Origin of the sequence: Microbacterium sp. (assembly GCF_046295495.1) — a bacterium.
Lineage (GTDB): Bacteria > Actinomycetota > Actinomycetes > Actinomycetales > Microbacteriaceae > Microbacterium.
Map to the genome: position 1 here is coordinate 1 of NZ_JBKBNC010000021.1, position 47,393 is coordinate 47,393.

Annotated in this window: 41 protein-coding genes; 28 read left to right on the forward strand and 13 right to left on the reverse strand. The window is 71.0% G+C overall.

Annotation, left to right across the window (positions count from 1 at the left end; all coding sequences use genetic code 11):
- Positions 1 to 700: 700 nt before the first annotated feature.
- Positions 701 to 2,161, reverse strand: coding sequence for an NAD(P)H-quinone dehydrogenase (locus ACK4LS_RS09455; RefSeq protein ID WP_409716530.1), 1,461 nt, complete (start codon positions 2,159 to 2,161; stop codon positions 701 to 703).
- A 114-nt stretch (positions 2,162 to 2,275) separates the two neighbouring features.
- Here ACK4LS_RS09455 and ACK4LS_RS09460 point away from each other — a divergent pair, with 114 nt between their 5' ends.
- The 3 genes from ACK4LS_RS09460 to ACK4LS_RS09470 all read left to right on the forward strand — a co-directional run bounded on the left by ACK4LS_RS09460 (position 2,276) and on the right by ACK4LS_RS09470 (position 6,085).
- On the forward strand, positions 2,276 to 3,109 hold the full coding sequence (locus tag ACK4LS_RS09460; RefSeq protein WP_409716454.1) for a purine-nucleoside phosphorylase: 834 nt from the start codon (positions 2,276 to 2,278) through the stop codon (positions 3,107 to 3,109).
- A complete protein-coding gene (locus ACK4LS_RS09465) occupies positions 3,106 to 4,941 on the forward strand; it encodes a phospho-sugar mutase (protein WP_409716456.1) in 1,836 nt (611 codons plus the stop codon). The genes ACK4LS_RS09460 and ACK4LS_RS09465 overlap by 4 nt, the downstream gene beginning before the upstream one ends.
- 175 nt (positions 4,942 to 5,116) lie before the next feature.
- Complete coding sequence (locus tag ACK4LS_RS09470) at positions 5,117 to 6,085, forward strand: type IV toxin-antitoxin system AbiEi family antitoxin domain-containing protein (RefSeq protein WP_409716458.1); 969 nt, start codon at positions 5,117 to 5,119, stop codon at positions 6,083 to 6,085.
- Between the two features lie 218 nt (positions 6,086 to 6,303).
- On the opposite strand, the gene ACK4LS_RS09475 is transcribed toward ACK4LS_RS09470, so the two are convergent.
- Positions 6,304 to 8,232 carry a BglG family transcription antiterminator gene (locus tag ACK4LS_RS09475; RefSeq protein ID WP_409716460.1) on the reverse strand — a complete coding sequence of 643 codons (1,929 nt, stop codon included), beginning with the start codon at positions 8,230 to 8,232 and terminating at the stop codon, positions 6,304 to 6,306.
- 166 nt (positions 8,233 to 8,398) lie between these two features.
- On the opposite strand from ACK4LS_RS09475, the gene ACK4LS_RS09480 reads away from it, so the two are divergent.
- The 8 genes from ACK4LS_RS09480 (at position 8,399) to ACK4LS_RS09515 (ending at position 16,274) form a co-directional block, all read left to right on the forward strand.
- Positions 8,399 to 8,755 (forward strand): PTS sugar transporter subunit IIB, encoded by a 357-nt coding sequence (locus tag ACK4LS_RS09480; RefSeq protein WP_409716462.1) that lies wholly within the window; start codon positions 8,399 to 8,401, stop codon positions 8,753 to 8,755.
- A gap of 23 nt (positions 8,756 to 8,778) precedes the next feature.
- Positions 8,779 to 9,054: an HPr family phosphocarrier protein gene (locus tag ACK4LS_RS09485; RefSeq protein WP_409716463.1), complete on the forward strand. Its 276-nt coding sequence runs from the start codon at positions 8,779 to 8,781 to the stop codon at positions 9,052 to 9,054.
- Positions 9,055 to 9,068: 14 nt separating this feature from the next.
- Positions 9,069 to 10,754 carry a phosphoenolpyruvate--protein phosphotransferase gene (gene ptsP, locus ACK4LS_RS09490; protein ID WP_409716465.1) on the forward strand — a complete coding sequence of 562 codons (1,686 nt, stop codon included), beginning with the start codon at positions 9,069 to 9,071 and terminating at the stop codon, positions 10,752 to 10,754.
- A gap of 52 nt (positions 10,755 to 10,806) precedes the next feature.
- On the forward strand, positions 10,807 to 12,471 hold the full coding sequence (locus tag ACK4LS_RS09495) for a PTS mannitol transporter subunit IICB (protein WP_409716467.1): 1,665 nt from the start codon (positions 10,807 to 10,809) through the stop codon (positions 12,469 to 12,471).
- A gap of 103 nt (positions 12,472 to 12,574) precedes the next feature.
- Positions 12,575 to 13,012, forward strand: a complete 438-nt coding sequence (locus ACK4LS_RS09500; RefSeq protein ID WP_409716469.1) for a PTS sugar transporter subunit IIA — start codon at positions 12,575 to 12,577, stop codon at positions 13,010 to 13,012.
- A complete protein-coding gene (locus ACK4LS_RS09505; protein ID WP_409716471.1) occupies positions 13,009 to 14,160 on the forward strand; it encodes a mannitol-1-phosphate 5-dehydrogenase in 1,152 nt (383 codons plus the stop codon). Before ACK4LS_RS09500 ends, ACK4LS_RS09505 begins: the two co-directional genes overlap by 4 nt.
- A gap of 135 nt (positions 14,161 to 14,295) precedes the next feature.
- Positions 14,296 to 15,066 (forward strand): alpha/beta hydrolase, encoded by a 771-nt coding sequence (locus ACK4LS_RS09510; RefSeq protein WP_409716473.1) that lies wholly within the window; start codon positions 14,296 to 14,298, stop codon positions 15,064 to 15,066.
- A gap of 470 nt (positions 15,067 to 15,536) precedes the next feature.
- Positions 15,537 to 16,274, forward strand: a complete 738-nt coding sequence (locus ACK4LS_RS09515; protein ID WP_409716475.1) for a hypothetical protein — start codon at positions 15,537 to 15,539, stop codon at positions 16,272 to 16,274.
- Positions 16,275 to 16,698: 424 nt separating this feature from the next.
- On the opposite strand, the gene ACK4LS_RS09520 is transcribed toward ACK4LS_RS09515, so the two are convergent.
- The 8 genes from ACK4LS_RS09520 to ACK4LS_RS09555 all read right to left on the reverse strand — a co-directional run bounded on the left by ACK4LS_RS09520 (position 16,699) and on the right by ACK4LS_RS09555 (position 26,314).
- Positions 16,699 to 17,805, reverse strand: coding sequence for an adenosine deaminase (locus ACK4LS_RS09520; protein ID WP_409716477.1), 1,107 nt, complete (start codon positions 17,803 to 17,805; stop codon positions 16,699 to 16,701).
- A 23-nt stretch (positions 17,806 to 17,828) separates the two neighbouring features.
- Positions 17,829 to 19,118 (reverse strand): thymidine phosphorylase, encoded by a 1,290-nt coding sequence (locus ACK4LS_RS09525; RefSeq protein WP_409716479.1) that lies wholly within the window; start codon positions 19,116 to 19,118, stop codon positions 17,829 to 17,831.
- Positions 19,115 to 19,516, reverse strand: a complete 402-nt coding sequence (locus ACK4LS_RS09530; RefSeq protein WP_108320631.1) for a cytidine deaminase — start codon at positions 19,514 to 19,516, stop codon at positions 19,115 to 19,117. Before ACK4LS_RS09530 ends, ACK4LS_RS09525 begins: the two co-directional genes overlap by 4 nt.
- Before the next feature lie 43 nt (positions 19,517 to 19,559).
- On the reverse strand, positions 19,560 to 20,858 hold the full coding sequence (locus ACK4LS_RS09535; protein WP_409716481.1) for an ABC transporter permease subunit: 1,299 nt from the start codon (positions 20,856 to 20,858) through the stop codon (positions 19,560 to 19,562).
- Entirely contained in the window at positions 20,855 to 22,219 is a 1,365-nt protein-coding gene (locus ACK4LS_RS09540; protein ID WP_409716483.1) for an ABC transporter permease, read from the reverse strand. Before ACK4LS_RS09540 ends, ACK4LS_RS09535 begins: the two co-directional genes overlap by 4 nt.
- Positions 22,216 to 23,736, reverse strand: a complete 1,521-nt coding sequence (locus tag ACK4LS_RS09545) for an ABC transporter ATP-binding protein (protein ID WP_409716485.1) — start codon at positions 23,734 to 23,736, stop codon at positions 22,216 to 22,218. Before ACK4LS_RS09545 ends, ACK4LS_RS09540 begins: the two co-directional genes overlap by 4 nt.
- Positions 23,737 to 23,893: 157 nt before the next feature.
- Complete coding sequence (locus tag ACK4LS_RS09550; RefSeq protein ID WP_409716486.1) at positions 23,894 to 25,000, reverse strand: BMP family protein; 1,107 nt, start codon at positions 24,998 to 25,000, stop codon at positions 23,894 to 23,896.
- Positions 25,001 to 25,195: 195 nt separating this feature from the next.
- Positions 25,196 to 26,314 (reverse strand): mannose-1-phosphate guanylyltransferase, encoded by a 1,119-nt coding sequence (locus ACK4LS_RS09555; RefSeq protein ID WP_409716488.1) that lies wholly within the window; start codon positions 26,312 to 26,314, stop codon positions 25,196 to 25,198.
- Positions 26,315 to 26,528: 214 nt separating this feature from the next.
- On the opposite strand from ACK4LS_RS09555, the gene sdhC reads away from it, so the two are divergent.
- The 7 genes from sdhC (at position 26,529) to trpS (ending at position 33,543) form a co-directional block, all read left to right on the forward strand.
- Positions 26,529 to 26,963: a succinate dehydrogenase, cytochrome b556 subunit gene (gene sdhC / locus ACK4LS_RS09560; RefSeq protein WP_074615813.1), complete on the forward strand. Its 435-nt coding sequence runs from the start codon at positions 26,529 to 26,531 to the stop codon at positions 26,961 to 26,963.
- Positions 26,963 to 27,421, forward strand: coding sequence for a succinate dehydrogenase hydrophobic membrane anchor subunit (locus ACK4LS_RS09565; protein WP_409716490.1), 459 nt, complete (start codon positions 26,963 to 26,965; stop codon positions 27,419 to 27,421). The genes sdhC and ACK4LS_RS09565 overlap by 1 nt, the downstream gene beginning before the upstream one ends.
- 46 nt (positions 27,422 to 27,467) lie before the next feature.
- A complete protein-coding gene (gene sdhA, locus ACK4LS_RS09570) occupies positions 27,468 to 29,297 on the forward strand; it encodes a succinate dehydrogenase flavoprotein subunit (RefSeq protein ID WP_409716493.1) in 1,830 nt (609 codons plus the stop codon).
- Between the two features lies 1 nt (position 29,298).
- A complete protein-coding gene (locus tag ACK4LS_RS09575; protein WP_409716495.1) occupies positions 29,299 to 30,084 on the forward strand; it encodes a succinate dehydrogenase iron-sulfur subunit in 786 nt (261 codons plus the stop codon).
- 239 nt (positions 30,085 to 30,323) lie between these two features.
- The gene (locus tag ACK4LS_RS09580; protein WP_409716497.1) at positions 30,324 to 31,523 is read left to right on the forward strand and encodes a YihY/virulence factor BrkB family protein; all 1,200 of its coding nucleotides are present in this window, start codon (positions 30,324 to 30,326) and stop codon (positions 31,521 to 31,523) included.
- Between the two features lie 49 nt (positions 31,524 to 31,572).
- A complete protein-coding gene (locus ACK4LS_RS09585) occupies positions 31,573 to 32,421 on the forward strand; it encodes an exodeoxyribonuclease III (protein ID WP_409716500.1) in 849 nt (282 codons plus the stop codon).
- 117 nt (positions 32,422 to 32,538) lie between these two features.
- Entirely contained in the window at positions 32,539 to 33,543 is a 1,005-nt protein-coding gene (gene trpS, locus ACK4LS_RS09590) for a tryptophan--tRNA ligase (protein ID WP_409716502.1), read from the forward strand.
- A 459-nt stretch (positions 33,544 to 34,002) separates the two neighbouring features.
- Here the strand turns inward: trpS and ACK4LS_RS09595 are convergent, their stop codons facing one another.
- A complete protein-coding gene (locus ACK4LS_RS09595; RefSeq protein ID WP_409716504.1) occupies positions 34,003 to 34,917 on the reverse strand; it encodes an endonuclease domain-containing protein in 915 nt (304 codons plus the stop codon).
- Positions 34,918 to 35,217: 300 nt separating this feature from the next.
- Between ACK4LS_RS09595 and ACK4LS_RS09600 the strand changes: the two genes are divergently transcribed.
- The 9 genes from ACK4LS_RS09600 to ACK4LS_RS09640 all read left to right on the forward strand — a co-directional run bounded on the left by ACK4LS_RS09600 (position 35,218) and on the right by ACK4LS_RS09640 (position 44,355).
- Positions 35,218 to 35,382: a hypothetical protein gene (locus ACK4LS_RS09600; protein WP_409716506.1), complete on the forward strand. Its 165-nt coding sequence runs from the start codon at positions 35,218 to 35,220 to the stop codon at positions 35,380 to 35,382.
- 47 nt (positions 35,383 to 35,429) lie between these two features.
- Positions 35,430 to 36,293 carry an Fpg/Nei family DNA glycosylase gene (locus tag ACK4LS_RS09605; RefSeq protein ID WP_409716508.1) on the forward strand — a complete coding sequence of 288 codons (864 nt, stop codon included), beginning with the start codon at positions 35,430 to 35,432 and terminating at the stop codon, positions 36,291 to 36,293.
- Between the two features lie 406 nt (positions 36,294 to 36,699).
- Complete coding sequence (ribD, locus tag ACK4LS_RS09610; protein WP_409716510.1) at positions 36,700 to 37,737, forward strand: bifunctional diaminohydroxyphosphoribosylaminopyrimidine deaminase/5-amino-6-(5-phosphoribosylamino)uracil reductase RibD; 1,038 nt, start codon at positions 36,700 to 36,702, stop codon at positions 37,735 to 37,737.
- The gene (locus ACK4LS_RS09615) at positions 37,737 to 38,393 is read left to right on the forward strand and encodes a riboflavin synthase (RefSeq protein ID WP_409716512.1); all 657 of its coding nucleotides are present in this window, start codon (positions 37,737 to 37,739) and stop codon (positions 38,391 to 38,393) included. The genes ribD and ACK4LS_RS09615 overlap by 1 nt, the downstream gene beginning before the upstream one ends.
- Positions 38,390 to 39,658, forward strand: coding sequence for a GTP cyclohydrolase II (ribA, locus tag ACK4LS_RS09620; protein ID WP_409716514.1), 1,269 nt, complete (start codon positions 38,390 to 38,392; stop codon positions 39,656 to 39,658). The genes ACK4LS_RS09615 and ribA overlap by 4 nt, the downstream gene beginning before the upstream one ends.
- A complete protein-coding gene (ribH, locus tag ACK4LS_RS09625) occupies positions 39,658 to 40,131 on the forward strand; it encodes a 6,7-dimethyl-8-ribityllumazine synthase (protein ID WP_409716516.1) in 474 nt (157 codons plus the stop codon). The genes ribA and ribH overlap by 1 nt, the downstream gene beginning before the upstream one ends.
- A gap of 175 nt (positions 40,132 to 40,306) precedes the next feature.
- Entirely contained in the window at positions 40,307 to 40,660 is a 354-nt protein-coding gene (locus tag ACK4LS_RS09630) for a Fe-S protein (RefSeq protein WP_409716518.1), read from the forward strand.
- A 178-nt stretch (positions 40,661 to 40,838) separates the two neighbouring features.
- The gene (locus ACK4LS_RS09635; protein ID WP_409716520.1) at positions 40,839 to 42,293 is read left to right on the forward strand and encodes an MFS transporter; all 1,455 of its coding nucleotides are present in this window, start codon (positions 40,839 to 40,841) and stop codon (positions 42,291 to 42,293) included.
- A gap of 181 nt (positions 42,294 to 42,474) precedes the next feature.
- Positions 42,475 to 44,355, forward strand: coding sequence for an ABC transporter ATP-binding protein (locus ACK4LS_RS09640; RefSeq protein WP_409716522.1), 1,881 nt, complete (start codon positions 42,475 to 42,477; stop codon positions 44,353 to 44,355).
- Positions 44,356 to 44,445: 90 nt separating this feature from the next.
- Here the strand turns inward: ACK4LS_RS09640 and ACK4LS_RS09645 are convergent, their stop codons facing one another.
- Both ACK4LS_RS09645 and ACK4LS_RS09650 read right to left on the reverse strand, forming a co-directional pair.
- The gene (locus ACK4LS_RS09645; protein WP_409716524.1) at positions 44,446 to 45,831 is read right to left on the reverse strand and encodes an FtsX-like permease family protein; all 1,386 of its coding nucleotides are present in this window, start codon (positions 45,829 to 45,831) and stop codon (positions 44,446 to 44,448) included.
- 86 nt (positions 45,832 to 45,917) lie between these two features.
- Positions 45,918 to 46,688, reverse strand: a complete 771-nt coding sequence (locus tag ACK4LS_RS09650) for an ABC transporter ATP-binding protein (protein WP_409716526.1) — start codon at positions 46,686 to 46,688, stop codon at positions 45,918 to 45,920.
- A 189-nt stretch (positions 46,689 to 46,877) separates the two neighbouring features.
- Here ACK4LS_RS09650 and ACK4LS_RS09655 point away from each other — a divergent pair, with 189 nt between their 5' ends.
- A complete protein-coding gene (locus ACK4LS_RS09655; RefSeq protein ID WP_409716528.1) occupies positions 46,878 to 47,327 on the forward strand; it encodes a hypothetical protein in 450 nt (149 codons plus the stop codon).
- The last annotated feature ends 66 nt before the right edge of the window (positions 47,328 to 47,393 follow it).

Consider the following 47,393-nt stretch of genomic DNA (forward strand, 5'->3'; position numbering starts at 1 on the left):
TGGCCGGGGGCGACCCGCCGCCGCGGCGGCGGGTGCGCGGGCGGGTGGCGAGCCGCGCGGGGCGGGTGGGGTGCGGGCTTGACCCGTAAACCGGAAAAAGCATCCGTCGCATCGTCATCCCGGCGCACGCCGGGACCCCGTCCGGGCGCGGCGCCGGTGCGGCGGTGCAGCGGCGCGGCGCAGCGGCACGGCGAGACGCCGCGCGCCCTCAGACGCATAAACGCCCTGCGCGCGCATAAACGCGCTGACATCGCGTTTATGCGTCGGAGGAGCGTTTATGGACGCCTCCACCCCGCCACCGCTGCCCACGGCGGCGGAGCGACGCTCGCGCGGAGGGCCCCTGCGCGTCCGCACGGCGAGGCATAAACGGCATCCGCGCGCAGAAACGCGATGGCAACGCGTTTATGCGTGCAGATGGCGTTTATGCCCGCTCCGCCCGATCGCGGAGCAGGCGACACCGCACAGCGGACAGCGACGCCTCACCGCACCACACCGGCGGGAGGCGGAGGTCGCCTAGTGCGCGGCACCGCGGGAGACGAACGCCGCCCACCGCCCGGCACAGCGCGAGGCGGACGCCGCCCACCGCGCGACACCCGAGAGAGGCGGAAGTCGCCTCCTGCGCGGCACCGCGGGAGACGGATGCCGCCCGGCCACGGCACCACGGGAGACGGATGCCGCGAGCGCACGGCATCCGGCACGCTCAGTCCTCGCCGGGGTCGCCGCGGTCGACGATGTGCATCGCGCGCGCGGCGTCGGTGATGCTCGAGGTGAGCGAGGGGTACACCGCGAACACGCGCGCGACCTGATCGACCGTGAGGCGACGCTCCACGGCGATCGCGATCGGGTAGATGAGCTCCGACGCCTTCGGGCCGACGATCACGCCGCCCATGACCGTGCCGCTGCCCTCACGGGCGATGAGCTTGACGAAGCCGTCGGTGATGCCCTGCATCTTCGCGCGCGGGTTGGCCGAGAGCGGGAGCTTTCGCACCTTGCCGGCGATGCGGCCCTCGGTGACGTCCTGCTCGCTGAAGCCGACCGTGGCGATCTCGGGGGCGGTGAAGATGTTCGCGGTGATGCGGCGGGTCTCGAGCGGGATGACGACGTCGCCGAGCGCGTGGAAGATCGCCTGACGCCCCTGCATCGACGCGACGGATGCCAGGGGGTAGAAGTTGGTGCAGTCGCCCGCGGCGTAGATGTTCGGCACCGAGGTGCGAGCGACGCGGTTGACGCGGATGTGTCCCGAGGGCGTCATCTGCACGCCGGCCTGCTCCAGGCCGATGCCGGCGGTGTTCGGGATGGAGCCCACCGCCATCAGGCAGTGGCTGCCCTCGATCGTGCGACCGTCGGAGAGGGTGACCACGACGCCCTCACCGGTGTTGACGACCGAGTCGGCGCGGGCCTTGGCCAGCAGGGTCATGCCGCCACGCTGGAACACGCGCTCGAGCACCGCCGCGGCATCCTGGTCTTCTCCGGGCAGCACCTGGTCGCGGCTGGAGACGAGCGTGACCTTCGCGCCGAGGTTCATGTAGGCGGAGGCGAATTCCGCGCCGGTCACGCCGGAGCCCACGACGATGAGGTGCGTGGGGACGGACTTCATGTTGTAGAGCTGCGTCCAGGTGAGGATGCGCTCGCCGTCGGGCTTCGCGGAGGGCAGCTCGCGCGGCGAGGCGCCGACCGAGACGACGAGGGTCTCGGCCTCGATGCGGTCGAAGTCGGTTCCGCCGGACTCGGTCGACACGACCACCGCACCGTTGCCGTCGAGGCGCCCGTGGCCGGAGATGATGCGCACGCCCGCCTCGAGCAGCGAGGAGCGCATGTCATCGGACTGCTGCCGGGCGAGCGAGAGCAGACGCTGGTTGACGGCGGCGAGGTTGATCGCCACCTCGGGGGTGAGGGGCTTGCCCCGGTCGTCCTTGGCGAACAGCTGCACGCCCAGGTCGCTGGCGTTGCGGATCGCGACGGCGGCGTCGGCCGTGGCGATGAGGGTCTTGGAGGGCACGACGTCGGTGATCACGGCCGAGCCGCCCACACCGGCGCGTTCGACGAGCGTCACGTCGGCGCCCAACTGGGCCGCCGACAGGGCCGCCTCGTAGCCACCGGGGCCTCCGCCGACGATCGCGACGGACTGCTTGCGCTCGAAGCTCTGCACCATGGCATCCATTCTGTCAGCGCTGACGGGCGCGTCCGGCACGGAGCCGGGTCTCGCGGCGGGTTTTCGCGGCCGACACGGGCCCGCCGTCTGGCCCGCGCGCCCGGCGGTTTCTAGAGTGGGGGAATGTCCAACAGCACTTCTCACCCGCTCGACGACCCGGCGGTCGACCCGTTCGAGGTCGCCACGGCCGCAGCGGCCGACATCGCCCGCCTGTCGGGCGTCGAGCACCACGACATCGCCGTGACCTTGGGGTCGGGCTGGGGCCGCGCCGCCGAGCTCATCGGCGAGGAGACGGCGTCGTTCCCCGCCACCGAGGTCACCGGCTTCAGCAAGCCCGCCCTGGAGGGCCACGTCGGCACCCTGCGCAGCGTCCGCACACCCGGGGGCAAGAACGTCCTCGTCATCGGTGCGCGCACGCACTACTACGAGGGCCACGGCGTGCGTCGAGTGGTGCACAGCGTGCGCACGGCCGCCGCCACGGGTGTGAAGACGATGATCCTCACCAACGGCGCCGGCGGCATCCGCGAGACGTGGAAGCCCGGTCAGCCCGTGCTGATCAGCGACCACATCAACCTCACGGCCGACTCCCCCCTCGAGGGCGCGACCTTCATCGACCTCACCGACCTCTACTCCGCGCGTCTGCGCGAGGTGGCCCGCTCCATCGACCCCTCGCTCGACGAGGGCGTGTACACGCAGTTCCGCGGCCCGCACTACGAGACGCCGGCCGAGGTGCAGATGGCCAAGACCATCGGCGGCGACATCGTGGGCATGTCCACCGCGCTCGAGGCGATCGCGGCCCGCCAGGCCGGCATGGAGATCCTCGGCTTCTCGCTCATCACGAACCTGGCCGCCGGCATCCAGCAGAGCCCGCTCAGCCACCAGGAGGTGCTCGAGGCCGGTCGCGAGGCCGAGCCCGTGATCTCGGCGCTTCTCGCGCGCGTGATCGGCGCGCTGTGAACGACCACGTCGACGCCGCGCGCGCGTGGATCGCGCAGGACCCGGATGCCGTGACCCGCGAGGAGCTCACCGCTCTCGTCGCGCGCGTCGAAGACGGGGATGCCGACGCCGCAGCCGATCTGGACGATCGCTTCTCCACCCGCCTGGCGTTCGGCACGGCGGGGCTGCGCGGAACCCTCGGCGCCGGCCCCAACCGCATGAATCGCGTGCTCGTGGCCCAGGCGGCGGCCGGCTTCGCCGCGTACCTGCGCGAGCGCGCCGGATCGGGCACTCCCACCGTCGTGGTCGGCTACGACGGGCGGCGCAACTCCGACGTGTTCGCGCGCGATTCCGTGGAGATCTTCGCCGGAGCCGGACTGAACGCGGTGCTGCTGCCGCGCATGCTGCCCACCCCCGTGCTCGCCTTCGCCGTGCGCCACCTCGGCGCCGACGCGGGGGTCATGGTGACCGCCAGCCACAACCCGCCCGACGACAACGGCTACAAGGTCTACCTCGGTGGCGCCGACGAGGGCGCGCAGATCGTGTCGCCCGCCGACGCGGAGATCGCGGCCCAGATCCAGCGGGTCGCCGACGCGGGCAACGTCAGCGTGCTCCCCCGCTCGGTCGGATACGCCAACGCCCCCGAGTCGGTCGTCGAGGCCTACGTCGCCGCCACCGCCGCCGTCGCCCCCGCCCCGGCGGGCGCCGAGGGGCTGCGGTGGGTCTACACCGCGATGCACGGCGTCGGGTGGGAGACGGTGTCGAGCGTGCTCGCCGCCGCCGGTTATCCCGCACCGACCCTGGTCGAGGCGCAGATCCACCCCGACGGACGCTTCCCCACGGTCGCCTTCCCCAACCCGGAGGAGCCGGGCGCGATGGACCTCGCGTTCGAGACCGCACGGGCCGCCGACGCCGAGCTCGTGATCGCGAACGACCCGGATGCCGACCGCCTCGCCGTGGCCATCCCCGACGTCGACGCCGAGGGCGGCTGGCGTCGCCTCACCGGCAACGAGATCGGGTTGCTGCTCGGGTGGCGCGCGGCGCGGGCGGTGGCATCGACCCGGGATGCCGCGACGGCGCCCGTGGATGCGCAGACGTCGGTGACGGACGCCGACGCATCGATGCGGGACGGAGCCCTCGAGGGTGTTGCGGGTGCGGCGGCCGACGTCGACGGGGTGGCCGCCGCGACGGCTGACGGGTCGGTCGCCGGGACGGAGCAGGATGCCGGGTCCCCGGCATCCCTCGCGTGCTCGCTCGTGTCGTCGCCGGGGTTGCAGGCCGTGGCCGAGCACTATGGTCTCGACTTCCACTCCACCCTGACCGGCTTCAAGTGGATCTCGCGGGCGCCGGGCCTCGTCTTCGGCTTCGAGGAGGCACTGGGCTACCTCGTGAACCCCGGCACGGTGCGCGACAAGGACGGGATCTCCGCCGCCGTCGCCCTGCTCGAGATGGCGGCCGAGGCGCGCGGACAGGGCCGCACCGTCGCCGATCTGATGCAGGAGTTCCGCGACACCTTCGGCGCGTTCGCGAGCGACCAGATCTCGGTGCGCGTGAGTGACGTGAGCGAGATCGCCGGGATGATGGCATCCCTCCGCGCCGAGCCGCCGACCGCGGTCGGCGAGGTCGCGGTCGCACGGATCGACGACCTGCTCCAGGGCGTCGAGGGCTTCCCGCCCGGCGACGTGCTGCGTCTCTGGCTCGATGACGGCTCCCGCCTCATCGTGCGTCCGAGCGGCACCGAGCCCAAGCTGAAGCTGTACCTCGACGTGCGCGGGTCGTCGGCGAAGAAGGCGACGCGGCGTCTGACGGCGCTGCGCGCCGGTGCGGAGGAGCTGCTGGCGACGCGGCGCTGACGGGGCGTTTCCCGGTTCGGGGCGCTACGCGTGCAACGGGGTGGTCAGCGACCACCCCGTTGCACGTTGGGCGCCCCGACCCCGGGTTCCTCCCCGGGGGGACGACCGCGCTCACTTCTCCACCGATCACGCTGCTGACGCGGCAGGGCATCGCGGGGGATGGGACGGTGGGGGTGTGTCATCGGAACACACGATCCCGCTCATCTCCCGGCAGCAGCTCGATGCGCTCGGGTGGCACTCACGACGCCTTCGCCGAGCGGTGGAAGCGGGCGAACTCAACGTGCTCAGGCGCGGAGTCTACGTCCGCGCCGCGGACCTCGCCGAGTCGACGACCGAGCAGCGGATGGTGGTGCAGGCTCACGCGCTCGCCTTCGTCTCTCGTCGCCCGCCGGTGTTCTGCGGCTCTACGGCCGCCGCGATCCTCGGGCTTCCGATCCTCCGCGATGACGGAGCGCTGCACGTCATCTCCGAGGAACCCCGCTCGCGCAGCGGCCCGGGGATCATCCGTCACCGTGATCTCGCCGACGACTCGCTCGTGGTCGAGGCGGCCGGAGTGCGTTGCACGTCCCTGCCTCGGACGGTCGTCGACGTCGCGCGACACGAATCCCGCGATGCTGCCGTGTGCGTCGCGGATGCCGCGCTTCGACAGACGGCCTTCCACCCACCGGGGACGTACGACGAACGAGCCGCCGCCGCATTGAAGGACGAGATGCAGCGCATCGCTGCGATGACGACGCGCGGACGCCTGAGAGCCGAGCGCGTGATCGGTCTCGCGGACGGACGCGCGCAGCTGCCGGGCGAGAGCATCAGCCGGCTCCGCCTGCTCGAACTCGGCTTCGCCACTCCCTCGCTCCAGGTTCCGGTGCCCGGCCCGGGCGGGAGGACGTTCTGGGTCGATTTCGGGCTCGACGACGTCGCGGCATGGGGCGAGTTCGACGGGCGCATCAAGTACCGAGAGCTGCCCGCGGCATCGGGTCGGGACGCCATCGAGATCCTCGAACAGGAGAAGCGGCGCGAAGACTGGATCCGCGGCACGACACACCGTCGATTCGCCCGCTGGGGCTGGCGCGATCTGAAGGACGCGACCACGCTCGGTCGGCGGCTCGCAGCTTTCAGTATCGAGCCGCGCCGGCGTCAGCTCTGACGCCACACCGGGGCGCGCACCGACGCCCCACGCCGGAGCGGGCCGCCCCACACCGGGGCACGCTCCGTGCACCGGGGCGCTCACCAGACACCCCAGTGCACGCACGACGCCCCACACCGGAGCGGCGCACCGACGCCCCACACCGGGGCACGCTCCGTGCACCGGGGCGCACACCGCACACCCCAGTGCACGCACGACGCCCCACGCCGGGGGCGGCGTCAGCCGTCGATCACCGCGACGAGCTCGTCGAGGAACGCCGGGAAGCTCGTGGCGCGTCGCACGATGCGCTGCACGCTGTCGCGCTCGCTGAACACCTCGACGAACTGCTCGAACACCGTCTGGAACGCCTCGCGGTCGGTCTCGCTGAACGCCACGAGCGCCACCACCTGCACACGGCCCTCGCCCCACGCGATCGAGGGATCGGCGATGCCGATCGCGATGCGCGTCTGCGTCGCGGTCATTCCCATCGCGTGCGGCACGGCCAGGGCGTCCGTGAAGGCGGTCGACGAGATCGTCTCGCGCTCGACGGCCCGGGCCACGTACGCCTCGTCGATCACGCCCTGCTCCACGAGCATCCCGCCGAGCCGACGGATGACGCTCGCCTCGCCGCCGGTGGCATCCACTCCGCGCACGAACGCCTCGGGCGAGAAGTAGCGCTCCAGCTCGTCGCGCAGGCGCGCCAGGCGCCGCCCGCGGCGGATGCGACCGGCCGCGGCCTGCACGCGCTCGACGTCGGCGTCGGTGAGGAACGGCTGGATGCGAACGAAACGGTCGCCGGGCCGAGGCGGATCGATCGTCGTGAGCACGAGGTCGGTGTCGATCGACTCCCACGCGGGGTCGATGCGCGTCTCGACCCCCACGACCTCGATCGCCTGTCCGAGCGAGCGGTCGACGCTCGAGCGCAGCAGTTCGTGCAGTTCGTAATAGCCGGGGCACACGATCGTCGCGGTCAGCAGCTGGTCGGCGTGGCGACTGCGCTCGAGGCGGCCGCCGACGTGCATCGCGATGTAGGCGATCTCGTCGTCGAGGATCGGGATGCCGAGGCCGTCCTGCAGGCCCTTGGCGATGTAGACCGCGACCTCGAAGATCATCGGGTACGTCGACTTCAGCGAGCGCGTCAGGGGATTGCGCGACCACGCCTGCTCGCGCGAGCGGAGCAGCAGGTTCTGCACGTGCAGCGCCAAGCGCAGGATGAAGTCGTCGTGGGCGATGTCGACGAGGAATTCGGATGCCGCGTTCTCGACGACCAGGCGTACGGCCACCTCGACCGCGGGATCGAGGCGGGCCCGCACGTCGTCGCCGCCCGGCGAGCCCGGGGCGACGATGCGGGTCAGCACGAGCGTCGCCAGATGCCGCAGGTCGCCGGAGCCGAGCTGCACGCCGATGTGTTTGACGGTGAGGCGGTCCAGCAGCTCGACGACCGCGGCGGCCGCGTCGGAGGAGTCGCCGCCCGGAGAGCCCAGCGCGCGGTCGCGGGTCGTGCGGTCGGCGGCGATCGCGATGTGCATCACGACGTCGCCGATCCCGATCTCGTTCACGTAGTAGCCGAGCGCCCCGAGCGCCGCGACGAGCTCGGCCTTGAACGGACCGAAGGCGCGCGCGCCGACCGAGCGCTCGCCGAGCGTGCGCCGCAGGGCGTCGAGGTCGAACAGGCCGGCATCCATCTCGTCGTGCGCGAGCTTCGACAGCAGACGTCGCTGCGCCACCTCGGTGCCGCGCAGACGGGCCGTGGATGCCGAGCGCTCCAGTGTCAGCTCGGTGCCCCCGAGCAGCCCGCGCACGCGCGACAGGTCGGCCTCCAGCGTCGCGGTGCTGACGTGCAGGGCGTCGGCTGTCTCGAAGACGTCGATGCCGTCGGCGGAGTCCAGCAGCCGACGCACCAGGGTGTGCAGGCGGTCGCGCGGGGTCCCGGCATCCGATCCCGAGATCGCCCGCAGGGCCGCGGCGGCCTCACCCCCCGCGCGATAGCCGAGGGGGCCCGACTCAATCGCCGCCCCGCCGGCGACGCGCGCGTTGATCGCGGTGACGTAGGAGCGGACACTGCGCGGGGTCACCCCGAGCGCGTCGGCCAGGGAGGCCGCGGTCGACCACTCCCCGTCCCGCAGCAGCAGGGCCAGCAGGCGGTCTTGGCGAGCTTTCGTCGTCACGATCCGTCCTCCGCACCGCCGACGTGTGGCAGCGCTCCCTCCATCCAACCACGCGGACCCGATCGCGGCGCGGGCGCGGCGGCATCCATGTTCCGGGGGGTGGGAAACGAACCTGGTTGTCTCCTGTGAGCACGTTCCGCACAATCGAGAGGAAGGAGGCGGGTCGATGAGGATCCTCGTGGTGTGCGGCGCCGGTGCGTCGAGCACATTCGTCGCACAGCGTGTTCGTCACGCCGCCCACGATCGCGGCCTCCCCTACTCCGCGCAGGCGGGGACCGTGAGATCGCTCCCGAACGATCTCGACACGGCCGACGTCGTTCTCGTCGGTCCGCACCTGGCCCCCGAACTCGAGTGGATCAGTCAGGATGCCGCGACTCGAGGTGTGCGTGTCGTCCTACTGCCCGAGGACGTCTTCTCCGACCTGACCGGAACCCGCACGTTGAGCCTCGTGGAAGAGGCCCTCGGCGCGCGGGACCCCCGCGGACACCGTCGATCCTCCCGGACCGACACCGACACCGTCTGACCCGCCGCCGGAAAGGAACCGCCATGCCCCAGATCACCCGAACGGTCCGCATCGGATCGTCGCACGGTCTGCACGCGCGCCCCGCGAAGCTCTTCGCGCAGGCGGCCAAGGAGTCCGGCATCCCCGTCACCCTGATCAAGGACGCGGGCAAGCCCGTCAACGCCGCGAGCATCCTGGGCATCATCGCGCTGGGGCTCGAGCAGGGCGACTACGTCACCCTCACCGCCGACGGCGACAACGCCGACGCCACGCTCGAGCGCCTCGCCGAGCTGCTGACCACCGACCACGACGCCGAGTAAGGAAACCAAGCACCATGACGGAACTCCGTGGAGTCGGAATCGGCCTGGGCGTCGCCCAGGGACCCATCGCGCGCATGGCCGAGCCCCTGCCCGCGCCGAAGGACGCCCCCAGCGAGCTGACGGTCGAAGAGGAGACCGCCCGCGTGCGCGAGGCCGTCGCCGCCGTGGCCCGCGAGCTCGAGGCCCGCGGGGCCGAGGCCGGCGGCGCGGCACGCGACGTGCTCGAGGCGCAGGCGATGATCGCCGAAGACCCCACCCTGGAGGCCGAGGTGGACTCCCGCCTGGCCGCGGGCAAGAACGGCGAGTTCGCCGTGCACGACGCCTTCGCCTCGTTCCGCGAGCAGCTCGTCGCGCTCGGCGGTTACCTCGGCGAGCGCGCGGCCGACCTCGACGACGTCGCCCAGCGCGTCATCGCGCGCCTGCGGGGCGTCGCCGCCCCCGGCATCCCCGACCCCGGCCACCCGTTCGTGCTCGTGGCGAAAGACCTCGCCCCCGCCGACACCGCGCTGCTCGACCTCGACAAGGTGCTCGCCCTGGTGACCACCGAGGGCGGTCCCACCTCGCACACCGCGATCCTCGCCCGCGAGAAGTCGATCGTCGCGGTGGTCGGCGCCGCAGGCGCGAAGGACCTCGTCGACGGTCAGCCCGTGATCGTCGACGCCGCCGCCGGGGTCGTCACCGTCGACCCGTCCGACGACGAGAAGGCTCGCGCGCTCACCCGTGCCGCGTCCCGCGCCGCCGCGGCATCCGCTCCCATCACCGACGGCGCCCTCGCCGACGGCACGAAGGTGCCCCTGCTCGCGAACCTCGGCAAGCCCGGCGGAGCCGCCGAGGCCGTCGAGCTCGGCGCCGAGGGCGTGGGCCTGTTCCGCACCGAATTCCTGTTCCTCAGCTCCAGCTCCGCCCCCACGGTCGAGGAGCAGCGCGCCGCCTACATCGAGCTGCTCAGCACCTTCCCCGGCAAGAAGGTCGTGGTGCGCGTGCTCGACGCCGGCGCCGACAAGCCGCTGCCCTTCCTCAACGACGCGCACGAGGAGAACCCGGCGCTGGGTCTGCGGGGCCTGCGCGCCCTCCGCGCCAGCGAGGACATCCTGCGCGAGCAGCTCACGGCCCTCGCCGAGGCGGATGCCGCGACCCGCAAGACCGAGGCCGGCCCCGCCGACCTGTGGGTGATGGCGCCGATGGTCTCGACCGTCGAGGAGACGCGCTACTTCACCGCCCTCGCCAAGGACTACGGCCTGAAGACGACAGGCGTCATGGTCGAGGTGCCCTCGTCGGCCCTCCTGGCCGATCGCATCCTCGACATCGCGGACTTCGCCTCGATCGGCACGAACGACCTGACGCAGTACACGCTCGCCGCCGACCGTCTGCTCGGCTCGGTCGCGTCGTTCCAGGACCCGTGGCATCCGGCCGTCCTCCGCCTCATCCGCGAGGTCGGGGCCGCGGGCCGCGCCCACGGCAAGCCCGTCGGCATCTGCGGCGAGGCCGCGGCCGACCCGCTGCTGGCCGTCGTGCTCGTCGGTCTCGGCGCCACCACGCTGTCGATGGCCCCCACGGCCCTCGCCGACGTGCGCGCCTCCCTGCTCACCCACACTCTCGACGATGCCCGCCGCATCGCCGAGGCCGCCCTGGCCGCCGATGACGCGGCCTCCGCCCGAGAGGCCGCTCAGGCAGCCTCCTCGAACACCGTCGCGGCGTGAGCCGCATCCCCCACCCGGCTTCGGCCGCAACGCTAGTCAAGGAGACACAGCAATGACGACGACGTCACCCGCAAAGAAGCCGGGAGGAGCACGGATCGCCGTACAGCGATTCGGTACGTTCCTCTCCGGCATGATCATGCCGAACATCGCGGCGTTCATCGCATGGGGTTTCATCACCATGCTCTTCATCCCCGCCGGATTCTTCGGTGCCAACAGCCCCTTCGGCTGGCACTGGGCCCCGGTCGCCGAGATCCTCGGCGGTGGCGGTGACGCCGCAACCATCCAGTGGCCGGGAGCTGCGACCGCGCTGACCGCGAACGCGGACGGCAGCACCTACCAGGGCTACGTCGGCCTGGTCAGCGTCATGATCACCTACCTGCTGCCCCTGCTCATCGCGAACACCGCTGGACGCATCGTCTACGGCGCGCGCGGTGGCGTGGTCGCGACCATCGCCGTGATGGGCGTGATCGTGGGCACCAACATCCCGATGTTCCTCGGCGCGATGATCATGGGCCCCCTCGCGGCCTGGATCACCAAGCAGATGGATAAGCTGTGGGACGGCAAGATCCGCCCCGGCTTCGAGATGCTCGTGAACAACTTCTCCGCCGGCATCCTCGGCATGATCCTCGCGATCGTCGGCTTCTTCGCCTTCGGTCCGGTCTTCCTCGGCATCAGCACGGTCCTCGGCGGCATCGTCGCGTTCCTCGTGCAGTTCAACCTGCTGCCGGTGCTGTCGATCATCGTCGAGCCCGCCAAGGTGCTGTTCCTGAACAACGCCATCAACCACGGCGTGTTCACCCCGCTCGGCATCGAGCAGGCGGCGGAGAGCGGCAAGTCGATCCTGTTCCTCATCGAGGCCAACCCCGGCCCCGGTCTGGGTCTGCTGCTGGCCTTCACGTTCTTCGGCGTCGGCGCCGCCAAGGCCTCGGCCCCCGGCGCGATCGTCATCCAGTTCCTCGGTGGCATCCACGAGATCTACTTCCCGTACGCCCTCGCCAAGCCCGCGACCATCCTCGCGCTCATCGCCGGTGGCGCCGCGGGCGTCGCGACCAACATGATCTTCGGCGGTGGCCTGGTCTTCCCGGCCGCTCCCGGCAGCATCATCGCCGTGACGGCGGCCGCCGCCGGTGGTGGCGTCGCGAACGTGCTCGTGGTCTACCTCTCGGTGGTCGTCGCAGCCGTGGTGACCTTCCTCATCGCGGGCATCATCCTCCGCGCCTCCCGCAAGCGCGACGCCGAGGCGGAGGGCGACAGCTTCGCCGCCGCGATCGACCAGACCGCCGCCAACAAGGGCAAGGAGTCGTCCACCCTGGGCGCGCTCCGCACCCGCGCGGCCGGCACGACCGGTTCGGGCACCACCGACTCGGCCGACCGCGACGTCGAGGGCGCCCTCGGCGGTCTCGGCGGCGGTGTCGCGACGAAGCAGCTGAACAACATCGTGTTCGCCTGCGATGCCGGCATGGGCTCCTCGGCCATGGGTGCGAGCGTCCTGCGCAACAAGATCAAGAAGGCCGGCATCGACGGTGTCACTGTCACCAACCAGGCGATCGCCAACCTCGACGGCTCGGCCGACCTGGTCATCACGCAGAACCAGCTGACCGACCGCGCGAAGGCGCAGTCGCCGGGCTCGATGCACGTGTCGGTGGACAACTTCATGAACTCGCCGAAGTACGACGAGGTCGTCGAGATGGTCCGCGCACAGCACGAAGCCAAGTAACCCCTAGCACGCCAGGGGCCGGAGCGTCAGCCCGGCCCCTGGCGTCTTCCCGTTCGGCCCGCGTTTTGCGAGGCTGGACAGCACGACGAGAAAGGCGAGAACCATGTCGAACGTCCTCCGCATCGAATCCGTCCGCATCCACCCCGGGAGCGCCACCCGCGAGGAGGCGATGAAAGAGGCGGCCGACCTGCTCCAGGCCACCGGCTCCGTGACCGACGAGTACTTCGCCGCCATGCAGCAGCGCGAGGAGACCGTCTCGACCTACATGGGCAACGAGCTCGCGATCCCGCACGGCACCAACGAGACCAAGCAGGCCATCCTCGCCTCGGGTCTGTCGGTCGTCCGCTACGACGGCGGCGTCGACTGGGGCGGGGAGCCGGTGACCTTCGTCGTCGGCATCGCCGGCAAGGGCGACGAGCACCTCGAGATCCTGTCGCAGATCGCCATCCTGTTCTCCGAGGAGGACGACGTCGCGCGCCTGAAGGCCGCCTCCTCCCCCGAGGAGCTCTACGAGGCCCTCTCGGGCTCCGTCAACGCATGAAGGCCGTCCATTTCGGCGCCGGCAACATCGGTCGGGGCTTCGTCGGTCTGCTGCTTCACGAGGGCGGGTATGAGCTCGTCTTCTCCGACGTCTCGGCGGCTCTCGTCGAGGCCATCAACGCGGCATCCGCGTACACCGTGCACGAGGTCGGAGATGGCGGTGTCGACAAGACGGTGACCGGTTTCCGCGCGATCGACAGCTCGGTGGATGCCGAGGCCCTGGTCGACGAGATCGCCACCGCCGACGTGGTGACCACGGCCGTGGGCCCCACGATCCTGAAGTTCGTCGCCCCGCACATCGTGGCGGGCCTGGCTCTTCGCGACCCCTCCCTGGCGCCGCTGCAGATCATGGCCTGCGAGAACGCGATCGGCGCGACCGACCAGCTGCGTCAGCACGTCGTCGACATCGCCGGCGAATCGTGGGACGCCCTGGCCTCCCGCGCCGTGTTCGCCAACACCGCCGTCGACCGCATCGTTCCGGCCCAGGCCGTGGGCGGCGTCGACGTCACCGTCGAGCCCTTCTACGAGTGGGCTATCGAGCGGGCCCCGTTCGGCGACACCCCGCCGCACATCCCCGGCGCGCACTTCGTCGACGACCTCGAGCCCTACATCGAGCGCAAGCTCTTCACCGTGAACACCGGTCACGCCACGACCGCGTACTTCGGCGCGCAGGCGGGGATCGAGCGCATCTCCGACGCTCTCGCCGATCCGGCGATCGCGACGAAGGTCGAGGCGGCGCTCGAGGAGACCAGCGCGCTGCTCGTGCAGAAGCACGAGCTCGACGCCCAGGTGCAGGGCGAGTACCGCGCGACGATCCTCCGCCGCTTCCGCAACGCCGCCCTGCCCGACACGGTGTGGCGCGTGGGCCGACAGCCGCTGCGCAAGCTCTCGCGGCACGAGCGTTTCATCGGCCCTGCCGCCGAGGCGATCGAACGCGGCCTGCCCGTCGACGCGCTCGTGGCCGCGATGGCCGCCGCCCTGGAGTTCGAGGATGCCGAAGACGCCCAGGCCGTGGACCTTCAGCAGAAGCTGCGCGACCTCGACGCTGCGGCGTTCACCGCCGAGGTGACCGGGCTCGCGCCCGAGCACCCGCTGTCCGCGCGGATCGTCGAGATCGTCTCGAACCGTCAGGCGGCGCTGACCGCCTGAGGTCGCGAATCCGACCGCCGACGCGACGCCCCGTGCGCCGCGTCGGCGGTCGTCGTTTCCCGGGTTGTCCGCGACCACTCCACAGTCGATGTTCCCGTCCCGTGTGACCGGCCGGCGCGGGGCTACGCTCGTGAGGTGACCGACCGCGACACCCCCGCCCCGCCCGCTCCACGTCGCCGTCGACGGTGGCTGCGGTGGACCCTCGCGGGCGTCGCCGCTGTCGTAGTGCTCTCGGTGGGCGGCATCCTCGTCTACACCCAGGTGGGTGTGATGGCCGCCGAGCCCGGCCCCCTCGCCGAGGCCGAGGCGCGCCCCGGCGTGAGTATCCGTCACGACGGTGCGGGCATCGTCCTCTCCCCCACGGCCGGCGCGACCGGTCAGGGGCTCGTGTTCATCCCCGGCGCCAAGGTCGAGGCCGAGGGCTACATCGCGACCTTCGCCGACTCGGTCGTCGACGACGGCCTCACCGTCGTCATCACCCGCCCTTGGCTCAACCTCGCGTTCTTCGACCCGCGGCCCCTCTCGAGCTTCACCGATCTCGCCCCCGACGTGTCGAGCTGGGCGGTCGGCGGACACTCCCTCGGTGGGGTGCGGGCGTGCCAGCTCGCGACCGACGCCGACGCCCTCGTGCTCTTCGCCTCGTACTGCGCGAACGACCTGTCGGCATCCGGTCTCCCCGTGCTCAGCCTGTCGGGCTCGGAGGACGGCCTGTCCACCCCGCAGAAGATCGCGGATGCCAGAGACGAACTCCCCGCCGATGCCACCTTCGTCGAGATCCCCGGCGCCTCCCACGCCTCGTTCGGCGCCTACGGCCCGCAGGCCGGCGACGGCATCCCCACGGCCGATCCGGCCGACGTCGACCGCATCATCGCCGACGAGCTGGCCGGCTTCCTCCCGCGTCGCTGACGAGGCGCCGGCGACGCCGCGCCGGGCCGGGTACGCCGGGCCGGGTACGCCGGGCCGGGTACGCCGGGCCGGGTGCGCCGAGCCGGTGAGGGCCCGCCGGTGCCGGCGACGGAGCAGCGGCGCACGTCCCGCGCTCCGGATCATCCGGCCACCCGCCACACAAACCATCGCCCAGCCACCCGTGCACGCTCGATACTCCGGAATGCGGAACGGCGACCCACCGCCGACCCCTCCTCCCCGCGGCTGAAGTCCTCCACAGATGCCGGCGCGAAGCGCCACGGGCGCCCTCGACTTCCCACGCTGATCGGATGACCGGCCCCTCCGCTTCGCCCCAGACACCGACCGCCCTCTCGACGCGAGTGCTTCGCGAGGCAGGCCTGACCAAACGGGACATCGCGACGGCCGTCGCCGATGGCAACCTCGTTCGCCTACGCCTCGGACGATACGCATCTGCGCAGACCCCGGGCGTCATGATCGACGCGGCGCGGTGGGGCGGACGCGTCGACTGCGTTTCCCTGCTGTCGCACCTCGGAGTCTTCGTCCACGACCGCTCGGCGCCGCACATTCAGGTCGACCCCCACGCGACGCGACTGCCCCCGCGACCCGCGGAGGTCCGATGCCACTGGCGCCCGACGACCGCAGACGCCGACGCACTGGTGGTGACCACGGTCGAGGCACTCGCCCAATCCGTCCTGTGCCAGCCGCCTCGGCATGCGATCGCGACGCTCGACAGCGCCTGGCATCTTGGGCTCGTCGATGAACGCGGCGTCGACGAGGTGTTCCGCCGTCTCCCCGCCTCCCTCCGGGTGCTGCGCGGATTGCTCGATCCGCGCAGTGAGGCCGGGATCGAGAGTCTCGTGCGCCTGATCCTTCGCACGCTCGGACACCGCGCCGATCTCCAGGTCAGCATCGACGGCGTGGGTCGCGTGGATCTCGTCGTCGACGGGTGGCTCATCGTGGAGTGCGACAGTCGCCAGTTCCACTCCGGTTGGGACGCGCACGTCCGCGACCGCCGGCGAGATGCCGCCGCTCTCGCGCGCGGCTACGTCACGGTCCGTCTGCTGGCGGCGGACGTCCTGTCACGTCCCGACGCCGTTCGCGCTCAGCTGGGGGACATCCTCGCCCACGGGCCCGCTGTGCCGCATTCCGGACGAATTCGCGCTCCGCCGCGTGAAGCGACGCGACGGGGCCGTCTCTCGCGCACGTGATCCGGAGCCCGGGACAGCGAGCGACGGTTTCCGTGATGCCAGCCGCAGCCCTGACCCCACCCGCCCCGCTGCTCCGCCAGCCGCGCCGCACCCGGCGTCTAATCCGCGCGCCGGGGCGAGGACGCGAACGCGTGTGCCGCGCTCCGGATGACATTCGCGTATCACCCGGTGATGTGTCGTCGCGGACGCGAACTCCGCGCGGAGCTCCGGAGAGCGGGACGCTGCAGCGGCCGAGGCCGGTGCGGAACGCTGCAGCACCCCAGTGCGGAACGACGCAGCAACCCGGTGCGGAACGATGCTGCGGCCCGGTGCGCGACGACGCAGCCCGGTGCGGACGACGCAGCGGCCGCGGCCGGCCGCGATCCGTCCCCGGAGACGCGAGAGGGCGCCCACCGCGACCGGTGAGCGCCCTCGAAGCCGCGTCTCAGCGCTGGAAGCCCTCCGAGATGATCTCGATGAGCTCCTCGCGCTCCTCCACCGGCAGGAACGCGCCCGCGGCGGCGTTGAGCTGGAACGCCTTGAGGTCGTCGAGGTCGTAGTCGAACGCCTGGGCCAGCAGGCCCAGCTCGCGCGTGAGCGTGGTCGCGCTCATCAGGCGGTTGTCGACGTTCACGGTGACCGAGAAATCGAGCTGGTAGAGCAGATCGAACGGGTGGGCGTCCATCGTGTCGCCCCAGGCCGTGACGGCGCCCGACTGCAGGTTCGACGTCGGCGACAGCTCGAGGGTGATCTCGCGGTCGCGCACCCAGCGGGCGAGGTCGCCGAAGGTGACCTGCACCTCCTCACCCTCGCGCGAGACGACGTCGAGGTCGTTGGCGATGCGCACACCGTGACCGAGGCGCAGGGCCCGGCCGTCGATGAGCGCCGAGCGGATGGACGCGAGCCCCGCGCCCTCCCCCGCGTGCACCGTCGTGGGGAAGAACTGCTCGGCGAGGTAGTCGAAGGCCGCGCGGTGGCGCTTCGGGAGGAAGCCGTCCTCGGGACCGGCGATGTCGAACCCGACGACGCCGCGCCCCCGCCACGACACCGCGAGCTCGGCGATGTCGAGCGCGTTGTCCTGGTGGCGCAGAGCGGTGAGCAGCTGGCCCACGCGGATGTCGTGTCCGCGGGAGTCGGCGGCATCCTCGCCCTCTTCGATGCCCTCCTGCACGGCGTCCACGACGTCGTCGAGGCTGAGGCCGCGCGTGAGGTGCTGCTCCGGTGCCCAGCGCACCTCGCCGTAGACCACGCCGTCGGCGGCGAGGTCTTCGACGAACTCCTTCGCCACGCGCACGAGGCCCTCGCGGGTCTGCATCACGCCCACCGTCGCGTCGAACTTCTCGAGGTAGTCCTCGAGCGAGCCGCCGTCGATGTGGTCGGAGAACCACGCCTCCAGCCCTTTCACATCGTCGGCGGGAAGGTCGAGGTCGATGTCGTCGGCCAGCTCGAGCACCGTCTGCGGCCGCAGGCCGCCGTCGAGGTGGTCGTGCAGCGAGACCTTGGGCAGGTCGCGCACACGGCGTCCGTCGACGCGGAAGTCCTCGGTGGGCATGGTGCTCCTCTTTCCGGATGCCATTACGCGGTGATGCGTTCGCGCACGATCGGCGTCGCGACGGGAGCCGAGTCGGCGATCTCCCACGCTCCCTCGACGGCGCCGAGGGCGCGCTCGAAGCGCGTCTCATCATCGGCCGACAGGGTGAACAGGGGTTGACCGGCGGCGACGGACTGACCGACCGTCACGTGCAGATCGATGCCCGCGGCGTGTACCACGGCGTCCTCGGCACGCGCGCGACCGGCACCCAGGCGCCAGGCGCCGATGCCGAAGGGCAGGGCCTCGATGCGCGAGACGACACCCGAACGGTCGGCGACGACCGTGTGGGTCTCGCGGGGCGTGGGGAGCGCGGCATCCGGATCGCCGTCCTGGGCGCGGATCATGCGCTTCCACACGTCCATCGCGCGGCCGTCGGCGAGCGCGGCTTCCACGTCGGCGTCGGGCCGACCGGCGAGGGTCAGCATCTCGCGCGCGAGGGCGACCGTGAGCTCGACGACATCGGCGGGGCCGCCGCCGGCGAGCACCTCGACCGACTCGCGCACCTCGTTGGCGTTGCCGATGGCCCGGCCCAAGGGGGTGTTCATGTCGGTGAGCAGGGCTGTGGTGTTCACACCGGAGTCGGTGCCGAGCGCGACCATCGTCTCGGCGAGCTCGCGCGCGCGGTCGATGTCCTGCATGAACGCGCCGGAACCGAATTTCACGTCGAGCACGAGCGAGTCGGTGCCCTCGGCGATCTTCTTCGACATGATGCTCGAGGCGATCAGCGGGATCGCCTCGACCGTGCCGGTCACATCGCGCAGCGCGTAGAGCTTCTTGTCGGCGGGAGCCAGGCCCGTACCGGCCGCGCAGATGACCGCGCCCACGTCGCGCAGCTGCGCCATGATCTCGTCGTTCGACAGCGCCGCGCGCCAGCCGGGGATCGACTCGAGCTTGTCGAGCGTTCCGCCGGTGTGGCCGAGGCCGCGGCCCGAGAGCTGCGGCACGGCGACGCCGAACGCGGCCACGAGCGGTGCGAGCGGCAGCGTGATCTTGTCGCCCACGCCGCCGGTGGAGTGCTTGTCGACCGTGGTCTTGCCGAGCGAGCCGAAGTCCATGCGCTCGCCCGAGGCGATCATCGCGTCGGTCAGCACGCGGATCTGGTCGCGGCCGAGGCCGTTCAGCAGCACCGCCATCGTGAACGCCGACATCTGCGCGTCCATGACGTAGCCGCGCGTGTAGGCGTCGACGAGCCAGCGGATCTCCCCCTCGGTGACGGCGCGTCCGTCGCGCTGCGCGCGGATGATGTCGACCGCGTCGTACTGCTCGGCGCTCATCGCGCCGCCTCCTCGAGGTCGCGCGGACCGAACGCGTCGGGCAGCACCTCGTCGATGGTGCGGATGCCGCTGACGGTCTCGAGCAGCATGCCCGGGATCGCGTGCTCGAACAGCAGCTGACGGCAGCGGCCGCACGGCATGAGAGTGCGTCCCTCGCCGTCGACGCAGACGAAGGCGACCAGCTGGCCGCCCCCGCTCATGTGCAGGTCGGACACGAGGCCGCACTCAGCGCACAGCGTCACCCCGTAGGAGGCGTTCTCGACGTTGCACCCCGAGACGATCCGCCCGTCGGCGACGAGCGCCGCGGCGCCCACCTTGAAGCGGGAGTAGGGCGCATACGCGCGGTGCATGGCGTCGGTGGCGGCGACGCGGAGTTCGTCCCAGTCGATGTCGGTCATCGTGGAGCAGGGGGTCCTCTCGTGAAGGGGGAAGCGGGCTGGGTCAGCCCTTGATGTACGGTTTGCCGGCGGCCGCGGGGCCGCGGACCTTGCCGACCAGTCCCGCGACGGCGAAGATCGTCACCACGTACGGCAGCATGAGCATGAACTCGCTGGGCACGGGCGATCCGATCACGCCGAGGGTGTTCTGCAGGTTCGACGCGAAGCCGAACAGCAGCGCGGCCAAGGTCGCGCGGATCGGGTCCCACTGCCCGAAGATGACCGCCGCGAGGGCGATGTAGCCCGCGCCCGCCGTCATCTCCTTGTTGAACGCGCCCACCGAGCCGAGCGTGAAGAACGCTCCGCCCAGGCCCGCGATCGCGCCGCCGAGGGCGACGTTCCAGAACCGCGTCCGGGCGATGTTGATGCCCACCGTGTCGGCCGCCTGCGGGTGCTCGCCGACGGCGCGCAGGCGCAGACCCCAGCGGGTGTGGAAGAGACCGACGTAGACGACCGCGACAGTGACGTACATCAGGTACACGATGATCGTCTGGTTGAACAGCATCGGCCCGATGACGGGGATGTCGGCGAGGAACGGGATCGGAAGGCGCCCGAAGCGCGGCGGGGAGTTGAGCGTCGCGGCGTTCGGTGCGAGCAGTTGCGAGAACAGGAAGCTCGTCAGCCCCACCACCAGCACGTTGAGCACCACGCCGACGATCACCTGGTCGACGAAGTACTTGATCGCGAACGCGGCCAGCACGAACGACACCAGCACGCCCGACACGGCCGCGGCGAGCAGGCCCACGAAGGGGTTGCCCGTGGCGGTGGCCACGACGGCCGAGGTGAACGCACCCGCGAGCAGCTGACCCTCGATGGCGATGTTGACCACGCCGACGCGCTCGCTCAGCACACCCGCCATGGCGCCGAAGATCAGCGGGACCGACAGGCTCAGACCACCCGCGAGCAGACCGGTGAGGGGGATGACGGAGGTCGTCGCCCCGGCGGCCGCCCAGGTGAGGAAGCCCACCATGAACACGAGCGCGAAGATCACGGCCAGCCACAGCGGTGGACGGCGGTGAGCGCGGACCATCAGCACGCTGCCGAGGGCGATGAGCGCCAGCAGCACGGTGCAGACGAGACCCGTGACGGCCCCGCCGAGCACGACCTCGGGCAGCTGGAGGAACTCGCCCGGGCTCGAGATGCGGAAGACCGCGTCTCCATCCTGTCGGGCGATGACGAACAGCACGAGCGCCAGCAGCGTGATGACACCGTAGACGATCGGGGCCTTCCAGCTGACGACGACGGCGGTGTCGAGCGCCGCGGGCTGCGGCGACGCCGGGTGGCGCTGAGCGGTGGTGCTCACTTGGCCGCCTCCTTCTTCTTGAGGGCACGCGTCTTGCTCGGGCGGGCCCCGGGGGCCGGCAGGCGGAAGATGGCGCGCACGAGCGGGGGTGCGGCGATGAACAGCACGATGAGGGACTGCACGACCAGGACGATGTCGATCGGCACGCCGTTCGCAGCCTGCATGGCGAAGCCCCCGGCCTTGAACGCGCCGAACAGGATGCCGGCGACGAGGACGCCCACGGGAGTGGAACGCCCGAGAAGGGCGACCGTGATCGCATCGAAGCCGATGCCGGCGTCGATGCCGCTGGAGAAGCCGGTGGTCACGGTACCCAGCACCTGGTCGACGCCGGCCAGACCGATCAGCGCACCGGAGATGAGCATCGCCACGACGTACATCGACTTGACGTTGATGCCGGCCACGCGCGCGGCGTTCGGGTTCAGTCCGACGGCGCGGAAGCGGAAGCCGAGCGACGAGCGCTCCAGGATCCACCACACCAACACCACGGCGGCGAGGGACAGGACGAAGCCGAAGTGCAGGTTGTAGGACGGACCCAGCAGGTCGGGGAAGACCGCGGTGTCCTTCATCGCCGGCGTGGTCGGGTTGTTCGAGCCCGGGGCCTGGAGCAGGCCGGGGGTGCGCAGCATGTAGTACACGAGGTAGAACCCGACGTAGTTGAGCATGATCGTCACGATCACCTCGTGCGCGCCGGTGCGAGCCTTGAGAAGGCCCGCGATACCGGCCCAGAGTGCTCCGGCCACGACGCCCGCGACGAGCGCCACGAGGGCGTGCAAGCCCCACGGCAGGTCGAAGGCGAAGGCGACGTAACCGCCGGCCGCAGCGGCGACCAGCATCTGGCCGCGGCCGCCGATGTTGAACATGCCCACGCGGAAGGCGAGCGCGACGCCGAGACCGGCCGCGATCAGCGGCGTCGCGAACGTGAGGGTCTCGGTCAGCGGACGGATGCCGGTGGCGAATTCCGGGCGCCGGAAGTTGTAGATCGCTCCCTGGAAGAACGAGGCGTACGCACCCGACACCGACTGCCAGATCGCGGCGAGGGTGTCACCGGGTCGGGCGAAGAAGTACCCGGCCGTGGCCTGGACGTTCTCGTCGGTCGCCGCGATCATGATCGCCCCCACGAGGAGAGCGAGGATGACGGCGAGGACCGAGATGATGGCGTTGCCGGTGGCGATCTCGCGCAGTGCGCGCCGCCAGCGGCTCTCGTCGGTCGCGGGCTCGGGTGCGACCACCCGTGCTCCCGCGGCCGGATCGACGGCGGACGCGCCCTCGAGGGCGGTGTCGGCCTGGGTCGCCTCGGCGACCTCCGCGGCGCGATCGGCGCGCGCGGCGGTCGGGTCGTGCGGGCTGTGCGGATCGCTCACGCGGCGACTCCTTCGTTCTGGGGCGCTTCGCCGGCCATCATGAGGCCGAGGACGTCGCGGGAGGTGTCGCCGGGCACGATTCCGACGACGCGACCGCGGTACATGACCATGATGCGGTCGGCCAGGGCGGTGACCTCATCGAGCTCCGTGGAGACGACGATGACGGGCACACCCGCATCGCGGGTCTCGATGACGCGCTTGTGGATGAATTCGATCGAACCGACGTCGACGCCGCGGGTGGGCTGAGCGGCCACGAACAGTCGCAGCTCGCGGCTCAGCTCGCGTGCCAGCACGACCTTCTGCTGATTGCCCCCCGACAGGCGGCCGACCGGCGTCTCGATCGAGGGGGTGCGCACGTCGAATTCCGCCACCTTCTCGCGTGCGAAGTCGGCGAGCGTCGACAACTGCAACGTGCCGCCCTTGACGAACGGCGCCCCGTCGGCGCGATCGAGCATGAGGTTCTCGGCGATGGAGAACTCTCCGACCAGGCCGTCTTCCTTCCGGTCCTCCGGGACGAAACCGACGCCGGCGTCGAGCACCGCACGCACGGTGGACCCGTGCAGTTCATTGCCGTCGAGGCGGATGGAGCCGTCGACGCGCTCCTGCAGTCCGACCAACGCCTCGGTCAGTTCGGTCTGTCCGTTTCCCTGGACACCGGCGATGGCGAGCACCTCGCCGCGGCGCACCTCGAAGCTCACGTCGTTCACGACGAGCTGACCGATCGCGTCGACCACGGTCAGACCCGAGACCGACAGTCCGACCTCGCCGAGGGTGGGCGCGTCCTTGTGGACGGTCAGCTCGACCGCCCGACCGACCATGAGGGATGCCAACTCCGCGTTGGACGCGGTGGGCTCGGCCTCGCCGACCACCTTGCCCAGACGGATGACGGTGATGCGGTCGGCGACTTCGCGCACCTCGCGGAGCTTGTGGGTGATGAACACGATCGAGGTGCCGGAGTCGCGCAGCTGACGCATGATCGCCATGAGCTCGTCGGTCTCCTGCGGCGTGAGCACGGCGGTCGGCTCGTCGAACACGAGCACCTTGGCGTCGCGCGAGAGCGCCTTGATGATCTCGACGCGCTGCTGCACACCGACGGGGAGGTCGTCGACGAGCGCGTCGGGGTCGACGTCGAAGCCGAAACGATCGGAGATCTCCCTGACCTTCGCCCGCGCGGCGGTCAGATCCAGTCTCCCGCCGGCTTTCGTGGGCTCGTGACCGAGCATCACGTTCTCGGCGACGGTGAAGACGGGGATGAGCATGAAGTGCTGGTGCACCATGCCGATGCCCGCGCGCATCGCATCGCCCGGGCCGGAGAAGTGCTGGACGGCGTCGTCGAGCAGGATCTCTCCCCCATCGGCCTGATACAGGCCGTAGAGGACGTTCATCAGGGTGGACTTGCCGGCACCGTTCTCACCGAGCAGGCAGTGGATCTCTCCGGCCTCGACGGTGAGGTCGATGTGATCGTTCGCCACCAGGGATCCGAAGGTCTTCGTGATCCCGCGGAGTTCGAGCTTCATGTTCCCGATCCTAGGTTCTGTGGCGCCGGTCCCGGAGGGGACCGGCGAGGAAACCGCCTCGTGAGCGGGTCATCCCCCGAGGGCCGACTCGTGCCGTCCTCGTTCATAAGGGAGGGGAGGCCGGCGGATGCCGGCCTCCCCCAGGAGTTGTACGGACTCAGCCGGCGAGGTAGGACTCGACGGTGATGTCGCCGCTGACGATGCTCGCCTTGAGCTCGTCGATCTTCGTCGTCAGCTCGGCGGGAACGCGGTCCGACCAGTCGTGGTAGGGAGCCAGGCCGACACCCTCGTTCTCGAGCGTGCCGACGAACGGCGCCGCGTCGAACTCGCCGTTGCCGGCGGCCACGATCGCGTCCTTCGTGCCCACGTCGATGCCCTTGAGGATCGAGGTCAGCAGCAGGTCGCCGACCGTGGGGTCGGTCTCGTACACGTCGGCGTCGACACCGACGAGCGCGATCTCACGCCCGGCGTCCTTGATGGCCACGGCGGCCGACTGGTAGATCGGGCCACCGACGGGCAGCAGCACGTCGACGTTCTGGTCGATGAGCGCCTGCGCGGTCTGGCGCGCGGTGTCGTTGGCCTCGAAGCCACCGGTGAACGATCCGTCCTGAGCGGCGCGGTCCCAGCCGACGACGCGGACGGAGGCGTTGTTGTCGGTGTTGTACTTCTCGACGCCCTGGGCGAAGCCGTCCATGAAGATGCTCACGGTCGGGATGTTGAGGCCACCGAAGGTGCCGACGACGCCGGTCTTCGAGGTGCCCGCGGCGAGGTAGCCGGCGAGGTAGGCCGCCTGCGCGGTGTCGAAGATGATCGGCTTGATGTTGGGGGCGTCGGTCTTGCCGTCGAAGTCGCTGTCGACGGTGTCGTCGATCGAGACGTACTCGAGGTCGGGGTTGGCCTTGGCCGACTCCAGCGCCGCGGGGGCGAGGAGGAAGCCGACCGTGACGATCGTGTTGCAGCCCTGGTCGACCAGGTTCTGCAGGTTGGAGGCGTAGTCGGTCTCGGCCTGCGACTCGACCTCGATGGGGGTCTTCGCACCGAGCTCGGAGGCGGCCTCGTCGACGCCCTCCTTGCCGAGCTGGTTGAACGACTTGTCGTCGAAGCCACCGGCGTCCGACACCATGCAGGGCAGGTAGTCGCTGGCGCCGCCCCCGGCTCCGGCCGACGCGCCGTTGCTCTCGGGTGCAGCGCCGCAACCGGCGAGCAGCGCGGCGGCGCCGATCATGGCGAGGCCGCTGACGACGGCCTTCTTCGTGGTCTTCACGAATGGTCCTCCAAGACGGATGCCCCCAACGGGTTCGGGGGACGATCCCGTCACGTTACCTACTGTGTCGCCACGCTTGCGCACCGGGAGCCGCCGCGCGAGCCAATGGTTACAAAGACGCAATCTCGCGTCACGCCACCGCCACACGCCGCGACGAAAGGTGGGACTGGATGCCGCAGCGCGCGGCATCCGGTCTCAGAGGACGTCGCCGCGACCGGTGAGCTTGAGGGCGTCGACGACGCCCTTCACGCGCTGGGCGTTCTCGCTCGTGGTAACCAGGAGCGCGTCGGGGGTGTCGACCACGACGATGTCGCGCACGCCGATGAGGCTGATGACGCGCTTGGTCTGCGAGACGACGATGCCGCTCGAGGCGTCGGAGAGGACGCGCGCGTCTTCGCCGAGGATGGCGAGCTCGTTGCGTCCGCCCGAGGAGTTGAGCTTGGACAGGCTCGCGAAATCTCCCACGTCGTCCCAGTCGAAGTGCCCGGGGATGACGGCGAGGCGCCCCTTCTCGGCCGCCGGCTCGGCGACGGAGTAGTCGATCGCGATCTTCTTCAGGCCGGGCCAGATGCGGTCGACGGCGGGACCGCGACGATCGCGGTCGTCCCACGCTTCGGCGAGCTCGAGCAGGCCCGCGTGCAGCTCCGGCTCGTTGACCGCGAGTTCGGCCAGCAGCACGTCGGCGCGCGTGATGAACATGCCCGCGTTCCAGAGGTACGCGCGGTCGGCGAAGTACTCCTTCGCGGTGTCGAGGTCGGGCTTCTCCACGAACCGCTCGACCATATAGGCCTCGGGCGCATCGTCGACGATCAGCTCGCCCGCCTGCTTGATGTAGCCGAAGCCGACGGAGGGCTCGCTGGGCTGGATGCCGATGGTGCAAATGTATCCGGCTCGGGCCACGGCGACGGCCTGGCGGACCGCGAACTCGAACTGTCGCGACTGGCGGATGACGTGGTCGGCCGCGAACGAGCCGATGATGACGTCGGGTTCGCGGCGCACCAGGATGGCGGCGGCGAGACCGATCGCAGCGGAGGAGTCGCGCGGCTCGGACTCGAGGAACACGTTGTGGTCGGGGACTCCCGGGAGCTCGCGCTCCACGGCGGCCCGGTGCGCCCGGCCGGTGACGACGGCGATGCGCTCCGTACCCGCGAGCGGGGCCAGGCGGTCCCACGTGTCGCGCAGCAGGGTCTGTCCCGAGCCGGTGAGGTCGTGGAGGAACTTGGGGGCGTCGGCGCGCGACAGCGGCCAGAGGCGGCTGCCGATCCCTCCGGCGGGGATCACGGCGTAGAAGTCGTCGATAGCGAGGTCTGCCATGGCTCCGACCCTACTGGTCGCGGGCGCGCGCGCCCTGCGGCGCCGGTCCGGGTGATCCGCCGGGGCGGCGGCATCCGGAACTATCTCGATGTCGAGAGAGTCTTAGGCGGCCCTAATCCCCGCCGTTCACAGCCCGGACGTAGTATTTGATGGCGCCCGTGTGACGCTCGGACCCGTGTGGGTCCCACACCGTGTTCGATCAGGGAGGACGACCGTGTCAGCACCAGCACGTGCCACGCCGTCGGTGAAAGAGACCACTTCGAAGAGGCCGCGCGGCACTCTCTACCGCGGCCGTGAGGGCATGTGGTCGTGGGTTCTGCACCGCATCACCGGTGTCGCGATCTTCTTCTTCCTGCTCGTGCACATCCTCGACACGGCGCTGATCCGCGTCTCGCCCGAGGCGTACGACGCGGTCATCGGCACCTACAAGAACCCGGTCATGGGTCTCGGCGAGGTCGCCCTGGTGGGCGCGATCGCCTACCACGCCTTCAACGGCCTGCGCATCATCCTCGTCGACTTCTGGCCCTGGGCCACGCGCCACCAGCGTCAGCTGTGGTGGGGCGTGCTGGGCCTGTGGGTCGTCACGATGCTCGGCTTCACGCCGCGCCACCTCATCAACGTCTTCAGCGCCGTCACCGGGAGCCACTGATGTCCGTCGCCCAGGAAGCCGCCACCATCCCCGCCCCGCGCACGCCCGGCGTGCGCAAGAAGGGCGCCAACCTCGAGAAGTGGGGCTGGATCTACATGCGCGCCTCCGGCGTGCTGCTGATCGTCCTGATCTTCGGCCACCTGTTCGTCAACCTCATGACGGGCGACGGCATCCACCAGATCGACTTCGCATTCGTCGCCGGCAAGCTCGCCTCGCCGTTCTGGCAGTGGTGGGACGTGCTGATGCTGTGGCTGGCCCTCATCCACGGCGCGAACGGCATGCGCACGATCGTGAACGACTACGTCAGCAACGCCGGGGTGCGCAAGCTCCTCGTCGGCTCCCTCTGGGTGTCGGCCGGATTCCTCATCCTCCTCGGCACGCTCGTGGTGTTCACCTTCGACCCCTGCCTCGGCGTGACCGAGAGCAGCACCCTCTGGGACGCGTGCCGGGCGGCGTGAGCCGGCGGCATCCCTTCCTCCCCCTGACAGCAGAGGCATTGCACACGTGAGCACTCAGACCAGCTCGGACTCGATCGTCAAGGACGGCGTCCACTACCACCAGTTCGACGTCGTCATCGTCGGCGCCGGCGGGGCGGGCATGCGCGCGGCCATCGAGGCCGGCCCCGGCGCGAAGACCGCCGTCATCTCCAAGCTCTACCCGACCCGCTCGCACACCGGTGCGGCGCAGGGCGGCATGGCGGCGGCGCTCGCCAACGTCGAGGAAGACTCGTGGGAGTGGCACACCTTCGACACCATCAAGGGCGGCGACTACCTCGTCGATCAGGATGCCGCGGAGATCCTCGCCAAAGAGGCCATCGACGCCGTCATCGACCTCGAGAACATGGGTTTGCCGTTCAACCGCACGCCCGAGGGCAAGATCGATCAGCGTCGCTTCGGCGGCCACACGGCCGACCACGGCAAGACGCCCGTGCGTCGCGCGTGCTACGCCGCCGACCGCACCGGTCACATGATCCTGCAGACGCTGTTCCAGAACTGCGTCAAGCTCGGCATCAACTTCTTCAACGAGTTCTACGTGCTCGACCTCATCACGGTGAAAGATGCCGCGGGCGGCACCCAGGTCGCGGGCGTCGTCGCCTACGACCTCGCCACGGGCGAGCTGCACGTGTTCCAGTCCAAGGCCGTGGTCTTCGCGACCGGCGGATTCGGCAAGATCTTCAAGACCACCTCCAACGCCCACACCCTGACCGGTGACGGCGTCGGCATCGTGTGGCGCAAGGGTCTGCCGCTGGAGGACATGGAGTTCTTCCAGTTCCACCCCACCGGCCTCGCCGGTCTCGGCATCCTCCTAACCGAGGGCGCCCGCGGCGAGGGCGCGATCCTGCGCAACGCGAGCGGTGAGCGCTTCATGGAGCGCTACGCCCCCACCATCAAAGACCTCGCGCCGCGCGACATCGTCGCCCGCTGCATGGTGCAGGAGGTCGCGGAGGGTCGCGGCGCCGGCCCGCACCGTGATTACGTGCTGCTGGACTGCACGCACCTGGGCGCCGAGGTGCTCGAGACCAAGCTCCCCGACATCACCGAGTTCGCCCGCACCTACCTCGGCGTCGACCCGGTCGTCGAGCCGGTGCCGGTCATGCCGACCGCGCACTACGCGATGGGCGGCATCCCCACCAACATCAAGGCGGAGGTGCTGTCCGACAACGACACCGTCGTCCCCGGCCTCTACGCCGCCGGCGAGTGCGCGTGCGTCTCGGTGCACGGCTCGAACCGCCTCGGCACCAACTCGCTGCTCGACATCAACGTCTTCGGCAAGCGCGCCGGCCGCAACGCGGTCGAGTACGTCAAGACCGCCGACTTCGTGCCGCTGCCGGAGGACCCGGCCGCCGAGGTGCGCGGCCTCATCGAGGGCCTGCGCACCAACAGCGGCACCGAGCGCATCGCCGTGCTGCGCAAGACGCTGCAGGACGAGATGGACAAGGGCGCGCAGGTCTTCCGCACGCACGAGTCCCTGGCTCACGTCATGGACGTGATCGCCGACCTGCGCGAGCGCTACAAGAACATCCACGTCGACGACAAGGGCAAGCGCTTCAACACCGACCTGCTCGAGGCCGTCGAGCTCGGCTTCCTGCTCGACCTGGCCGAGGTGGTCGTCTACTCCGCGCAGAACCGCGAGGAGAGCCGCGGCGGTCACATGCGCGACGACTTCCCGACGCGCGACGACGAGAACTACATGCAGCACACCATGGCGTACCTGTCGGGCGACCCCCACTCGTCGCACCCCGCCGATCACATCGAACTCGGCTGGAAGCCCGTGGTCTTCACCAAGAACGAGGCCGGGGAGCTGCGCTACCCGCCGCTGGAGAGGAAGTACTGAGATGGCATCCACCGTCCTCGAGAACGTCGACACCTCCGACGAGGTCGAGCAGACCCCGGAAGACACCGGGATCCAGTCGTTCCTCGTCACCTTCAACATCCGCCGCTTCGACCCCGAGGTCGACGATGAGCCGCGCTGGGTCGACTACGACGTGGAGCTGTACTCCACCGACCGCGTGCTCGACGCCCTGCACAAGATCAAGTGGGAGGTGGACGGCTCGCTGTCGTTCCGCCGCTCGTGCGCGCACGGCATCTGCGGCTCGGATGCGATGCGCATCAACGGTCGCAACCGCCTGGCCTGCAAGACGCTGATCAAGGATCTCGACATCTCGCAGCCCATCTACGTCGAGGCGATCAAGGGCCTGCCCCTCGAGAAGGACCTCATCGTCGACATGGAGCCGTTCTTCGCCTCCTACCGCGAGGTGCAGCCGTTCCTGATCTCGAGCTCCAAGCCCGAGCCCGGCAAGGAGCGCGTGCAGTCGATCGTCGACCGCGAGGTCTTCGATGACACCACCAAGTGCATCCTGTGCGCCGCGTGCACCTCGTCGTGCCCCGTGTTCTGGACCGACGGGCAGTACTTCGGCCCCGCCGCGATCGTGAACGCGCACCGCTTCATCTTCGATTCGCGCGACGACGCCGGAGACGTGCGCCTCGACATCCTCAACGACAAAGAGGGTGTGTGGCGCTGCCGCACCACCTTCAACTGCACCGAGGCGTGCCCCCGCGGCATCGAGGTCACCAAGGCCATCGCCGAGGTCAAACAGGCCGTGCTGCGCGGCGGTCGCTGACCCCTCGCCCTCGAACGGCGGGTGCGCCGTCCCTGAGATCGTCAGGGGCGGCGACCCGCCGTTCGGCGTTTGCGCCGGGCCGGCCGGGACGCGTCGCGGATCCCGCAGGACCGCAGGGACCTCGGATGCCGGGCGCCGAAGCCTCCTGGAGCGGGAAGCCGCTGCGGCACCGGTGACCGGATGCCGCGCGGCGCGGGTGACCGCCCGGGGACACGGCATCCGTTGATTAGGCTCGACGGGTGACCGAGACCCGCCAGGATCCCCGGCCGCTGCCGGCGGTGCGCGACGACGACACGTCGCTGCGCGACCGGCTCGAGGCCGCGCAGAGCGCCGTGCTCGAGCGCCTCGATCAGCCCATCGCGCGAGCCGCCCGAATCGCTCGATGGTTCCCGATCCGGGTGTGGCGGCACTTCCTGCAGCACAACGGCTTCCTGCTCGCCGCGGGGATGAGCTACCAGGGGCTCTTCGCCGTGTTCTCGGCGCTGTACCTCGCGTTCGCGGGTGTCGGGCTGTGGCTGGGCGGTAGCAGAGCGGCGATCGACGGGCTGATCCGCATCGTCAACAGCTACATCCCGGGCATCATCAGCACGAACGGCCTCGTCGACCGCGAGCAGGTGGAGGCCGTCGCCCAGGAGAGCGGGCGCCTGCTGACCATCACCGGCATCGTCGCGGTCGTCGTGGTCGTGTGGACGGCGATCGGCTTCGTCACCTTCACCCGCCGGGCCGTGCGAGACACCTTCGGCCTCCCCTTCGACACGCGCAACTACGTCATGCTCAAGGCGCGCGACTTCGTCGCGTCCGTGCTGTTCGGGGTGACACTGCTGATCGGCGCGCTCCTCGGCAGCATCACCACCGGCGCCGTCGATCTCGTCTTCGGCCTGATCGGATGGGACCGCGAGACCCTCGGGTGGTCGGTCGGTGCGCGCGTCGTGTCGCTCGTGGTGGCGTTCGGCATCAACACCGTCGCGCTCGCGTCGCTGTTCCGCTTCCTCACCGGCACGTCGCTGTCCTGGCGTCGCGCGTGGCCGGGCGCGCTCGTCGGCGCCACCGGCATCGTGCTCCTGCAGGTGGCCGCCGGCTTCTTGTTCGTCTACACGCCGTCGAATCCGTTGCTCGCGACGTTCACCGTGCTCATCGGCTTCCTGCTCTGGTTCCGCTTCATCGGCATCGTCATCCTGGTCTCGGCCGCCTGGATCGCGGTGGCCGCGGGCGACCGCGACGTTCCCCTGCGCTCCCCCGAGGACCGCCGGGCGATGGAGCAGGCGGCGCTGGTGATCGCGGCGCAGGTGGGCGTCCGGGAGGCCGAGCACGCCCTCGCCGTCGCGAGGTGGCCGTGGCGGTGGCGCGCGCGGCGGCACCTCGTCACGGCGCAGAAGACCTTGACTCGCGCCGAGGCCGACGTGCCCGCGCCCCGCCGGGTGTCGCTCCTCCCCGACTGACCGGTGGACGACCGGAGCCGATGTCGGAGGTCGCGATTAGGCTCGTCGGGTGGCTCGCTCCGTACGCATCGTCTCCGTCAACGTCAACGGCATCCGTGCCGCCGTCCGCAAGGGCATGACCGAGTGGCTCGACGCCTCCGGCGCCGACGTCGTCGCCCTCCAGGAGGTGCGCGCCACCGCCGAACAACTCGCCGAGGCGCTGCCGGGGTGGGAGATCGTCAACGACGAGGCCCTGCAGAAGGGCCGCGCCGGCGTCGCGATCATCAGCCGCCTGCCCGGTGTCGAGACCCGAACGCACCTCGGCCCCGAGCCCCTCGACGCCTCCGGCCGGTGGATCGAGACCGACTTCGACATCGACGGCGAGACCGTCACCATCGTCAGCGCCTACGTACACAGCGGCGAGGTCGACACCCCCAAGCAAGACGCGAAGTGGCTGTTCCTCGATGCGATGGAGCGTCGCCTCGCCGAGCTCCGTGCCGAACGCGAGCTGGCGCTGGTCGTCGGCGACCTGAACGTGGGGCACCGTGAGCTCGACATCAAGAACTGGCGGGGCAATCGCAAGAACGCGGGGTTCCTCCCCCGCGAGCGCGCGTACTTCGACCGCTTCTTCGGTCCCGTCGGCGAGCAGGTCGAGGGTGCCGACGGATCGACCGGCACCGGCCTGGGCTGGGTCGACGTCGGGCGTCGCGCCGTGGGCGAGGTCGACGGGCCGTACACGTTCTGGTCGATGCGCGGAAAGGCGTTCGACACCGACAGCGGATGGCGCATCGACTATCACGTCGCCACCCCCGCCCTCGCCGAGCGGGTCACCGCCTACCGCGTCGACCGCGCGCCGTCGTACGACACCCGCTGGAGCGACCACTCCCCGGTGATCGTCGACTACACGCTCGGGGCCTGACGCAGCGGGCGTATTCCGACCGGCGGGGGCCATGGGGTGGGAAGTCCACGAGCCGGCGTCTCGTCGCGGGACTTTCGCCCGGCCGTCGGCAACGTGCCCGGCACCTAGGATCGAACGGTGACCACCGAGCGCCTCTACTCCGGAATGCAGCCCTCCGCCGACAGCCTCCAGATCGGCAACTACATCGGGGCCCTGCTGCAGTGGCGCGACCTGCAGGACGAGTACGACGCCTTCTTCTCGGTCGTCGACCTGCACGCCCTCACGCAGCCCGGCGACCCCGCCGAGCGCCGCGAGAAGACCCGTCGCACGGCGGCCCAGTACATCGCCGCGGGGATCGAGCCCTCGCGCTCGACGCTTTACGTGCAGTCGCACGTCCCCGCCCACGCCGAGCTGCAGTGGGTGCTGTCGACCCTGACGGGCTTCGGCGAGGCCGGGCGCATGACCCAGTTCAAAGACAAGTCGGCCCGCTACGGAACGGATGCCACCAACGTCGGCCTCTTCACCTACCCGGTGCTGATGGCCGCCGACATCCTGCTGTACCAGACCGACGTCGTGCCGGTCGGCGACGACCAGAAGCAGCACATCGAGCTGACGCGCGACCTCGCGGAGCGCTTCAACCAGCGCTACGGCCAGACCTTCACCGTCCCCAAGCCCGTCATCCAGCGCGAAACCGCCCGCATCTACGACTTGCAGAACCCGACGTCGAAGATGTCGAAGTCGGCCGAGTCCGACGCGGGCGTGCTGTGGCTGCTCGACGACCCGAAGGTCAGCGCGAAGAAGATCATGCGGGCCGTGACCGACTCCGAGGGAGCCGTGCGCTTCGACCGCGACGCCAAGCCCGGCGTCTCGAACCTGCTCGTCATCTACTCGGCCCTCACCGGCCGTGACGTCACGGCGATCGAGGACGAGTACGCGGGCCGCGGCTACGGCGACTTCAAGAAGGGCCTCGCCGAGGTCGTGGTGAGCGAGTTCGAGCCGGTGCGCGCCCGCGCCCTGGAGCTGCTCGACGACCCCGCCGAGCTCGACCGCGTGCTGGCCGTCAACGCCGGCAAGGCGGCATCCGTCGCCGAGAAGACCCTCACCGAGGTCTACGACCGCATCGGCCTCCTGCGCCGCGGCTGATCCGATCCGTTCGACGCCCGCGCGATCCTTCTCGGGTCGTGCGGGCGTCGTCGTTCCGGGCGGCGGCCGCTCCACCGGGCGGGCGGGTGCGGCGCTGTCCGCCGACCTCTCGGCCACAACGCAGGAGATCCCATTCACTGTCGCCGCGACGGCGCGCGGGGAGTGCCGTTGACGGTCGCTTCTCCTGCGTTGTGGCGCCGAGAGTCGTGAGCACAGCGCCCGCCCGTACGGGCTGACCACACCGCGCCCGCCCACACGGCGCCCGCCCGCACGGCGCCCGCCCGCACGGCGCCCGCCCGTACGGCGCCCGCCCACGCGGGGCAGCACCCACGGCGCCGGGTTCGAGCGCGGCGGGACAGAACGCAGGAAATCGGCGCCACACTCGACTCGGACTGCACTCGTGCGGGTCTTCCAGCCCTCAACTCCTGCGTTGTGGCGCGACGACCGGACACACCGTCCTCAGCGCCGCCGAGCGGGGTGCTCACGGAGACCGGCGACGGCGCGCGCGAGGACGTGGGGCTCGGAGAAGATCAGCCGCGCTGAAGGGCGCAGGACAACGTAGCCGCGCTCGGCCAGGCGGAGATCGCGCAGCCGGTCGCGTTCCTGCGCCTCCCACCCGCCGTGATGCGTCCGACTGTCGCACTCGACAACGATCCAGTCGTCGACGAGGAGATCCACTCGACCCACGCCGTCGATCTGCACCTGCACCCGCACGTCGAAGCCGTGGCCACGGAGGAGGAGTCGCGCGATCGTCTCCGAGCCCGCCTCTGCGCGTGCGTCCATGAGCGGCCGAAGCACCCGATACTTCCCCGGCACGCGCGCGAACACCTCCGCGAGTCCCTCCTCGTCGATCGCCCCGGTGAAGAGTGCGTTGTCGAGCGTGGCGACGGCCGCCCGCGGAGGTTGACAGCGGACCGCCGCCGCAAGCGCCTCGACGAGAGGGACCGTGTGGAGACTGCCCGCCGCACACGCCCGCCAGTGGACGACAACCCCCTGGGCACCGGAGAGTCGGGTCCTGCGGGAATGGGGCGACCTCAGACGCGAACGCTCCGGCTCGACCTGAACGTGGAGCCCGCTCTTGTCGAGGACGAAGATCCCCGCCTCAGCGACGGCAGACACGCAGTCGAGGCGACCGCCGACGCGCTGCGCTTCGCGAACGGCTTTCGGAGCGGAGGCACCCAGGTAGACATTGCGACGCGCGCGCACCAGCACACCGTCGGCCAGCGCCAGGCGGACTCCGGCGCGAGTGGCTCCCGACGCACGCAGGTCCGGATAGGTCAGCGTGTGGCCCGCTGCGATATCCGGTGTCATCAACGAACTCATTCCGCACACAGTGGTCGGATCCGGCCGCAGCGGTGACGAGATGCAGCTCAAGACGGGACAACTCCCGCCACGGCACTCCTGGGGAGGAGCCCGCCACCGCCCGGCGGAGCACGTGAACCGGTGCCGACGCGAACCGGTCGAGCCGCACTCCGCCCGCGGTGGCGGACACAACGCAGGACCTTCTCGGGTCATCTGCGGCCGACGGGCTGTGCGGATGCGCAGCGGGCGGATAGTCCTGTGTTGTGGCGCGGGGGCCGAGCAGCCGCCCCGGCGGGGCGATGCGGCGAACAGCCCGTCGACGGGGGCTTCGCGCCCGAGCGCCCCGCGATCGAACGGATCGAGTGGCGAGCCGTGGTGGGCAACACGGGCTCAGCGCGTGTCGCGCGGTCTGTGCGGCTCCGCTACGAGGGACTGCTGCGGCGGGCGCACGTCAACTCGCTCGGGCGCTCCGACCTGTGGATCGGCGGTCTGCGCGACGACGACCGCGCACCGGCGCCGTGGCCGGTGCGCGGCTAGCACGCAAGGCCCGGCCCGATGTCGGAGGTGCGTGGCAGCATGGGCACATGCCGGAGATGCCAGAGGTGGAGGGGCTCGTCGAGTTCCTGCGGGGTCGCATCACGGGGCTGCGCGTCGACAAGGCCACCGTGTCGGCCATCAACGCCCTGAAGACCTTCGACCCGCCGCTGACGGCGCTGGTGGGCGCCGCGGTGACCGACGCCCGGCGGCACGGCAAGTTCGTCGACCTCACGACGGATGCCGGCATCCATCTCGTTTTCCATCTCGCCAAGGCGGGGTGGCTCCGTTGGTACGACGCGCTGCCGTCGACGATCATCAAGCCGGGTAAGACCCCCATCGCCCTGCGCGTCGGCTTCGACGACGGGGCGGGCTTCGACCTCACCGAGGCGGGCACGAAGAAGTCGCTGGCCGTGTACGCCGTGCGGTCGCCCGCCGACGTGCCCGGCATCGCGCGACTGGGTCCCGATCCCCTGAGCCCGGGCTTCGATCGGACGACCTTCGCCGGGTTACTCACGGGCCGACGTACGCAGATCAAGGGCGTGCTGCGGGATCAGTCGATCATCGCCGGGGTCGGCAACGCCTATTCCGACGAGATCCTGCACGCGGCCAAGATGTCGCCGTACGCGCTGGCCGCCACCCTGTCCGACGACGACGTCGACCGTCTCTTCGCCGCGATGACGACGACCCTGGCCGAAGCGATCGACGAAGCGCGCGGCAAACCGCCGGCGGAGTTGAAGGATGCCAAGCGGCGCGGCATGCGCGTGCACGGTCGACGCGGAGAGGCCTGCCCGGTGTGCGGCGACGAGGTGCGCAGCGTCTTCTTCGCCGACAACTCCCTCGAGTACTGCCCCACGTGCCAGACGGGCGGCAAGCTCCTCGCCGACCGGCGTCTCTCGCGTCTGCTCAAGTGACCCGGCGCGGTGGTCGCCTCGCGCGCCAAGCGACGCCGACACCGGTGCCCGCGCCGACCGATGCCTGCACCGGTTCGACGCCCGCACCGGTTCGATGCCGAGGACGGCCGGCGAACCGTCCGCGAAGAAGAGCGTCCCGTGTCGACGGACGTCGGGGAATGAAACCGCCGAACCGGCGTTGACTACACTTCGAAGAGCAACAACGTGCTCCGGGGTCGGTGAGAATCCGAACCGGCGGTGACAGTCCGCGAACCCCTCCGCTCAGGCGGCGGGGCCGATCCGGTGGAATTCCGGGACCGACGGTGATGTGACGGGTATCCGTCGCTAGTCCGGAAGGGAGGCAGCACGGACGGCGCCCCGCGCCTTCCCGCTGGCCCTGCCCCGACACCGCGGGAAGGACAGGGAAATGGCATCCGCCGTCGAGATCGACGCCATGCGGCGAGCGCTGCAGCTCGCCCGGCGCGGCCCGCGTGGGCTGAACCCGCAGGTGGGCGCCGTGATCCTCTCCCCCGCCGGAGACGTCCTGGCCGAGGGCCACCACCGTGGGGCGGGCACTCCCCACGCCGAGGTCGACGCGCTGTCGCAGCTCGCTCCCGGCGCCGCCCGCGGGGCGACCGCCGTGGTGACCCTCGAGCCGTGCAACCACACCGGGCGCACCGGGCCCTGCGCCGTTGCCCTCCTCGAGGCCGGCGTCGCCCGGGTCGTGTTCGCGCTCGACGACCCGACCGACGCGGCCGCTGGAGGCGCCGACCGTCTGCGCGCCGCGGGCGTCGACGTCGAGTCCGGGGTGGAAGCCGATGCCGCGCGGCTCCTGATCCGCGACTGGATCGCCCTCCAGCGCACCGGCCGCCCGCACGTCACGGTGAAGTGGGCGCAGAGCCTCGACGGTCGCGCCGCCGCCGACGACGGCACCAGCCAGTGGATCACCGGACCCGACGCCCGCCGCGACGTGCACGCCCGCCGGGCGCAGGCCGACGCCATCGTCGCGGGCACGGGCACGGTCCGCGCCGACGACCCGGCGCTGACGGCGCGCGCCGACGGCGGCTCGCTGCTGGACGCCCAGCCGATCCCGGTCGTCATCGGCCGGAGCGAGACGGCCCCGGATGCCGCGGTGCGCCGCCACCCGCGCACGCCCCTGTTCTACGACACGCACGATCTGACCGCCGTACTGGCCGACCTCGGCGCACGGGGCGTGCAGCGCGTGTTCGTCGAGGGCGGGCCCACGCTCGCGAGCGCGTTCATCCGCGACGGGCTCGCCGACGAACTGCTCGTCTACGTCGCCCCCGTGCTGCTCGGCGGCTCGCGGCTCGCGATCGGCGACGTCGGGGTGCCGACCATCGACCACGCGCGGCGGCTGGCCGTGGCATCCGTTCAGACCCTCGGCGACGACCTGCTGATCGTCGCCGGTCCCGCGAACACCCCCGATCGAGAAGGAGACGCCTGATGTTCACCGGAATCGTCGAAGAGATCGGCGCCGTCACCGCCGTCGAGCCGTCGGGAGACGGCGTGCGCCTCACGCTGCGCGCCCCGCTCTCGGTGTCGGATGCCGGTCACGGCGATTCGATCTCGGTCAGCGGCGTGTGCCTGACGGTCGTCGACCAGGGCGACGATTGGTTCACGGCCGACGTGATGAAGCAGACCCTCGACATGTCGACGCTCGCCGATGTCGCCCCGGGCCGCGCCGTCAACCTCGAGCGGGCGACCGCCGCGCACGGGCGCCTGGGCGGTCACATCGTGCAGGGCCACATCGACGGCACCGGCGTCGTGCGCGAGGTGCGTCCGGGCGCGCAGTGGAGCGTCGTGCGGGTCGGCATCCCGAACGAACTCGCTCCGCTCGTCGTCGACAAGGGCTCGATCGCGATCGACGGCGTCTCGCTCACCGTCAGCGCGGTGAGCCCCGCCGCCGAGGTGGAGCCGTGGCTGGAGGTGTCGCTCATCCCCGAGACGCTCGAGGCCACGACCCTCGGCCGCGCCGAGGCGGGCACACCCGTCAACCTCGAAACCGACATCCTCGCGCGCCACGTGCAGCGCATGCTCGCTTTCCGCACATCAGAGAACCCTGCGGCTCAGGCCGCATCGACCGAGAGGGGCTCCGCATGAGCCTGTCCACCATCCCCGAGGCCCTCGAAGCCCTCCGTCAGGGCCGACCCATCCTGGTGGCCGACGACGAGAATCGCGAGAACGAGGGCGACGTCATCCTCTCAGCGCAGCTCGCCACTCCCGAGTGGCTCGCGTGGACCGTGCGGTGGTCGAGCGGATACGTGTGCGCTCCCATGCCCGCCGAGTGGGCCGACCGACTCGAGCTGCCGCCCATGGTCGAGGTCAATCAAGACGCCCGCGGCACCGCCTACACCGTGAGCGTCGACGCCGCGTCGGGCGTCACCACCGGCATCAGCGCCGCCGACCGCGCGCACACGCTCACCGTGCTCGCCGACCCGGAGTCGGTGCCCACGAACCTCATCCGCCCCGGACACGTGCTCCCCCTGCGCGCTGTCGAGGGGGGCGTGCGCGAGCGCGCCGGGCACACCGAGGCCGCGGTCGACCTCATGCGCCTCGCGGGCCTCGAGCCCGTCGGCGCGATCGCCGAGGTCGTGGCCGAAGACGGCAGCATGATGCGCCTGCCCGGACTGTTCGAGCTCGGCGAGCGCGACGGCATCCCGGTCATCACGATCGAGCAGCTCATCGCGTACCTCAACGAGACCGATCCGATCCCGGCGCACGCTCCGGCGCGTCGGCGCGTCAGCCTGCGCGCGGAGTCGAACGTTCCCACCTCGCACGGCACTTTCCGCTTCCTCGCCTACAAGGACCGCGTCACCGGCACCGACCACCTCGCCGTCGTCTCGGGCGACCTGGGCGAGGAGGCCCCGCTGGTACGCGTGCACTCGGAGTGCCTCACCGGCGAGGCCTTCGGCTCGCTCAAGTGCGAGTGCGGCCCGCAGCTCGAGGCGGCGCTCGACACGATCGATCGCGACGGCGGCATCGTGATCTACATGCGCGGCCACGAGGGTCGCGGCATCGGCCTCATCAACAAGCTGCGCGCGTACAACCTGCAGGAGCGCGGCATGGACACGGTGGATGCCAACCTGGCCCTGGGCCTGCCCGCCGACGCGCGCGACTACGCCGCCGCCGCCGGCATCCTGACCGACCTCGGCGTCGACAAGGTGCGCCTGCTCACCAACAACACCGACAAGGTCGCGCAGCTGCGCGGCTTCGGTCTCGACGTCGTCGAGCAGGTCCCTCTGCTCGTGGGCGTCGGCCCCAACAACCACCAGTACCTCGAGACGAAGCGCGACCGGATGGGTCACATCATCGCCGAGGACGACCTGCGCGACGCCCTCGCGCACATGAAGGAAGAGAGCGCCTGATGGCCGGTAGTGGAGCACCCGAGACCGGCGGCGTCGACGCCTCCGGACTGAACGTCGTCGTCGTCGCCGGCACCTGGCACGAGGTCATCACCGACGGCCTCATCGCCGGCGCGAAGCGCGTTCTGGATGCCACCGGCGCGACCTACCGCGTCGTGCGGGTCCCGGGCTCTTTCGAGCTTCCGGTCGCCGCCCGCGCCGCGTTCGAGGGCGGGGCGGATGCCGTGGTCGCGCTCGGCGTGATCATCCGGGGTGGGACGCCGCACTTCGACTTCGTGTCGTCGGCCGCGACCGACGGCCTGACCCGCGTCGCCCTCGACGCCGGCAAGCCCGTCGGCTTCGGCGTGCTCACCCTGGACGACGAGCAGCAGGGTCTGGATCGCGCGGGGCTCGAGGGGTCCAAGGAGGACAAGGGCGCGGAGGCCGCCGACGCGGCGATCCGCACGGCGCTGGTGCTGCGGGAGCTCCGCGGCTGAGTTCCGCCACGGTGGGCGGACCCTTCGGCACGCCCGGGGCCGCCCACCGCCGCGCACCGGAGCCCGACGCCCCGGGGCGGACCCGCCGACGGATCGAAGGCCGCTTTCGCGAGCCGCGTGCCGGTGAGGCGGGCCTTGCTGGCGACGGGTGCGTGGCGTCCCTACCCTGACGGGTATGGAGATCTTGCGACACGTCGTCGTCCTCGTGCACCTCGTCGGCTTCGCGGTGCTCTTCGGCGCGTGGGTCGTCGAGGCCGTCGGTCGCCGCGTGCGCGTGACGCCGCTGATGAACAACGCCCTGGGGATCTCGCTCCTCACGGGCCTCGTGCTGTCCGCCCCGTGGGGGCTCGACCACGACCTGAACTACGCCAAGATCGGCCTCAAGCTCGTCGTGCTGCTCGTCATCGGGGCCCTGATCGGCGTCGGTTCGGCCCGTCAGAAGCGCACGGGGTCGCTCTCGCCCGCGCTGTTCTGGCCCGTCGGCATCCTGACGGTGCTCAACGCCGGCCTCGCGGTCATCTGGCGCTGACTGCCGGGGAGCGGTCCGCGCTCAGCGGGCGCATAGACTGGAGGGCCTGACGCCCCCCACTCGGGGGCGTCGCCGGTGCTCCCGCCGTGCGCTCTCTCACATCCACCCCCGTGACTGCTGCGCGCCACCGCTGCGCCCCACCTCGGACGCGAACGAAGACTCTTCCCGTCAGGCCCTCATGACCACGTCATCCCCCTCCACCCGCTCGACCCCCGCCGCCCCGGCGAACCCCCGCTCGCGCGTCATCACCGCGAGCCTCATCGGCACCACGATCGAGTTCTACGACTTCTACGCGTACGCCACGGCGGCCGTGCTCGTCTTCCCGATCCTCTTCTTCCCGACCGGCAACGAGACCACCTCGCTCCTGCTGTCGTTCAGCGTCTTCGGCGCGGCCATGGTCGCGCGCCCCCTCGGCGCGGTCGTCTTCGGCCACTTCGGCGACCGGTTCGGCCGCAAGGCGACGCTCGTGGCATCCCTTCTCACCATGGGTGTCGCCACCTTCCTCATCGGCCTGCTCCCGACCTTCAACGAGATCGGCGTCTGGGCGGCCATCCTGCTGCTCGTCATGCGTCTCGCGCAGGGCTTCGCGCTCGGCGGCGAGTGGTCGGGTGCGGCGCTGGTCGCCACCGAGAACGCCCCGAAGGGCAAGCGCGCGCTGTTCGGGACGTTCCCGCAGCTCGGCGCCCCCATCGGCTTCATCATCGCCAACGGCATCTTCCTCATCATCAACTTCGCGCTCCCCCACCCCGACGGCACCGCGCAGCGGTCTGCGGAGTTCCTGGCGTGGGGCTGGCGCGTGCCGTTCCTGTTCTCGGCCGTGATGGTCATCGTGGGCCTGTGGGTGCGCCTCAAGCTCGTCGAGAGCGAGTCGTTCGCCAAGGCCGAGAAGAGCGGCGTGATCCGCAAGTTCCCGCTCGGCGAGGTCGTGCGCCGCAACTGGAAGCAGCTGATCCTCGGCACGTTCATCATGCTGGCGACGTACGTGCTGTTCTACCTCATGACGAGCTTCACGCTGTCGTACGGCACCAAGCCCACCGCCGAGGGCGCGGCCGCCGCCGCCGAGAAGGCCGGCACCGCGTTCGATGCCGCCGCCTACGTCCCCGGACTCGGCTTCGGCTACACCGACTTCGTGATCATGCAGATCATCGGTGTGGTGTTCTTCGGCGTCTTCACGATGCTCTCGGGTCCGCTCGCCGACCGGTTCGGTCGCAAGCGCCTGCTCATCGGCGTCACGCTCGCCATCATCGTGTTCGGCCTGACCTTCGCGTTCTTCCTGCTGCCGCAGGCCGACGCGACCCTCACCCACGTGTACGTCCAGGCGTTCCTCATCCTCGGGTTCCTGCTGATGGGAGCGACGTTCGGTCCGATGGGCGCGGTGCTGCCGGAGCTGTTCCCGACGAACACCCGCTACACGGGCTCGGCGATCTCGTACAACGTCTCGTCGATCCTCGGAGCGGCGCTCGCGCCGATCGTCGCCGTGGCCCTGTGGGCGGCGGGCGACGGCAACCCGTGGTTGGTCGGTGTCTACCTGTCGGCGATGGGTGTGCTGACCCTGGTCGCCCTCGTGCTCTCGCCCGAGACGAAAGACGTCGACTACGACGACAACATCGCCGCCGGCGCGACCGCGCCGTAACGCCCGCGCACGGACGGCGGATGCCACGGGGCCCCGGCCTCGTGGCATCCGTCGTTCCGCGGATCCCTTCTCCACACGGACGGTACCGGTGCAGTTCTCCTCCGCGGGGGCCTCCCGGGGCCTGTCTGCACAGCAGCGGGAGGTACGGTCGAAACACCCCATTTCCTTCCCCGAGGTCTGCATGTCTTCTCCCGTTCCCGCGCGCGGTCGGCGCGGCCGCCGTGTGCCCGAAGGCCCACGCGCGTCCTTCCGTCAGCTGCTGCCCTTCCTCCTCGAGCACAAGCGAACCCTCGTCGTCGTCGCCGTGCTCAGCGTGCTCGGCGCCGGGGCGACTCTCGTCCAACCGCTCCTCGTGGGCGAGGTCATCTCGCGCGTGCAGGCCTCGGTCTCGCTCGGCGCACTGGTGTGGCTGCTCGTCGGCTTCGTGGTGCTGTCCTCGCTCATCTCGGGTTATCAGCACTACCTGCTGCAGCGCACGGGCACGGCCGTGGTGTACTCCAGCCGACGCCGACTCATCTCGCGCATCCTCCACCTGCCGATCAGCGAGTTCGACGCGCGGCGCACGGGCGACCTCGTCTCGCGCGTGGGCACCGACACCACGCTGCTGTACGCCGTCCTCACCCAGGGGCTGGCGGATGCCGTGGGCAACGCGCTCATCCTCGTGGGTGCGGTCATCGCGATGGCGTTCATCGACCCCGTCCTGCTCGGCCTGATCGTCGTGGTCGTCGGCGCGTCCATCGCGGTGGTCGTCGTACTGAGCACCCGTATCCGCACGGCCTCGGCCGAACAACAGGCGCAGGTGGGCGAGCTCGCCTCCGGCGTCGAGCGGGCGGTGGGCTCGATCCGCACGATCCGCGCCTCGGGGGCGACCGAGCGCGAGGTCGCCGCGGTGACCGAGACCGCGACCGCGGCGTACGGAGCCGGCGTGCGCATCGCGAAGGTGTCGGCGCTCATCGTGCCGGTCGCGGGCATCGCGCTGCAGGTGTCGCTGCTCGTCGTGCTGGGCGTCGGCGGCTTCCGCGTGGCATCCGGGGCGATCGACGTCGCCTCGCTCGTGACGTTCGTGATCTTCCTCTTCCTGCTCGTGCAGCCGCTCGCCTCGGCGATCGGCGCGATCACCTCGGTCAACCAGGCGCTGGGCGCGCTCGGGCGCATCCAGGAGGTGCTCGACCTCCCGCTCGAAGAAGACGGCGACCGGCCCGCATCCACCGCGGTGCACCCGGATGCCGCCGCCGTCGAGTTCCGCGACGTGCACTTCCGCTATCCGGAGCACGTCGTCCGGGCGCGCGAGGCCGCTGCCCAGGAGGCGCGGTCGGTGCTCGAGCAGGCGCACCTCGAGCGCGCGGCCGGGGAGACGGCCGCCGAAGCGGAGGAGGCCGACCGCGAGGTGCTGCGCGGGGTGTCGTTCACGGTGCCGCGCGGCGCGCGCGTGGCGCTCGTGGGGCCGTCGGGGGCGGGAAAGAGCACGATCCTCTCCCTCGTCGAGCGCTTCTACGACCCCACCGGCGGGGCGATCCTCGTCGACGGCGTCGACGCCCGCGACCTGGCCCGCGACGACCTGCGCTCCCGCTTCGGCTACGTCGAGCAGGACGCCCCGACGCTGGCCGGCACAATCGCCGACAATCTGCGGCTGGCCTCTCCCGCGGCATCCGACGCCGAGTGCGAACGCGTGCTCCGGGCGGTCAACCTCGGCGACGTGCTCGCGCGCAACCCGCTCGGCGTCGACGCCCCCGTCGGCGAAGACGGCGTCATGCTCTCCGGGGGCGAGCGTCAGCGACTCGCGATCGCTCGGGCCCTGCTGGCGGCTCCGCCCGTGCTGCTGCTCGACGAGTCGACGTCGTCGCTCGACGGCGTGAACGAGCAGCGCATGCGCGAGGCGATCGACGCCGTGGCCACCGACCGCACGCTGCTGGTGATCGCGCACCGCCTGTCGACGGTCGTGGACAGCGACCTGATCGTGGTGCTCGACAAGGGCCGTGTCGTCGGGCAGGGCACGCACAGCGAGCTCGTGGCATCCACTCCCCTGTACCGCGACCTGGCGAAGCACCAGCTGCTCGTGTGACGTCGGTCCGCGCCGGTCGCGTTCGTAGGGCGGCGCCGGCCCGACGCGACCGGCGCGGCGCGGGACGGTGTCGCCCCGCGCCGGGCGCGGTCACGCGTCGTGCGACAGCGCGTCGATCGGTGACGACGCGGTGGCCAGGCGCGTGGGCGCGACGGCCGCGACGACGGTGAGCAGCGCGGTGGCCCCCACGACCAGGCCGACGGTGGGCCACGGAATGCCGGGCAGCACGAAGGTGGGTGACTGGAACAGCGGCGGCACACCCACCGATCCGAGCAGTGCCTGCGCGCCCGCCCATCCATAGAGCACGCCGAGCAGCAGTCCCAGCACGACCGCCGTGACGGTGAGGTGCGCGGCCTCGAGGAAGACCATGCGGCGGATCTGCCCAGCGGAGAACCCCAGGGTGCGAAGGAGTCCGAGCTCGCGTCGACGCTGCAGCACGCCCAACGTCAGCAGGTTCACCAGCCCGACCGCGGCGATCACCGCGGACACCCCCACGAGCGACATCATGATCGCGGCGAAGGTGTCCATGAGCGACAGCAGCTGCTCCGGCGGCTCTCCTCCGCCCGATCGCACCAGCATCTCTCGAGCCGACTGCGACGCGACCGCGAACATCGTCACGAGCGTGACCCCCATCACCACGCCGATCGCCATGCGGCTGGATCGCTCGGGATAGCGCAGCGCGTTCTCCGCGGCCAGGCGTGCCGCGGCCGACCGACCGAACAGACGCCCCGTCGCGCGGAGCGCCGGCGGCATGACCATCGTCGCGCCGAGGCTGAGGCCCGTGAAGGAGAGGATGCCGCCGAGAAAGGCCACGACGACGCCCAGCGGCGAGACGAGCCCCAGGGCGATCCCCGCGGCCAGCACGAGCGAACCGCCCGCGAACAGCAGGACCGCCACGACACGGCGCGCACGACCTCCCACGGCCTCCTGCGCGGTGCGTTCGGTCGCCCCCGAGATCGCCTGGAGCGGCGTGACGTCGAGGACGCGACGCGACCCGACCCAGGCCGAGGCCCAGGTGGTGAGCGTCACGATGACCGCCGGGGCCAGGAGGGACGGCTGCAGCACCTGGTAGTCGACGTCGACTCCCCACGCGAGACGGGCGAGCGGCGGCAGCAGGGCGGCCACCGCGGTGCCGCCGATCAGGCCGATCGCCGCGCCGATCGCCCCGACGACCAGGCCCTGGCGCGCGACGCGCGCACGCTCGGCCCGCGCAGACGCCCCGATGAGGCGCATCAACGCGATCTGCCGGGTCCGGCCGGCCACGATCGTCGCGAACGTGTTCGTGGTGACGATGGCGGCGACGAACATCGCGACGGCGACGAGGAGCGCGCTGAGGATCGCGACGACCGCGACCACCGTCTCGCGACCCCCGAGGTAGGGATCCGCGAGGAGCCAGACGCCGATGAAGGTGGTCGTCGCGATCAGCAGCGTGCCGAAGCCGCTGGAGATCGCCGCGACGAGGATCGAGGGCGCCATTCCGCGCTCCGCCCGTCGGCGCGACCGGGTGCGCGGGGCGGGCCGGGCGGACCGGGCGGGCCGGGCGGACACCGCCGCGGGCGCGCTCACGCGCCGACCTCGGCGGAGAGCATGTAGGCCGAGATGGCCTCGGCGCTTTGACGGGGCATGTCGGCGACCACCCGGCCGTCACCGAGGAAGATGACCCGATCCGCGTGCGAGGCGGCGACGGCGTCGTGGGTGACCATCGCGATGGACTGCCCGTGCTCGCGACTAGCCTGTGCGAGGAGGGCGAGCACCTCGCGTCCCGTGCGGGAATCGAGATTGCCGGTCGGCTCGTCGGCGAAGACGAGGTCGGGCCGCGTCGCCAGCGCGCGCGCGATCGCGACGCGCTGCTGCTGTCCGCCGGACAGCTCGTGCGGCCGGTGCCGCAGCCTGCTGCCCAGCCCCATCGAGGCGACGAGCGCGTCGATGCGCGCGCGCTCCTCGACGGAGGGGGAACGCCCGGCGAGCTCGAACGGCAGCGTGATGTTGCCGAGCACGTCGAGGGTGGGAACGAGGTTGAACGACTGGAAGACGAAGCCCACGCGCGAGCGGCGCAGGACGGTGAGGTCGAGGTCGGACATCCCGGTGATCTCGGTGTCGCCGATCCACGCGCGGCCCGAGGTCGCGGCATCCAGGCCCGCCATGACATGCATGAGCGTGGACTTGCCCGACCCGGACGGGCCCATGATGGCGGTGAACTCCCCGCGCCGGATGCCGAGCGAGACGTCGTCGAGCGCGTGCACGCGCGAGTCGCCGACGCCGAAGGTCTTCGTGAGGTTCTGCACCCGGGCCGCGATGCCGGCCGCGTCGGGGATGTGCTGTGAGGTCTGCATGCCTCGAGGCTAGAAAGGCTCCCGCGGTGCGGGCATCGGTCGCTCGTCGCCTCCTTCTCCATCGGAGGGATGACGTGCGCGCCCGCGCCGGGTGTCGTCGCCACCGCGTCGGCGGATGGGCCGAGCGATGGACCGGGGATCATCCCCGGGAGGGACGACTCCCCTCGCCCCCGCGGAGACAATCGATACATGACACCGCACCGCACTCCTCCGCTCGCCCTCGCCCTCATCGTCGCCGCGGGCGGCGCCCTCACCCTCGCCCTGGCCGGATGCACCGGCATCCAGGACGCCCTCTCGCAGGAGACCACGGCCGAGTTCTCGGATGCCGCCGATCTCGAGGCCCGTTGGGACACGAGCGTGCCCTGGCTGCCCGCCGACGCGACCGCGATCGTGACCAAGACCAAGCCCGACAGCGACATCGCCACCGTGCTGCTGCGCAGCGGCAGCGCCCTCGACGCCGCGACCTGCACCGAGGTGGACCGCGAATCCGCGCCGACCGTCAACGTGCCCGAGGGGCCCGACGTCTACGCCGCGAGCCGCGTCTTCGCGTGCGGCGACTGGTCGGTGGCCGCCACCGACCAGGGGTGGTACGGGTGGACGCCCAACAGCGCGGGCGAGAAGGAGCAGGCGGCGTCCTGAGGCGGGCCCGCCCGCGCCGCGCCGCGGGCCGCGCGGCCACGCTGCACCGTCACCGCGCCGCCGTGG

Excerpts from the sequence above, each read along its gene's own strand:
- ACK4LS_RS09455 (WP_409716530.1), bottom strand. The coding sequence starts at position 2,161 with ATGGATGCCATGGTGCAGAGCTTCGAGCGCAAGCAGTCCGTCGCGATC.
- ACK4LS_RS09460 (WP_409716454.1), top strand. The coding sequence starts at position 2,276 with ATGTCCAACAGCACTTCTCACCCGCTCGACGACCCGGCGGTCGACCCG.
- ACK4LS_RS09480 (WP_409716462.1), top strand. The coding sequence starts at position 8,399 with ATGAGGATCCTCGTGGTGTGCGGCGCCGGTGCGTCGAGCACATTCGTC.
- ACK4LS_RS09485 (WP_409716463.1), top strand. The coding sequence starts at position 8,779 with ATGCCCCAGATCACCCGAACGGTCCGCATCGGATCGTCGCACGGTCTG.
- ptsP (WP_409716465.1), top strand. The coding sequence starts at position 9,069 with ATGACGGAACTCCGTGGAGTCGGAATCGGCCTGGGCGTCGCCCAGGGA.
- ACK4LS_RS09495 (WP_409716467.1), top strand. The coding sequence starts at position 10,807 with ATGACGACGACGTCACCCGCAAAGAAGCCGGGAGGAGCACGGATCGCC.
- ACK4LS_RS09500 (WP_409716469.1), top strand. The coding sequence starts at position 12,575 with ATGTCGAACGTCCTCCGCATCGAATCCGTCCGCATCCACCCCGGGAGC.
- ACK4LS_RS09505 (WP_409716471.1), top strand. The coding sequence starts at position 13,009 with ATGAAGGCCGTCCATTTCGGCGCCGGCAACATCGGTCGGGGCTTCGTC.
- ACK4LS_RS09515 (WP_409716475.1), top strand. The coding sequence starts at position 15,537 with ATGATCGACGCGGCGCGGTGGGGCGGACGCGTCGACTGCGTTTCCCTG.
- ACK4LS_RS09520 (WP_409716477.1), bottom strand. The coding sequence starts at position 17,805 with ATGCCCACCGAGGACTTCCGCGTCGACGGACGCCGTGTGCGCGACCTG.
- ACK4LS_RS09525 (WP_409716479.1), bottom strand. The coding sequence starts at position 19,118 with ATGAGCGCCGAGCAGTACGACGCGGTCGACATCATCCGCGCGCAGCGC.
- ACK4LS_RS09530 (WP_108320631.1), bottom strand. The coding sequence starts at position 19,516 with ATGACCGACATCGACTGGGACGAACTCCGCGTCGCCGCCACCGACGCC.
- ACK4LS_RS09545 (WP_409716485.1), bottom strand. The coding sequence starts at position 23,736 with ATGAAGCTCGAACTCCGCGGGATCACGAAGACCTTCGGATCCCTGGTG.
- ACK4LS_RS09555 (WP_409716488.1), bottom strand. The coding sequence starts at position 26,314 with ATGGCAGACCTCGCTATCGACGACTTCTACGCCGTGATCCCCGCCGGA.
- ACK4LS_RS09565 (WP_409716490.1), top strand. The coding sequence starts at position 26,963 with ATGTCCGTCGCCCAGGAAGCCGCCACCATCCCCGCCCCGCGCACGCCC.
- ACK4LS_RS09575 (WP_409716495.1), top strand. The coding sequence starts at position 29,299 with ATGGCATCCACCGTCCTCGAGAACGTCGACACCTCCGACGAGGTCGAG.
- ACK4LS_RS09605 (WP_409716508.1), top strand. The coding sequence starts at position 35,430 with ATGCCGGAGATGCCAGAGGTGGAGGGGCTCGTCGAGTTCCTGCGGGGT.
- ribD (WP_409716510.1), top strand. The coding sequence starts at position 36,700 with ATGGCATCCGCCGTCGAGATCGACGCCATGCGGCGAGCGCTGCAGCTC.
- ACK4LS_RS09615 (WP_409716512.1), top strand. The coding sequence starts at position 37,737 with ATGTTCACCGGAATCGTCGAAGAGATCGGCGCCGTCACCGCCGTCGAG.
- ribA (WP_409716514.1), top strand. The coding sequence starts at position 38,390 with ATGAGCCTGTCCACCATCCCCGAGGCCCTCGAAGCCCTCCGTCAGGGC.
- ribH (WP_409716516.1), top strand. The coding sequence starts at position 39,658 with ATGGCCGGTAGTGGAGCACCCGAGACCGGCGGCGTCGACGCCTCCGGA.
- ACK4LS_RS09630 (WP_409716518.1), top strand. The coding sequence starts at position 40,307 with ATGGAGATCTTGCGACACGTCGTCGTCCTCGTGCACCTCGTCGGCTTC.
- ACK4LS_RS09635 (WP_409716520.1), top strand. The coding sequence starts at position 40,839 with ATGACCACGTCATCCCCCTCCACCCGCTCGACCCCCGCCGCCCCGGCG.
- ACK4LS_RS09640 (WP_409716522.1), top strand. The coding sequence starts at position 42,475 with ATGTCTTCTCCCGTTCCCGCGCGCGGTCGGCGCGGCCGCCGTGTGCCC.
- ACK4LS_RS09645 (WP_409716524.1), bottom strand. The coding sequence starts at position 45,831 with ATGGCGCCCTCGATCCTCGTCGCGGCGATCTCCAGCGGCTTCGGCACG.
- ACK4LS_RS09650 (WP_409716526.1), bottom strand. The coding sequence starts at position 46,688 with ATGCAGACCTCACAGCACATCCCCGACGCGGCCGGCATCGCGGCCCGG.
- ACK4LS_RS09655 (WP_409716528.1), top strand. The coding sequence starts at position 46,878 with ATGACACCGCACCGCACTCCTCCGCTCGCCCTCGCCCTCATCGTCGCC.